Origin of the sequence: Micromonospora sp. WMMB235 (genome assembly GCF_001855515.1) — a bacterium.
GTDB classification, from domain to species: Bacteria; Actinomycetota; Actinomycetes; order Mycobacteriales; family Micromonosporaceae; genus Micromonospora; species Micromonospora aurantiaca.
The window spans coordinates 3,795,084-3,849,763 of the sequence record NZ_MDRX01000001.1; the positions used below are offsets into that span (position 1 = coordinate 3,795,084).

A 54,680-nucleotide genomic window follows, 5' to 3' on the forward strand; every position below is an offset into this window, starting at 1 on the left:
CCTGGCCGAGCGGGCCGGGCTCGCCGCCTGCTGGTCCACGCCGATCCTCGCCCGCGACGGCAGCCTGCTCGGCACCTTCGCCATGTACCACCGCACCCCGCGCGTCCCGCGCGACGCCGACCTGGCCCTCGCCCGGGTCTTCACCGGCACCGCCGCCCTGGCCATCGAACGCCACCACATCGAACAGGCGAAGGCCGAAGCGGACGCCCGCGCCCGGGCCGCCCACGACGAGCTGGCCCGGGTGGTGCGGGCGGAACGGGAACTACGGGCCGAGGCGGAACAGCGTGCCGCCGCGGCGGCGGAACTCACCGCCCGGCTGCGCGCCGCCGCAGCCGCGCAGGCCGCCACTCCGCGCCCCGAACGGTGCCAGCTCGGCGGCGGCGACGGCTGCACGGCACCCGCCGAGATCAAGATTGCTGACTCGTGGGGTGACTCGGCGTGGGGCTGCCCGCTCCACGTCGAGGAGGCAATCATCAACGTGCGTTCGGTCTTCATCGCCAACGAGGAACTCGGCGGCCTGGCCGCCTACCTGAACCGCTGACCACTCGACCGCGCCCGGCGGCACCATCAAGGGGACCGGTGCGCGCGGCCGGGGCCGTCACGCCCGGCTGACTGCCTAGCGCCCGTCGGGCGCGCCGGCCGGCTCGCGAGCGGGTTGCGCCGCGGCGAACGGGCTCCGCAGGCGGGTCATGGATTCGGCGCTGACGTCCGCGATCGGACTGCGCTCGTCGTCGGTGGCTCCGACCCCCTCCACACGGAAGGGGTTCAGGGCGAACGTGTTGTCGGGCACGAAGTGCTCCAAGGGAATCTGCACGGCAGCGCTCGACTCAGTCATCGCGGCTGGGAAACCGTGGGAGAAGCAGGGGGTGGCGATCAGTCATCGGTACCCCGCGTCGTCAGCCTAGCGCGCATCGGCCGGGCGGGCGCGCCACGGCCGGAATCGGCGACGGGCTCAGAGCTGGACGACGTGCCCCACCCGGGGCGGTGTGCGGCCCGCGAGGACCTCGAGCCACGCGTCCCGCAGCGCCTCCGGACCGGCGCCGACCCGCACGTCGAGCCATCCGCTCACCACCCGGGAGAACCGCTGCCAGGCGTCGGCGAACCGCTCGTCGAGCCCGTCGCGACCCCAGTCCTGGCTCCGCTTGCGGATGCGCACCGGCGCGAAGAAGACCTCCCCGGCTGCACCCGCGTTCGGCGTCTGCTGGGTGAGGCCGACGGCGATGTCCCGGACCAGCAGGTCGCCGAGGTGCGCGCGCAGGGCGGCGCGGGTGGCGGGTGAACCGGACAGGTCGAGATAGACGGTCGGTACGGCGTGGAGCGCGCCGATCTCGTCGTAGGAGAGGACCTCGTCGTAGCAGCCCAGCGACCTGGTGAAGGCGAGGTTGCCCCGCGAGGTGAGCCCGATCAGGCGCGGGCCGCGGCCGTGCAGTTCGAACGCGGTCGCGTACGCCGTCTTGCTCGACGCGGACGACAGCACCAGCGACCGCGCGCCGTAGGCGTCCTCGTCGATCACCTGGTCGGCGAGCATGAACGAGGTGAAGAACAGCGGCCGGAACAGGATCAGCAGGTCCTCCTGCTCCGCCCGGTAGGCGGGGTCGCCGGTGGTCGACCGGTAGGAGTTGTACGGCGACGGCAGGCCGGCCCGGTGCGCGCTCGCGTCGCGGAACCCGGACGCGTCCACCCGGTCCGGGCGTACCACCAGGTGGCCGGCGGGCGGCAGGTAGCCGTAGACCCGGTGTCCCGGCTCGACGCCGGACACTGTGGACGCGACCACCTCGGCGAAGCCCCACAGCGGCGGGAGGCCCCACCGGTCGTCGAGTCCTCGGGGCTGCGGCGGGAAGAACTCCCAGTAGCGCATCGCCTCACCGAGCACCGCATACGTCACGTTGTTGGCGGTCAGGCCGACGCGGTCCACGCGCAGAAGCGCCTCCCCGTCGGCGAGGTCGGGCACAGCGCCGTCGACGAGTGTGGTGCGAGCGAGGTCGTCACGGGCCACAGCGAACGTCCACGAGTCAGCCATGGCCTGACGCTAGGCAGCCGCGAAACCGGAGACAAGTGCACTGGGAGTGCAAAATCCCACTCGACGCATCGTTGGGCACCGCCGGTTCAGAGGTAACGAACACCCGTCAGCTCCGCCGCCGCAGCCCAGAGGCGCTGACCGACAGCCGGGTCGGCGGCCTGCCGGTTCAGCCGCGCCTCGGCCACCGGACCCCAGGTCTCGAAGAGCCGGGACGGGCCGAAGAACTGGCCGCCGCGTACCTCCGGGTCGGTCGCCGCCCGCAACTGCGGCAGGGCGCCCTGCTCGACCGGCTGGGTGGCGAGCAGGCCCAGCCGCCCGATCATTCGTCCCAGTCGGCCCCGGTGTTCCCAGGCCCGCGGCGTGAGGTTGCTGCGGGTGAGACCGGGATGCGCCAGCGCGCTGACGATCGGCAATCCGGCCGCGCGCACGCGACGGTCCAGCTCGACGCCGAAGACGGTGGTGGCGAGCTTCGAGCGGCCGTACGCGGCGGAGGCCCGGTAGTCGCGCTCGGACATCAGGTCGTCGAAGTCGAGCCGCGCGTTGCGGTGGGTGAGCGAGCTGAGGCTCACCACCCGCGCCGCCCGTGCCCCGGCGAGGGCGTCCAGCAGCAGGCCGGTCAGCGCATACGGGCCCAGCATGTTGGTGGCGAACTGGAGCTCGAAGCCGTCGGCGGAGGTACGGCGCGGGCCGAGCAGCACCACACCGGCGTTGTTCACCAGCAGGTCGATCGTCGGGTGGTCGGCGGTCAGCTTCGCGGCGAACGCGCGTACCGATTCGAGGCGGGCCAGGTCCAGCTCGCGTACCTCGGTGTCGCCGCCGATGCGGCCGGCGGCCTGCCGGCCGGCGGCGGTGTTCCGCACGGCCAGCACGACGTGGGCGCCACGGCGGGCCAGTTCGGTGGCGGTGACCAGGCCGAGGCCCGAGTTCGCTCCGGTCACGACGGCGACCCGGCCGCGCTGGTCGGGGATGCGGTCGGCGGTCCATCCGGTCATCTGCTGCTCCTCGGGTACGGCGGTTCGTGTCGAGCGATGACGCTAGGAGCGATCGGGCCCGGCTCGGTCGTTCGCGGTTGCCTAGGTCCGCGGGACCTACCCTGGGCGGGCGGCGTCGCGGCAGACTGGCGGCATGAGCAGCCCGCATCCGTACGCACGCGAGCTGGGCGCCTTCCTGCGCGCCCGGCGCGGCCGACTGCGCCCGCGCGACGTCGGCCTGGAGCCGGGCGGCCGGCGCAAGGTGACCGGCCTGCGGCGGGAGGAACTGGCCCTGCTGGCCGGGCTGAGCACCGACTACTACCAGCGGATGGAGCAGGGCCGGGAGGTACGCCCCTCGGACGACGTCCTGGACGCGCTCGCAGGCGCCCTCGGCTTGGACGACACCGAACGCCGGCACCTGTTCACGCTGGCCCGGGCCGCCCGGCGGCCGGTGCCCGCCCGCGTCGACCGGGAGCCGGAGCGGGTGCCGGACGGCACCCGGCGGCTGCTGCGGGTGATGGACACGCCGGCTGTCGTCCTCGGCCGGGATCTGGACCTGCTCGACTGGAACCCGATGGCGCAGGCGCTGCTCGGCGACCCGGCGGACCACCCGCCCGGCCGGCTCAACATGCTCCTGCTGCTGTTCGACGACGCGCTGACCGGGGGACGGAGCTGCCCGGACTGGGAGCGGCAGGCGCTCGACTACATCGGCATGCTCCGCGCCGCCGTCGCCGACGACCCGACCCATCCCCGCGCCACCGCGATCGTCGGCGAGCTGAGCATCCGCAGCGCGGAGTTCCGGCGGCTGTGGGCACGGCACGACGTCCGCGCCTCGGTGAGCGGCACGAAGACGTTCCGGGTACCAGGACTGGGCGACATCGTCCTGGACTGGGACACCTATCCGCTGCCGGGCAGTCCCGGCCCGGTCATGCTCGTCTTCACCGCCGAGCCGGGCAGCCCGGACGCGGATCGGCTGCGGCTCCTGGCGTCGTGGCGCGCGACCCGCCCGGCGTCCGCCGACGGCCGACCTTGATCAGCGGAACGCCGGTCACCGTCCCCGGTTGAGGCCGACGATCGCGCCGTTGAGCGCGGTGGCGAAGAGGGTCCACGCGACGTACGGGGCGAGCGCCGCCCCGGCGGGACGGTCGGTGCGCGCCGCGCGGCGCAGCAGCACCAGGTTGGACGCGTTGAGCGCGGCGATCTCGGCCAGCGCGGCGCCGGGCCTGCGGGCGCCGAAGAACAGGGCGGTCCAGCCGGCGTTGAGCGCCAGGTTGAGCGCGTAGCCGCGGGCGAACGCGGCGCGCTCGGGCCCCTCGGAGCGGTCCAGCGCCCGCGCACCGGCGACCGCGATCAGCCCGTACAGCGGGGTCCAGACCAGGGGGAACGCGGCCGACGGCGGCTGCCAGGCGGGCTTGCGCAGACGGCGGTACCAGCGCGACGAGGTGCCGGTGGAGGTGGCGGCGGCGCCCGCGGCGGCGGTCGCGGTGACTGCTGCCGCGGTCTTGACCAGGGTCGGTACTCGCATACCGCTCAGCTACCCGGCCAGCCGCGAATCAACCCGACGCACAGATCCTTCACCGGAGCATGCGGAACTCGTAGACAACTTTCATGCCCTTCGATAGCCTCGCCATTCAGTGATGCTTGTCGATAGGAGGCCCCATGCGACGGCTCGTGCTCTCCTTCACGCTGGCGGCGATCGGCGCCTGGGCCGTGGTGCCGGCCCCGGCCTCGGCCGCGCCCCGCCCGGCACCCGCGCCCGTCACCGACGCGGTGACCGCGAAACTCCTCGGCCAGGCCGACGCCGCGACCCGGACCGCCGGGCCGCAGCGGACCCGGGTCACCGTCACCCGGGCGAGCGGCGGATGGGCCTTCGGCACCGCGGTGCTGCTGGCGGACCGGTCCCGGGACGCGCACCCCACCGGGTCGGTCTTCCTCGCGCGGACCGACGGCAAGGGCTGGACCGTCGCCTTCGACGGCGAGGCGTCGTTCGGTGACCTGGCCGCCGCGTCACCGCTGGTGAACACGGACGAGAAGGCGGTGTTCACCACGCCCGTCGCACCGATGTACGCGGGGAGCGACTTCCGGACCGGCATGGCGCTGCCGTTCGCGGTCGGGCAGACGTGGACGCTCACCGGCGGGCCGCACGGCTGGGGCGGCGGCGCGCCGTGGAGTTCCGTCGACCTCGCCGGTGGCGACCAGGTGGTCCGGGCCGCGCGGGCCGGAACCGCGTACACGATGTGCACCGGGTGGATCCGGGTCATCCACGACCGGGGCTACTCGACCGACTACTACCACCTGTGGAGCAGCATCTCGGTGAACGGCGCCGCCGTCGGGCAGGGCGCGTACCTCGGCTACACCGGCACCGACGTCACCTGCGGCGGCTCCGCCACCGGCCGGCACGTGCACTTCGGGCTGCGGCAGAACTCGGTCTACGTCCCGATCGCCGGGCACGGCATCGGCAAGTGGGACTTCGTCAACGGCGCCGGCGAGTACCAGGGTGGCGCCCGGCACGGATCCGCCTTCGCGGGCGTGGGCGGCGCCGTCTACAACTACGGCGCGCTCGGCTTCAACCAGGGAGTCGTCGACGCGAACGGCGGCGGCACGCTGACCCGGCGCTCCGGTCCCGGAACCGGTTACGGCGTCCTCGGATCGCTCGCGGACGGCGCCACGGTCACCGTCTCCTGCTCCGCCAACGGCACCTCGCACACCGGCCGGTACGGCACCACCGCGTTGTGGGACCGGCTCAGCGACGGCAGCTGGGTGTCCGACGCCTACCTGTCCACCGGTGTCAACGGGCCGATAAACGGCTGGTGCTGACCCCGGACTCCCGTCGTCCGACGCGCGCCGGTGCCGAGCACGGCGCCGGCGCGCGCGGCGTATGACACAGACGGGATGCCCACATCCATTGCAGTCCATCGATGAATGTCCATAAGCTCCTGCCACCTCGAGTGCGGCCTGGCCGGGCGGCACACAGTCGATGTCGGGAGGGACCATGGTCCGTTGGCGTAGATTCCTCGGCCGGGCGGCGGCCGTGTTGGCAGTGGTCACCGCGGGAGCGGTCACGATGGTGGCGCCGGCCGGAGCGGCCCCGGCCGGGGACATGACGCCGTACGTCGTCGGCGGCACCCGGGCCGCGCAGGGCGAGTTCCCGTTCATGGTCCGGCTCTCGATGGGCTGCGGCGGAGCGCTCTACAGCCCGCGACTGGTCCTCACCGCCGCGCACTGCGTCGGCCGCACCGGCGCCAACACCAGCATCACCGCCACCCTGGGCGTGGTGGACCTCCAGTCCTCCAGCCGGATCCAGGTCCGCTCCAACTACGTCTACCGCGCCCCCGGTTACAACGGCAACGGCGACGACTGGGCGCTGATCCGGCTCGCCTCCCCGGTCACCTCGCTCGCCACGCTCAAGATCGCGACCAGCACGGCGTACGACAACGGCACCTTCACGGTGGCCGGCTGGGGCGCCGCGCGGGAGGGCGGCGCACAGCAGCGCTACCTGCTCAAGGCCAGCGTGCCGTTCGTCGACGACACCACCTGCAACCGCTACTACGGCGGTGACGTCATTCCCGGCGAGGAGATCTGCGCCGGGTACGCCAGCGGCGGTGTCGACACCTGCCAGGGTGACTCGGGTGGCCCGATGTTCCGCCGGGACGCCGCCAACGCCTGGATTCAGGTGGGCATCGTGAGCTGGGGCAACGGCTGCGCCCGCCCCAACTACCCCGGCGTCTACACCCAGGTCAGCACGTTCGCCTCGGCGATCCAGTCCGCCGCCGCGAGTCTGGGCGGCTGACAGCGCGGGGCGCGGTGGCCCGGTCGCGGCGCAGCGGCCGGGTCACCGCCACGTCCGTACGGCCGGGCCGCGGCACCGTCGCCTGTGCACGTGGATGAGGGTGACTGCTACCTTCCGGACGCATGGACGACTCCCCTCGCTGGTACCGACCCGCCCCCGACGCGCTGCTCCTGGTCGGCAGCGCCACCGCGCTGCTCGGCTACCTGATCCCCTGGTTCCGCGCCAGCCGCCTCCATCAGTGGTCGTACTCGGGCTGGACCTACCTGGAGGCCGAGGGCGGTTGGACCTGGCTGGTCGTGGTGTCCCTGGTGATCGCCGTCCTCGCCGGTCTCTGGGCCGGGCGGAGCGTGGCGTGCGCCAAGCTCGCGGTCGGCGCGGCGGTGGCCGGGATGTTCCTCGCCGGTGCGGTGGTCGCGGTGAGCCTGGGCGCGCTGCCGGAGCGCGACAGCATCAACTGGGTCGGTGAGCTGCCCTTCGGGATGGGGATGCCGCTCATGGCCGTCGGATTCGGGGCCGTCGTCGCCGGGGCGCTGGGCGTCGTACGCCGCCCGGTGCAGGAGTGACGCGACGTCACGCCGCCGGCAGGTCCACCACCCGGTTGGCCCAGCGGGCCATCAGCGCCGGGTCGTGGGTGATGACCAGGACCCCGGCTCCCTGCCGGCGCTGGTAGTCGGTGACGACGGCGGCGACGTGCGCCTGGGTGGAGGCGTCGAGCATCGCGGTGGCCTCGTCGCAGAGCAGGTAGTCCGGCCGATGCACCAGGGCGCGGGCCAGGCATGCGCGTTGCAGTTGCCCGTCGCTCACCGCGTGCGGCCGGCGGGTCAGCAGGTCGGCGGTGAGGCCGACCAGGTCGGCCAGTTCCGCCGTACGGGCGGCCGCCTGCTCGCGTGATGTGCCGGTGGCGCGTAGCGGCTCGGCGATGATGTCGGCGAGGCTGAGCCGCGGGTCGGTGGCGGCGCGCGGGCTCTGGAACAGGATCGCGACGCGGGTGCGCAGGTGCGCCGGCAGGCGGTGGCGGACGCCGCCGAGCGGTTGACCGTCGATCGTGACGTGACCGCCGTCCGGGGCGTGCAGCAGGGCGAGGACGCGGGCCAGAGTGGACTTGCCGCTGCCCGAGGGGCCGCGCAGTCCGACCGTGTCGCCCGGGGCGACGTGCAGGTCGACCCGGTCGAGGACGCGCTGCCCGCCGTACGCGACGGAGACCTGGTGCGCGGCGAGCCCGGCGGCCGGCGCGGCGCCCGGGGCGGCGGCGTCGGTGGCGCCGGGAACCGTGAGCGTCATGCCGGAACCTCCTCGCGCAGCGGGTGGTGGCAGGCGACCCGGCCCTCGCCGTCGGCGGCGAGGCGGGGCAGGGCGTCGCAGGTGCCGGTGGCGCGGGCGCAGCGCGGGGCGAAGGCGCAGCCGCCGGGCAGGTCGGTGAGCGCCGGCGGGTGGCCGGGTACCGGAACGAAGGCGCGGTCGGGCAGCGCGTCGAGCAGACCGGCGGTGTACGGGTGGGCCGGGCCGTCGAACAGCGCCTCGGTGGGGCGGTGTTCGACGATGCGGCTGGCGTACATCACGGCGACGGTGTCCGCGACGCGGCGCGCGGCGGTCAGGTCGTGCGTGATGAGCAGGACGGCGGCGCCGGTGTCGCAGCGGCGGCGCAGCAGATCCAGCGTGTGGTCGACGAGCGGCCGGTCCAGGCCGGTGGTGGGTTCGTCGGCGAGCAGCACCGGCGGGTCGGGCGCGAGGGCGAGCGCGGTGGCGAGCCGCTGGGCCATGCCGCCGGACAGCTCGTGCGGGTACCGGTTCAGGTCGGCCGGGTCGAGACCCACGTCGGCGGCTATCCGGGCGGCGGCGGCCGGCGCGTCGCGGCGGCTGTGTCCGTGGGCGCGCAGCGTCTCCTCCAGCAGCTTCCGCCCGGTACGCACCGGGGTGAGCGCGGTGGCGGGGCTCTGCGGGACGAGGCCCACGCCCCGGCCGCGTACGTGCCGGGCGAGGTGCCGCTCCCCCGCGCCGATCAGGTCGGCCTCCTCGCGTCCCGGCGCGTGCAGGCGGGCCTGCCCGGTGACGGTGGCGTTGCGCGGCAGCAGGCCGAGCAGGGCGTGCGCGAGGACGGACTTGCCGCACCCGGACTCACCGACCACTGCGAGCAGTTCGCCGGGCCGCAGCGTGAGGCTCAGGTCGGTGACGGCGTGCACGACCGCGTCGCGCAGCCGGAAACGGACGGTCAGCCCGTCGACGGTCAGCAGCGCCGGGGCGGTCACAGGTGAAGCTCCGCTCGTACGCGCGGGTCGAGGCGGTCACGCCAGCGGCCGGTGAGCACGGCGAGCGCCAGCGTGGCCGCCACCAGCAGGAGGCCGGGGACGATGCTGGCCCACCAGGCGCCGGTGAGCAGCGACCGCTGCCCGTCGTTGATCATGTTGCCGATCGAGGCCAGGTGCGGCGGCAGGCCGAGGCCGAGGAACGACAGCGCGGTCTCGTGCCAGACGGCGTGCGGCACCATGAGCGTGGTCGCCAGCGCCAGGCGCGGCAGCACGTGCGGCAGCAGGTGCCGGGTGAGCACCCGGACGCGCCCCGCGCCGCCGGAGATCGCGGCGTCCACGAACGGCCGGTTGCGCAGGCTGAGCAGCTCGGAGCGGACGATCCGGGCGGTGGACAGCCAGTGCGTCAGCGCGATGGACGCGATCACCGCGCCGAGGCTGGGGCGCAGCATCGCCACGATGAAGATGCCCAGCAGCAGGTGCGGCAGCGCGGCGACGGTGTCCACGACGCGCATGAGCGCCCGGTCGACCCAGCCGCCGACGCTGCCGGCGACGGCGCCGACCAGGCCGCCGATGACCGCCGCGACGAGCGCGGCGACCGCGCCGACGAGCAGCGAGACGCGCAGGCCGTAGAGGCTGCGCAGAGCCACGTCGCGGCCGAGGTCGTCGGTGCCGGCCAGGTTCTCCGGCGAGGGCGCGAGCCGGGTACGGGAGAGGTCGACGGCGCTCTGGTCGAGCGGCCACAGGACCGGGGCGAGAAGCGCGGCGGCGACGACACCGGCGAGCACGACGACGGCGACGGTCGTGCCGACGCCGCCGGGGAGGCGCAGGCGCCGGACGCGCGCAGGGAGGGCGAGGTCAGTCATCGAGGCGTACCCGGGGGTCGGCGGCGGCGTAGGCGAGGTCGGTGACCAGGTTCGCGGTCAGCACCACGACGGTGGTGGCCAGCGTCGTGGCCGCGAGCAGCGGGAAGTCGGCGCCCAGCGCGGCCTCGACGGTGACCGCGCCGAGGCCGGGCAGGGAGAACACGGTCTCCACCAGGACCGCGCCGCCGACGAGTTCGGGCAGGTGCGTGCCGACCAGGGTGAGGAACGGCAGCAGCGCGGTCCGCAGCGCGTGTCCGAACAGGACGACCCGGCCGGGGAGCCCTCGGGCGCGGGCGGCCAGGACGTGGTCGTCGCGCAGGCTCTCGGCGACCGCGTCGCGGACGAACAGCACGAACCACGGCGCCTGGGAGATCGCCAGCACCGTCACGGGAAGCACCAGGTGCCGGGCCACGTCGGCCGGGTCGGTGCCCGTGGCGGTGATGTCGGTGAGCCCGCCGGCGGGCAGCCAGCCGAGGCTGAGGGCGAACACGGCGATCGCCGCGAGGCCGATCCAGAACACCGGCATGGACTGCACGGCGTACGCGACGGCGCGCAGCGCCCTGTCGAACCAGCCGCCGCGCCGGTACGCGGCCAGCGTGCCCAGCAGCACGCTCGCCACCAGCACCAGGGCCAGAGCGGTGCCGACCAGCAGCAGCGTCCAGCCGGCCCGGGCGGCGAGCACCGAGGTGACCGGCTCGTGCCGGCTCGTCGACCACCCGAGGTCGCCGCGTAGCAGGTTGCCGATCCAGCGGGCGTACTGCACCGGCAGCGGATCGTCGACGCCCCAGTTGGCGCGGATCTGCGCGAGGTTCTCCTCGCTGGTGGTGAACGCCGCCGCGCCCGCGTACTGCTGGGCCGGGTCGATCGGTGAGGCGGCGCCGAGGGCGAACATGCCCATGCTGGTCGCCGCCAGCACCGGTACGGCGACCAGCAGCCGCCGCCGGACCACGACGCCCGCCCCGGCCAGTCGCCGCCGGCCGGTCACGGGCACCGTCACGGCTTCTTCGTCCACGTGTGCACGTTCCACCAGATGCTGTTGGCGACGTCGTGCTCGTGCGGCTCGACCCGCGGCGTCACCCCGGTCACGCCGTCCTTCAGCACGTAGGTGTGCCGGAGGTAGGTGAGGAACACCCACGGCACGTCGGCGGCGAGCTGCTTCTGGAACGTGGCGTACGCGGCCTTACGGGCGGCCGGGTCGGCGTTGTCCCGGCCCTCCTGCAACGCGGCGTCGGTGGCAGCCGAGCGGTACGAACCGGGGTTGAAGAAGCCCTGCCCGGCGAAGGCCGAGCTGAACAGCTTGTACGAGACGAAGTCCGGGTCGTACGGCGTGCCGTAGCCCATCATCAGCGCGTCGTCACCCATCCGCGGGGTGATCGCGTCCCAGGTCAGGCCCTCCGGCGTGACAGTGATGCCGACCTTCTTCGCGTCGGCGGTGACGGCCAGGGCCAGTTCCTTGCGCAGGCTGTCGGTGGCCGGGTACATGAGCGCGAACGCGGCCGGCCGCCCGTCCTTCACCCGGATGCCGTCCGGGCCGGGCTTCCACCCGGCGGCGTCCAGCGCGGCGGTCGCCGCGGCGGTGTCGGCGGCGGGCCTGCCGGCGATCGACGGCTCGGCGTATTCCGACGTGGGCGGCACCGGGCCGAACGCGGGTTCGCCCGCGCCGCCGAGCACGCCTGTCACCATGGCCTGCCGGTCCACCGCGACGTTCAGCGCCTTCCGGATCGCGAGGTCGCCGGTGACCGGGTTGCCCATCGGCAGCATGACGCCCCGGTAGTCGGCGGTCGGCACCTTCTGCACCCGGTAGCCGTCCCGGCCCTCGAACCCGGACGCGAGCTTCGGTGCCAGCTCCGCCGCGTCGAACTCGCCGGCCCGCATCCGCTGGGCCCGGACGTTGTCGTCGGCGACGAACGCCACCACAACGCCGGAGTTCGCCGGCTTGCCACCCCAGTACGTCTCGTTGGCCGCGAGCACGAGCCGGTCACCGGGTGTCCACGAGGTGAACCGGTACGGGCCGGTGCCGACCGGCTTGCGGTTGAACGCGGCCTTGTTGACGTCCTGCCCGGCGAACGCCTTCGCCGGGACGATCCCCAGCGCCAGCCGTTGCAGGAACGGCGCGTACGCGTACTTCAGGGTGAACACGACCGTCGCCGGGTCGGGCGCGGTGACGGAGGCGAGCATGTCCAGATCGGACCGCAGCGTGGAGTCGACTCCCGGGTCGAGCACCGCCTGGTAGGTGAACACCACGTCCTGGGCGGTCAGCGGGCTGCCGTCGTGGAACAGCACGCCCTCGCGCAGCTTCGCGGTGACTGTCTTCCCCTCCGCCGAGACGGCAGGCAGTTCACGGGCCAGGGCGGGCACCAGCTCGTTGCGGGCGTCCCGGGCGACCAGCCCGTCGAAGATCAGCGATGCGCCGTCGACGCCGTAGTTGAGCACCGGGTTGAGCGTGTCCGGCTCGCCGGCGGTGGCGACCACGAGCGTGTCCGCGCCCTTCGGGCCGCCTGTCGAGGCCGTGGGCGACGAGCAACCGGCGGCGGCGAGCAGGGCGGCGGCGAGCACCGCGGCCACGCGTACGGGCTTGGGTCTGATCGCCACGGCAACCCCTCGAACACTCGTCTGCGGGTGGCAGCGCACGGGCGCTCCGGCGAAGATCGATCATCGCGTGCCGGAGCGCCCGCTACCGCCACTATTCGGTAGTTGCCAACTATATGCAATAACCTCTGGTCGATGACGGCGACCCGCCGCCCCCGGTCTCGCTCGCCAGGCGGACGTCCGGCGCGCTGAATATGCTCGGGGGGTGAAGGACAGCGAGCAGGCGGTGCTGGCCGGGATGTTGCAGTCGGCCGAGGACGCCGCCCCGGTGCAGGCGGTCGAGGCCGTCACCGGCGTCATCGCCACGGCGCTGAACGCGCGCGGCGTCTCGCTGCTGATCGCCGACCTCAGCGGCCGTGCGCTGGTCCGGCTGACGCACCAGCCGGCCGGCGGCGGTACCGGCCGGCGTCACGGCGAGGAGGACGCCGAGGTCCTCCCCTTCGACGGCGGGCCCTACGAGCAGGCGCTCCGTCAGCAGGCCCCGGTGGTCGTCCCCGGCGACGGCGCCTGGACCGTGCTGGCGCCGGTCACCGACCGCGGTGAGGCGATCGGCCTGCTGGAGATCGACCTGCCCGACGACCCGGACGGCGACGTGGTGAACTGGGTCGCGCGTACCGCGCACGCGCTGGCGTTCGTGGTCATCGCCAACCGCAGGCACACCGACCTGTTCGAGTGGGGACAGCGCACCACCCCGTTCAGCCTCTCCGCCGAGATCCAGCGTCGCCTGCTGCCCGCCTCGTTCACCTGCGAGGCCGGTGCCTTCGCCCTCTCCGGCTGGCTGGAACCCGCCGCGAGCGTCGGCGGCGACACCTTCGACTACAGCCTGGCCCGGGACCTGCTGCACCTCAGCGTCACCGACGCGATGGGCCACGGCGTGGCGAGCGCGCTCACCGCCACCCTCGGCGTGGGCAGCCTGCGCAACAGCCGCCGCCGTGGCGCCGGCCTGGTCGCCCAGGCCGAGGAGGCCAACCGGGCCGTCGCGGAGAACGCGAACGTACGCGGCGCGTACGTCACCGCCGTGCTGGGCCGCATCGACCTGACCACGGGACGCTGCGAACTGGTGAACGCCGGGCACGTCCCACCGATGCTGGTCCGGGACGGCCGGGTCGTACCGGTGGACCTGCCGGGCAACTTCCCGTTCGGGATGTTCCCCGGCGAGAGCTACCGCAGCGGGGAGCTGCCACTGCTACCCGGCGACCGGCTGGTGGTGGTCACCGACGGCATGCGCGACCGCAACGCCGCCGACCTCGACCTGCCCGCCGCCCTGCTCCGCCTCTCCCACCTGCATCCCCGTGAGGCGGTCCGGGCGCTGTCCGACGCGGTGCTGGAGATCGCCGGGCCGGCTCTGACCGACGACGCCACGCTGCTCGTCGTCGACTGGTACGGCGACCACGGGCCGCGGCGCAGCACCGCCGGTGCCGACACCGCCCGCGTCAGCCCGGACGAGGAGCGCTCAGCGCACCGCCGCCGGTGAACCGTCCTCGGCGTCACGCACCGTGCCGAAGAGCGGGATGACGCGGTCCACCGAGGTGATCGAGAAGACGTTGCGGATCGACTGGCGGACGACGGCCAGACCGAGCCAGCCGTCGCGCTCCCGCAGGTTCTTGTAGACGAGCACGAGCGCGCCAAGGCCGCTGGAGTCCACGAATCCGACCTGGGTCAGGTCGACGACCACCGTCCGGGCGCCGGTCTCCACCACCTCGAGCAACCGGTCACGCAACGTCGGTGCGCTGGCCATGTCCAGGTCGCCGGCGACCTCGATCACCGGGCCGACACGCCCCTGTCTGGTCGTCACCGAGAACTCCACCACTCCCCCTCCACCGCACACCCGTCGCTACCCGACACCGTGCCAGAAATCCGCCCTGATCGCCTCCCGTAGGTGCGCGGCGGTTCAGCGGCCTACCCGCGAAGTGGTGGAGGACACCTCAGTGCGCGCCACCGCGTATCCGCTCTACGGCAGCCCCGCCGCGGGCGCGCCTGAACTACCCTCGCCGCCGTGGACACTGTGGAGATCGATGCGCCCGTCGTCGGCGTGACCGTCTACCCGGACCGCGCCCGGGTCACCCGCCGCGGCGGCGTCCGGCTGGCCGCGGGCGACCACCGGGTACGCGTCGCCCCGCTCCCGCTGGGCCTGCGCCGGGACTCGATCCGGGTGGGTGGCCGGGGCGCGGTGACCGTACTCGGGGTGGACGTGACCGCGTGGCGGCAACCCCGCAGCACCGACGCCCAGGTGGTCGAGCTGGAACGGCGGCGGCGGGAACTGGCGGACGAGCTGGCCGAGGTCGGTGACACCGACGCGGTCGAGGAACAGCGCGGCGAGTTCCTCACCCGGCTCGCCGAGCGGGCCGGTGGCACGTACGCCCGGGCGCTGGCCGCGGGCGACGCGGCCCCGGCCGACGTCGCGGCCTTCACCGACTCGGTGTCCGGTCAGCTCACCGAGTCGCGGGCCCGGCGGCGCGGGCTGGCCCGGCGGCGCACCGAGCTAACCGAGGAACTGGCCGCCGTCGACCGGGAACTGGACGCGGCGCGCGGCAAACGGGAGCCGGACCGGCTGGCCGCCGAGGTGTCCGTCTCGGTGGACGCCGACGACACCGAGGTGGAGCTGGAGCTGACATATCTGGTGGACGGCGCCCGCTGGACGCCCTCCTACGACCTGCGGCTGGTCGAGGACACCATGACTGTCACCTGGTTCGGGCTGGTCAGCCAGGGCACCGGGGAGGACTGGCCGGAGTGCGAACTCCAGCTCTCCACGGCCCGGCCGGCGGCGGCGAGCGGCGTACCCGAATTGTCGCCCTGGTATCTCGACCGGCTCCGGCCGAAGCCGCCGATGGCCGTGTCGGCCGCGTCGTTCGGTGGCGTGGTCCCGCCCCCGGCGCCCGGCGCGGCACCGGCGGGCCGTCCCCGCGCGGCACGGGCCGCGGCGCCGGCGGTGCGGGAGAGCGTCGCCGAGGTGGAGCAGGGCGTGACGGCGGCTACCTACCGTCCCGCGCGGCCGGTGGCGGTGCCCGCGGACGGCAGCGCGCACCGGGTGACGATCGCGGTGCTGGAGCTGCCGGCCCGGCTGGACCACGTGAGCGTGCCGGTGCGTGCCGCCGAGGCGCACCTGCGGGCCACGGTCCGCAACACGTCGGACCACACGCTGCTGCCCGGCCCGGCGTCGGTCTTCCACGGCGCCGATTTCGTGGCGGCGACGCGGCTGAAGACCTGGGCTCCGGGCGAGGAGACGGAGCTGGCGCTCGGGATCGACGACCGGCTGCGGGTGGAGCGGAAGCTGTCCCGGCGCACCGAGAGCAAGGCCACGCTCGGGTCGACGCGGCGGCGGGAGGTGGAGTACCGGATCACTGTGGCGAACCACACGCCCCGGCCGGCCACTGTGGAGGTCCAGGACCAGCTGCCGGTGTCCCGGGACGAGGCGGTGGTGGTACGCGAGACCGCGCTGACGCCGCCGCCGGCCGAGCGTACGGAGCTGGGTGAGCTGACCTGGCGGCTGTCACTGGCACCTGGTGAGAGCGGCGAGATCGCCCTCGGCTTCCGGGTGGAGCTGGCCAAGGGCGTCGAGCTGACCGGCTGGCGGGAGTAGCCGGCGCACACGTTAAGAAGGGCCCCTTCTTATGCGCGATGCGTTAAGAAGGGGCCCTTCCTTCGGTCCTCAGATGCGGCGGCGGCCGTAGAGGCCGGCGAAGACGGCGACGCCGATGGCGGCGAAGCCGACCTGGAGCAACAGCTCGATCCAGTCGATGCCGGGGGTGTCGTCGACGCCGAACGCGCCGGCCACCAGCGTGCCGACGAACGCGGCGACCACACCGATGAGCAGGGTCAGCCAGATCGGGATGTTCTGCTTGCCCGGCACCACCAGGCGCCCGAGCGCACCGATGACGAGACCGATGATGAGCGCGGTGAAGAAGCCCGTGATCTCCACGAGAGGCGTCCCTTCCCTCAGATGTGTTGGCGTCTGGCTGGTTGCCCCGATCAACCAGCCGGCCAAACCCGGGAGCCGCGTTCGTCACGGAACTGTCATGACCGTCCCTGATCAGTGGTCCGAGGGCTGGCGGCGGCGCGGCGCGCCGGGCGGCTCCTCCCGGTCGATGCGCAGTTCCCGCTCCAACTCGGCGATCACCATCCGCAGGTCGTCCAGTCGCTGGCTGATCGCGATCCGGTCCACCTCGTCCGGTATCCCGTCCCCGTCGGAGTCGTAGTCGGAGGCCAGCCCTTCGGTCATCTCCAGCCGGCGCGCCTCCTCCATCGAGTTGACGATGACGGCGATGAGGATGTTCAGCAGGAGGTTGACCGCGATCATCACGAAGCTGACGTAGTAGAGCAGCGTCCACGGCGACACCTCCAGACCCTGTTCCAGCAGGTCCGGCAGCGTCTCCAGGGACAGCAGCACGAACAGCGTGACGAGCGAGCGGCCGATGTCGCCGTACTGCTCGGGATAGCGGTCGCCGAAGATCAGCCAGCCCGCCATGCCGTACACGTAGAGCGTGACGGCGGCGAGCGCGAGGAAACCCGCGACGCCTGGGAGGCTGCGCCACAGCGCCGCGACGATGGTCCGCAGGCCGGGTGAGAAGCGCACGAGGCGCAGCACCCGGGCGACCCGGATGAACCGCAGCACAGCCGAGTCGCCGTGCAGGCCCGGGACGAATATGGCTGCTGTCACCAGCAGGTCGAAGACGTTCCAGCCGTGCCGGAAGAAGTCCTGCGGGCGGCGGCCGTACGCGAGCACCCGGATGGTGATCTCCACGACGAATACCGCCCGGAACATCCACTCCGTCCACCGCAGCACCGGCCCGGCGGCCCCGAGGTTCGGGTACGTCTCGATGCCCAGCACCACGCCGTTGGCCATGATGAGCACCACGATGGCCACCTCGAACGGCCGGGACGCGACGATCCGTGCACAGTGGCCGGCCAGCCCGCGCTTTCCGTCACTGGTCCGGCGCCCGCCGCGCGGTGCCGGAACCGTGTCCCCGATCAGCGTTCCCCTCCGGCACACGAGAGCCGGACGACGCACGGACGACAGGGGGTAGCCACCCGGACACTTTAGTGGATCACCGACGGCGAACTGCTCCGGCGCCCGGGCCGGCTCACAGCCAGCCGCGCCGCTTGAACAGCAGGTAGAGCGCGCCGCAGACGGCGAGCATCAGGGCCACCGCGAACAGGTAGCCGAACCGCCAGTCCAGCTCCGGCATGTGGGTGAAGTTCATCCCGTAGACGGTGCCGATCAGGGTGGGCGCGAACAGGATGGCCGCCCACGCGGAGACCCGTTTGATCTCCTCGTTCTGCTCGAAGCTGGCAGCGGTCAGGCTGCGCATCTCCTCGTTCTGCGCCTGCGACACCAGTGTGGCGTTGACTGTGAGGATGTTCTGGAGCAGGTGCCGGAACCCGTCCACCCGCTCCACCACATGGGTCAGGTGGTCGGCCACGTCGCGCAGCCGGCGGCGCAGCTCCTCGTCCGTGCCGTACCTGTCGAAGCCGTGCGTGAGCGCGTCGACCACCTTCAGCAGCGGCCGGGCGGCCCGCTGGAACTGAATCACCTCGCGGCTCAGCTCGTAGATGCGGCGGCTGGCGTTCGGGTCGCCGCCGAACACCTCGGTCTCGATCTCGTCGATGTCGTTCTCCAGCCCGGCCACCACCGGGGCATAGCCGTCCACCACCCGGTCCAGCACGGCGTAGAGCACCGCCTCCGGGCCGAGCGCGAGCACCTCGGGTTCGGCCTCCAGCCGCCGCCGTACCCCGGCCAGGTCCGGCGTGCCGCCGTGCCGCACGGTGATCACGAAACCGGGGCCGAGGAACAGGTGCAGCTCGGCGAACTCGACCGCCTCCCGGGCGTCCAGGTAGCGGGCGGCGCGCAGCACCACGAACAAGGTGTCGCCGTAGCGTTCCAGCTTGGGGCGCTGGTGGGCGTTGATCGCGTCCTCGACGGCCAGGTCGGGGAGCTGGAACTCGGCGGCGAGCGAGGCGACCTCCTCCCGGCCCGGCCGGCGCAGCCCGATCCAGGCCATCGCGTCGTCGAGGTGTTGCAGGCAGCGGAACGTGTCGGCGAGGGTGACAGGCGACGCCCGGCGTACGCCGCCGACGTAGACGCCGCTGTCGACCAGCCCGTCGGGTCGCTCCGGCTCGGCCGCACCCGCGTCGATGGCGTGCTCGTCCAGGCGGCGGCCGAACCCCTCCGAGGACCGGTTGTCCGCCATGCCCCTCCCCCGCTGCTCGGCCGGGTCGCCGAGTCCCCCGCCCGCGCTCGCGCAAACGTCAGGGGCGGTAGCGGTAGCCCATGCCCGGTTCGGTGATCAGGTGGCGGGGCCGGGCCGGGTCGTCCTCCAGCTTGCGCCGCAACTGGGCCATGTACTGCCGCAGGTAGTTCGTCTCGTGGTGGTACTCCGGCCCCCACACGTCGTGCAGCAACTGGCGCTGGCTGACCAGCTTGCCCGGGTTGCGCAGCAGCTTCTCCAGCATGGCCCACTGGGTGGGGGTGAGCTTGACCTCGACGCCGTCGTCCCGGGTGACCGTCCGGTCGGCCAGGTCGACGGTGTTGTGGCCGATCCGCAGCGCGGGCACGGCGGGCGTGGCCGGGGCGAGCCGCCGGGTCACCGCGCGGATGCGGGCCAGCAGCTCGTCCACCCCGAACGGCTTGGTCACGTAGTCGTCGGCGCCCGCGTCGAGCGCGGCCACCTTGTCCTCGCTGCCGGCCCGTCCGGACAGCACGATGATCGGCACGGCGGTCCAGCCGCGCAGACCCCGGATGACGTCGGTGCCGTCCAGGTCGGGCAGGCCGAGGTCGAGCACCACCAGGTCCGGCGGGTGCCCGGCGGCGGCCTTGAGCGCGGCGGCGCCGCTGCCTGCGACCTCGACGTCGTAGCCCCGGGCGCGCAGGTTGATCCGCAGCGCGCGCAGGATCTGCGGCTCGTCGTCGACGACCAGGATCCGGGTCATTCCTGCGGCCCCTCCGGCTGGGTGGCGGCCGGCAGCCGCAGCACCATGGTGAGACCGCCACCGGGCGTGGTCTCCGGGGTGATGCTGCCACCCATCGCCTCGGCCAGTCCCCGGGACAGCGCCAGCCCCAGGCCCACCCCGGTCTGGTTGTCCCGGTCGCCGAGGCGCTGGAACGGCAGGAAGACGTGCTCCCACTGGTCCTCCGGGATGCCCGGGCCGGTGTCGATCACCCGCAGCTCGACCTGCCCGGCGTGCGCGCTGCCGGTGATCGCCGGCGGCCGGCCGGGCGGGCTGTGCCGCAGCGCGTTCGCCACGATGTTGACCAGCACCCGCTCCAGCAGGCCCGGGTCGGCCAGCGCCGCCGGCAGGTCGGCCGGGATGTCGGTGGTCACCTCGGCCGCCGCCGGGCCCAGCTCGTCAAGCGCGAGGGGTACGGCGTCCTCCAGCCCGATCGCTGTGGCGCTCACGCCCAGCGCGCCGGCCTGCAACCGGCTCATGTCGAGCAGGTTCGCCACCAGCCGGCCCAGCCGGTCCAGCGACTCGTCGGCGGTGGCGAGCAGTTCCTCCCGGTCGTCCGCGTCGAACTCGACGTCGTGGCTGCGCAGGCTGCTCACCGCCGCCTTGGCCGACGCCAGCGGCGTACGCAGATCGTGGCTGACCGCCGCGAGCAGCGCGGTCCGCATCCGGTCGGCGGCGGCGAGCGGACGGGCGGTGGCGGCCTCCTCGGCCAGCCGTTCCTGGCGCAGCGCGACGGCGGCCTGCGCGGCGAACGCCTCGACCACCCGCCGGTCGGCCGCCTCCAGCCGCCGGCCGGCGAGCACCACGCTGAGCCGGTCGTCGACCGGCACCACCGTCTCGCCCGCGCCCGGGCTACCGGGCGGCCGCTCGCCGACGCTCGCCACCACCCGCCAGGCGTCCGCCCCCCGGGCGCGCGCCGGGCGTCCGCCGGCCTCGTCGGTCAGCTCCAGCACGCTCACCGCGCGCAGCCCGAACGTCTCCCGCAGCCGGTCCAGCAGCGCGGGCAGCGGCCGCTCGCCGCGCAGCACGCTGCCCGCCACGGTGGCCAGGGTCTGCGCGTCGGCGGAGGCCCGGGCCGCCTCCCGGGTACGCCGGGCCGCCACGTCGACCACCCAGCTCACCGCGATGGCGACGCCGACGAACACGCCCAGGGCGAGCAGGTTGTCCGCCTCGGCGATGGTGAGCGTCCGGTACGGCGGCGTGAAGAACCAGTTGAGCAGCAGCGAACCGCCGAGCGCGGCGACCAGCGCGGGCCACAGCCCGCCGACGAGCGCCACGCCCACCACACCGGCGAGGAACAGCAGGATGTCGTTCGTCAGGGTGAGATCGGGCAGCGTCCGCAGCACGAGCGTGAGCAGCGGCATGCCGAGCACCGCGAGCGCGTACCCGATCAGCCGTCGCCGCCGGGACAGCGCGGCGGGCACCGACGTACCCCGGCGCCCGCGCCCCGCCTCGGGGTGGGTGACCAGGTGCACGTCGATCGGGCCGGACAGCGCGGTGGTGGTCACCCCGACGCCCCGGGAGAACACCTGCGCGAACCGGCCCCGGCGGCTCGCGCCGAGCACGAGCTGGGTGGCGTTGACGCCCCGGGCGAAGTCCAGCAGCGCCGCCGGGATGTCGGTGCCGAGCACCTGGTGGTACGTACCGCCGAGGCTCTCCACCAGCACCCGCTGCCGGGCGAGCTGGGCCGGGTCGGCGCCGGCGAGCCCGTCGCTGCGGGCCACGTGCACGGCGAGCAGGTCGGCGCCCTTGCTGCGGGCGGCGATCCGGGCCGCCCGGCGGATCAGCGTCTCGCCCTCGGGGCCGCCGGTCAGCGCGACCACCACCCGTTCCCGCGCCTCCCAGGTGTCGGAGATGCCCTGCTGGGCCCGGTACGCGTCGAGCTGCTCGTCGACCTTGTCGGCCAGCCAGAGCAGCGCCAGTTCGCGCAGCGCGGTGAGGTTGCCGACCCGGAAGTAGTTGCCGAGCGCGGCGTCGATCTTGTCGGGCCGGTAGATGTTGCCGTGCGCCATCCGGCGGCGCAGCGCCTCCGGCGTCATGTCCACCAGCTCGACCTGCTCGGCGGCCCGGACCACCTGGTCCGGCACCGTCTCCCGCTGGGTGGTGCCGGTGATCTGCGCGACCACGTCGTTCAGTGACTCCAGGTGCTGCACGTTGACAGTGGAGAGCACGCTGATCCCGGCGTCGAGCAGCTCCTGCACGTCCTGCCAGCGCTTCTCGTGGCGGGAGCCGGGCACGTTCGTGTGAGCCAGCTCGTCCACCACGACGACCTCGGGCCGCCGGGCCAGCACCGCGTCCAGGTCCATCTCGGTGAACTCGACGCCCCGGTACGTCATCGACCGGCGCGGCACCACCTCGAGGTCGCCGACCATCTCGGCGGTGTGCCGGCGGCCGTGCGTCTCGACCAGGCCGATCACCACGTCGGTGCCGCGCTCGGCCCGGCGCTGGGCCTCCTCGAGCACGGCGTACGTCTTCCCGACGCCCGGAGCGGCACCGAGATAGATCCGCAGTTCACCCCTGCCCACGCCCCCATCCTCCCCGAGTGCAAGGAAGGGCCCCCTGTTAACGCCTCGCGAGGTGAAGGGGGCCCTTCTTAACACTTCCGTCAGCGCGCCGGGAACGCCTCGTCCAGCGCCAGGTTGAGTTCCAGCACGTTCACACCGGGCTCGCCCATGAAGCCCAGCGCCCGGCCGGTGGTGTGCTCGGCGACCAGCCGCCGTACCGCCGCCGGGTCCGCGCCGCGCTCCCGCGCCACCCGGGCCACCTGGATCCGGGCGTACGCCGGGGAGATGTGCGGGTCGAGGCCGCTGCCGCTGGCGGTGACCGCGTCGGCCGGTACGGCCGGGCGCGCCGGGGCGTCCCCGCGTACCGGGGTGACGATGCCGCCCTCGGCCACGTAGTCGTGGCCGGGCTGCGCCGCCTCCACCGGCACGCCCTGCCAGATGGTGACGAACGGCGTCGCGGGCGCGGCCTGGTTGACGCTGACCACGCGGGTGATCGGGCCGGTGAGGCCGTCGGCGCGGAACACGGCGAGCACCGCGCCCACCCCGTCCGGCGTGCAATACGGGCGCCGCCCGTCCACGCCGTCCAGTTCCGCGACCGCCTTGCTGCGGGCGCAGACCTGGGTGAGCAGGCTCTGCGCGGAGGTCTCCTCATCGCCGGTGAGCGTGTCCACCACGCTCTCCGGGCCGAGGTTGCCCGCCGCGGTGGCGGTCGGGTCGTAGCCGTCCCCCGCGGCCGACGGGCGGGACTGGAAGTAGCGCGGGATCGGGTTGCCGTCCGCGTCGGTGAACGACTGGCCGATCAGCGAGCTGCCGACGGTCCGGCCGCCGACGGTGAGCAGTGAACCGTCGGCCTTGCCGTCGAGGCCTGGGAGCCGGCCGACGGCGACCAGGGCGAGCGGGTAGACCAGGCCGAGCAGCACGGTGAAGACGAGCACCGCGCGCAGGGCGGCCAGGTGCTGGGAGAGCCAACTGGGAAGGCGCATCACGAGATCCCCGGGACGAACTGGACGAGCAGGTCGATGAGCTTGATGCCGACGAACGGCACCACGATGCCGCCGAGGCCGTAGAGCCACAGGTTGCGGCGCAGCAGCGTCGAGGCGCTGGCCGGGCGATAGCGCACGCCGCGCAGGGCCAGCGGGATCAACGCCACGATGACCATCGCGTTGAAGACGACGGCGGAGAGGATCGCCGACTCTGGGCTGGCCAGGCGCATGATGTTGAGCCGGTCCAGCGACGGGTAGATGCCGGCGAACATGGCCGGGATGATCGCGAAGTACTTCGCGATGTCGTTGGCGATGCTGAACGTCGTCAGCGCACCCCGGGTGATCAGCAATCGCTTGCCGATCTCCACGATCTCGATCAGCTTGGTCGGGTCGGAGTCGAGGTCGACCATGTTGCCGGCCTCCTTCGCGGCCGACGTGCCGGTGTTCATGGCGACGCCGACGTCCGCCTGGGCCAGCGCGGGCGCGTCGTTCGTGCCGTCGCCGGTCATGGCGACGAGCCGGCCGCCCTCCTGCTCCTTCTTGATCAGCGCGAGCTTGTCCTCCGGCGTGGCCTCGGCGAGGAAGTCGTCCACGCCCGCCTCGTCGGCGATCGCCTTCGCGGTACGCGGATTGTCACCGGTGATCATCACGGTGCGGATGCCCATCCGGCGCATCTCGTCGAAGCGCTCCCGCATCCCGGCCTTCACCACGTCCTTGAGGTGGATGACGCCGAGCGCCCGGGCCGGTTCCCCGGCCACGTGCTCGGCCACCACGAGCGGCGTGCCGCCGGTGCCGCTGATCCCGTCGACCAGTTCACCGACCTGCTCGGTCGGGTGGCCGCCGTTGTCGCGTACCCACTTCATCACCGCGGCGGCCGCGCCCTTGCGGACGTGCCGGACGCCCCCGTCGGCGTCGAGGTCGACGCCGCTCATCCGGGTCTGCGCGGTGAACGGCACGAACGTGGCGTGCGGGATGAGACCGGGCTCGCGCTCGCGCAGCCCGTACTCGTTCTTCGCGAGCACCACCACCGAGCGGCCCTCGGGGGTCTCGTCGGCCAGGCTGGACAGCTGCGCCGCGTCGGCGAGCGTGGCCGCGTCCACGCCGGTCACCGGCAGGAACTCGGCGGCCTGCCGGTTGCCGAGCGTGATCGTGCCGGTCTTGTCCAGCAGCAGCGTGTTGACGTCGCCCGCCGCCTCGACCGCCCGGCCGCTCATCGCCAGCACGTTGCGCTGCACGAGCCGGTCCATGCCGGCGATGCCGATCGCGGACAGCAGCGCGCCGATGGTGGTCGGGATGAGACAGACCAGCAGGGACACGAGGACGACGCCGGTGACGCCGCAGTCGGTGATCGCCGCGGTGTCGGGCGCGGCGGCCTGGTAACCCTTGGCGAAGATCGCCATGGGCTGGAGCGTGACGACGGCGAGCAGGAAGATGATCGTCAGCGCGGCCAGCAGGATGTTCAGCGCGATCTCGTTCGGCGTCTTCTGCCGGTTGGCGCCCTCGACCAGCGCGATCATCCGGTCGATGAAGCTCTCGCCCGGCTTCTGGGTGATCCGGACGACGATCCGGTCGGAGAGGACCCGGGTGCCGCCGGTGACCGCGCTGCGGTCGCCGCCGGACTCCCGGATCACCGGGGCGGACTCGCCGGTGATCGCCGACTCGTCGACGCTGGCGATTCCCTCCACCACGTCGCCGTCACCGGGGATGACCTGCCCGGCCTCGACCAGGACGACGTCACCCTGCCGCAGTTGCGGGGCGGGCACCGCCTCGTCCCGGTACGCGTTCGCGGCGGCACCGGGCGTCCAGCCGACCAGGCGGGTGGCGATGGTGTCCTGCTTGGCCCGGCGCAGCGTGTCGGCCTGGGCCTTGCCGCGTCCCTCGGCGACCGCCTCGGCCAGGTTCGCGAAGATCAGGGTCAGCCAGAGCCAGACGGTGATCGCGACCGCGAAGACCGACGGGTCGGCGACCGCGAGCACAGTGGTGAACAGCGCGCCGATCTCCACGATCAGCATCACCGGGTTGTGCCACAGGGTGCGCGGGTCGAGCTTGCGCAGCGCGTCCGGCAACGACCGGAGCAACTGGCGAGGGTCGAGCAGTCCGCCGCCGACCCGGTCCCGGCGGCCCGGCGTGCTGGGAGTCGGCGCGTCGGCAGTCTGAGCAGGCGCGGTCATGTCCTTGTCTCTCATGGTTGTCACAGCCCTTCGGCCAGCGGGCCGAGCGCGAGTGCGGGAAGGAAGGTGAGCGCGACGAGGACGACTGTGACGCCGACGACCATGCCGACGAACAGCGGCCGGTGGGTCGGCAGGGTGCCCTCGGAGGCGGGTGTGGGTTGCTGGCGGGCCAGCGAGCCGGCCAGCGCGAGCACGAAGATGATCGGCAGGAACCGGCCGAGCAGCATGCAGAGCCCGAGCGCGGTGTTCCACCACTGTGTGTTCACGGTGATGCCGGCGAACGCGGAGCCGTTGTTGTTGCTGGCCGAGGTGAACGCGTAGAGCACTTCGGACAGTCCGTGCGGCCCGACGTTCAGCGCCGTCGAGTCGTTGCCGGTGGCGAACGCGGCGGCGGTGCCGGTGAGCACCAGTGCCGGGGTGATCAGGAAGTACATCGAGGCGAACTTGATCTCGCGCGAGCCGATCTTCTTGCCCAGGTACTCCGGGGTGCGCCCGACCATCAGCCCGGCCACGAACACCGTGATCACCGCGAGGATCAGCAGCCCGTACAGACCGGCGCCGACCCCACCGGGGGCGACCTCGCCGAGCATCATGTTGCCGAGCGTCATCATCCCGCCCAGCGCCGTGTACGAGTCGTGGAACGAGTTGACGGCGCCGGTCGAGGTGAGCGTGGTGGCCGCCGCGAACGTGGCCGAGTTCGACACGTCGAAGCGCACCTCCTTGCCCTCCAGCGCCGCGCCGACCGCCTGCGGCACCGTGCCGTCGCCGGTCAGCTCGAAGACGTTGGTGAGGGTGATGCCGGCGAGCGCCAGGATCGCCATGACGGCGACGATCGCGTAGCCCTGCCGCTTCTGCCCCACCATCCGGCCGAAGACCCGGGGCAGGCTGAACGGGATCACCAGGATCAGGAAGATCTCCAGCCAGTTCGTCCACGCGGTCGGGTTCTCGAACGGGTGGGCGCTGTTGACGTTGTAGAAGCCGCCGCCGTTGGTGCCCAGCTCCTTGATGACCTCCTGGCTCGCCACCGGCCCGCCGGTGACGGTCTGGGTGCCGCCGGTCAGCGTGGTCACGTCGGTGCCGCCGGACAGGTTCTGCACCACGCCGCCGAGCATCAGCGCGAGCGCGCCGAGCACCGCGATCGGCAGCAGGATCCGCAGCGTGACCCGGGTCAGGTCGACCCAGAAGTTGCCCAGCTCGCCGGTGCGGCTGCGGGCGAAGCCCCGGACCAGCGCCACCGCCACGGCGATGCCGACGGCGGCCGAGACGAAGTTCTGCACCGCCAGGCCGGCCATCTGCACCAGGTGGCCCATCGTCGACTCACCCGAGTACCACTGCCAGTTCGTGTTGGTCACGAACGACACAGCGGTGTTCCACGCGCCGTGCGGCACCACCGGGTCGAATCCGAGCGACAGCCACAGGTGGTTCTGCAGGCGCTGGAACGCGTACAGGAACAGCAGGGAGACGGCCGAGAAGGCCAGCACCGAGCGGGCGTACACGCCCCAGGTCTGCTCGGCGGCCGGATTGACCCCGACCAGGCGGTAGATCCCCCGCTCGACCCGGGACGACCGGGTTCCGGCGACCACGCGGTGCATGTAGTCGCCGAACGGCCGGTGCACGGCGACGAGCGCCACCACCAGGGACAGGACGAAGAGCACGCCGGCTGTCGTCATGCTCATCAGAAGCGCTCCGGGAACAGCAGGGCGGCGACCAGGAACACGCCCAGGCCGATCGCCAGCACCAGGCCGACGGCGTTGACGGCGTTCACAGCTTCTCCACGCCCCTCACCACGAGGGCGAGAGCCGCGAACAGCCCCACCGTCAGCAACACGAACAGCACGTCAGACACGGCTGATCTCTCCTAGCGGAAGATGTCCTCGCGACCGCTTCCCGGCCGCGCCGGGCAATCACAGCGCCGTATCCGCCGGACGGACAGGGGTCTTGACGCGACCATCACGCGCGGCCGCGGTTTCTTGACGCGCTTTTCACGCCGCCTCCGCGACCGGTGATCCGGGTCACCGGACGGGCCTCGACGCCGATCGACCGGAGGTGCCGGTAGCCGGCGCCGAGCACCGCGGCGAACTCGATCGGCACGGCCCGGGACCAGGCGTCACCCGGGCCGGTCAGCTCGCCGTAGCGGTGCGCGAGGAACCCGACGAAGACCGCCGCACCCAGCGCGGCCACCGCCGCGACCGCGCGCAGGTCCGCCACCGCGAGCGGCGAGGCGCGGTCCTCAGCGGGCGGCGGCGCGGGAGACGAGCGCCTCGGCCACCTCGCGCAGCTTGCGGTTGGAGTCCTGGGAGAGCTTGGCGAGCAGCGTGAACGCCTCCTCGGCGGAGCAGCGCCGCTGGCCCATGATGATGCCCTTGGCCTGCTCGATCACCGCCCGGCTGCGCATCGCCTCCTGCATCTGCCGGGCCAGCGTCGCGGTGCTCTCGTAGAGGTGCGCGTTGGCGAGCGCCACCGCCGCGTACGCCGCGAACTCCTCCGCCAGCTCGATCGACGACTTGTCGAACGCGCGCGGCGTGCCGCCGTGGATGTTCAGTGCCCCGGTGACCGCCTCCTGGATCGGCAACCCGATCGACAGTGAGCTCTGGACTCCCGCCGCCCGGGCCCGTGCGGCCCAGCCCGGCCAGCGCGGCTCGTCGGCCAGATCGGGCAGGCAGATGCTCACCGCGCTCATCGAGGCGTCCAGGCAGGGGCCGTCGTCGTGCGCGTACTGCCACTCGTCGAGGCTGCGGGCCAGGTCGCTGGTGTAGGCGATGGCCCGGTTCGCGCCCGCCTGCACCAGGGAGACGGACACGTGCGCGCTGCCCGGGACCGCCCGGTTCGCCAGTTCGGCGACACGTGCCAGGACGTCGTCGAGCGCCACCTCGTCGAGCCGGATCCGGCTCAGCTCCGCGAGGGCGTCGGCGGGTTCCATGCTGGCGGATTCCATCCTCGTGTCCTGTCCTGGCGGGGTCATCGGCGTCTGTCGTTCCGCTGACGGTACCCGGCACGGGCGGGTCCGAACGCCTCCCACGCTGCGATGTCCACCCGGTCGACGTATCGTCGGGTACGGGTCAAGACATGTGCCCTCCCTGCTCGCGGCGTGCTCGCCGCGGGCTTCCTCAATCGGTGAGGTCGGAGGTGACATGTCGGACGAACGGCCGGTCTTCGGCTGTCATGACGTCCCCACGGCGTCCGGGGCGTTCCGCCGGGACGAGCCGATCATGTGGCTGAGCTGCGACGCAGGCGTGGACATGACATGGATCTCGGTGGCCGGCGAGGTGGACCTCAGCAACGCGCACCTGCTCACCGAACTCGTGGAGACCGCCGTCGCGGCGTCCGCCCCGCTCGTGGTGATCGACCTGTCGGAGGTCAGCTTCTTCGGCGCGTACGGCACGAGCGCGCTGGTGCTGGCGCAGCGGATGCTCATCCGGCACGGGCGGCGGCTGGTCCTGCACCGGCCCTCCCCGGTGGTCCGGCGCGTCCTCGGCGTCACCGGCACGCTCACCGCGTTCGAGGTCGTCGATCGGCCCGCGTTGCCAGCCGTCGGCGACGGGTCGGCACGTCCCGTCGTACCCACCCGCTCCGGGTCGTAGAGTTGTCCCGGTAGTCGACGTCCCGTCGGGGGCGTCACGAACGAGCGTCAAGAAGCGGCGCAGGTCCCGATCCATGCCGGAATCGGGATGCTGGTCCGTCACCACGGGCCGATCCCCGTCACCAGCCGTCCCGGCCTACCGGGCCGACGGCGTCGCTTCGCACAAGGACGTCACAGCTCATGCCGCAGGCCCACCCCGACCTCGCCGCTGCCTTGATCAGACTCGGCCGGATCAAGTACGACGAAGTCGACCTCGACGTGGTGTTGTCGACCATCGCCCAGGTCGCCAAGGACACCCTGCCCGGGACCGCCGAGGTGTCGGTCACCCTGGTGCAGGGCACGGAGGCGCACACCGCCGCGTACACCGGCGAGCTGGCGCTGACGCTCGACGAGTGGCAGTACGCGCAGGGCCGCGGCCCGTGCCTGGACGCCGCCACCACCGGCACCGCCATGCTGGTGCCGGACATGGCGGCGGAGAGCCGCTGGCCGGAGTGGGCGGCCCGGGCGCACGCGGCGGGCGCGGCCAGTTCGCTGTCGATCGGCCTGCCCATCCAGGAGGCGATGGTCGGCGCGCTGAACATCTACGGCGCATCGCCCGGCGTCCTGGACCGCCAGGTCGAGCTGGCGCAGACGCTGGCCGGGTACGCCGCCATCGCGCTCGCCAACGTCCACCTCTACGAGAGCACGGCGACGCTGGCGCAGCAGATGCAGGAGGCGATGCAGAGCCGGGCCGTGATCGAGCAGGCGAAGGGCATCATCATGGGGCAGCGGCGCTGCTCGGCCGACGAGGCGTTCGCCATCCTGGCCCGGGTGTCCCAGGACTCCAACCGCAAGCTGCGTGAGGTCGCCGAGTCACTCGTCGATCGCGCGGTGCACGGGCCTCGTGACTGAGCGTGAGGTCAGCGCGGCATCTCGCGCCAGCCGGAACCGCTCGCGCGCCACGCCCCGGCCAGGATCGTCGCCGAGCCGCGGCTCGGGCACTGCTGGATCCGGGACCGGCCGCTCGCCCCGCCGATCTGCGCCTGGACCTGCCACTGGCTTCCGTCGGTACGGATGTAGACGTCGCGCCGTCCGCGAGGGTTGCTGACGCCGTTCCACCAGTGTTCCTCGACCACCATGCGGTGACCGTACCTCAGGAGACCCGGACCGGCCCAGACCGGAATTCCGTTGCTCCGCGTGACCGGGCGGCGCACCCTCCACGAATGACCCCACCGGACCTGCCGCGCCAGTTCACCATTCGCGAAGGCGAGCTGCGCATCCTCAACCCGTTCGACGACGTCAAGCTGGCCACGCTGGGCCGGGCGATCCGGCTGCGGCCCGGCGACGAGCTGCTCGACCTGTGCAGCGGAAAGGGCGAATTGCTCTGCACCTGGGCCCGTGACCACGGGATCACCGGCACCGGGGTCGACATCAGCACCGCCTTCACAGCCGCCGCCCGGCAGCGCGCCGCCGAACTCGGCGTGGCCGGCCGGGTGCGTTTCGTGCACGGCGACGCCGCGGCGTACACCCCGGAGCGGCCGGTCGACGTGGCCGCCTGCGTCGGCGCGACCTGGATCGGCGGCGGGGTGCCCGGGACGCTGGAACTGCTCGACCGGGCGCTGCGGCCGGGCGGCATGGCGATCGTCGGCGAGCCCTACTGGCGGCGTGACCCGCCCGACGACGAGGCCGTCACCGGCTCGCACGCCCGGTCCCGCGACGAGTTCAAGGATCTGCCCGGCCTGGTCGAGTCGTTCGGAGAGTGCGGCTGGGACCTGGTCGAGATGGTCCTCGCCGACCAGGACAGCTGGGACCGGTACGCCGCCTCGCACTGGCTGAACCTGCGCCGCTGGCTGGACGCCAATCCGGACGACGAACTGGCCCCGGAGCTGCGGCGGGAGCTGACCGAGGACCCGGTGCGGTACGTCCGTTTCCAGCGCGAGTATCTGGGGTGGGGCGTGTTCGCACTGCTGCGGCGCTGACCTGCTTAACGAACGGCTACGCAGGGTAAAGACAGATCATGGGACAGTTGCGCACCTCGCCGCCGCCGCCGCAGGCCTCAGAGCTGGAGCGGTGGGTGCTGGACAGTCCCGAGGATCTGCGCGGCCTGCGCGCCTCCCTACGCGACGCGCTGAACCGGCACGGCCTGGTGCAGGGTGCGGACCTCGACGAGGTGCCGCACCTGGTCGTGCTGGTCGCCACCGAGCTGGCCAGCAACGCGCTGCGGCACGGTCGCCCGCCCACCATCATCACGCTGCTCGCCACCGACGACCGGTTCCTGCTCGACGTGGCCGACCACGACGTCAGTTCGGTGCCGGAGCTGACCGACATCCACCCGATGGACTCGGGCGGGCGAGGGCTGTTCCTGGCCCAGTCGGTCTCGCTCGACGTCGGCTGGTACGGCACCGAGAAGACCAAGAACATCTGGGCCTCGTTCTCCCGGTGACGACCCGGCCGACCGGCCGCTCAGCGGTCCCCGGCCGGGATCGGGTCGTCGTACTGGCCGGACGGCCCGGCCAGCGGTTCGCCGCCCACCAGCGGCCACGGGTTCGGGGTGCAGCCGTGCAGGCCGAGCGTCTGCTGCACCATGACCGGCGCCGGGCCGCCGGCCCGGGGGCAGCGCTCGTGCCCGCGGCCCAGCCGGTGGCCGACCTCGTGGTTGAGCAGGTACTGCCGGTAGCGGGAGAGGTCGGTCACGTGCGGCACCCCGTACACCCAGCGGGCCACGTTGATCACCACCTGGTCGCCGTTGCGGCAGGACGTGTAGCGGTCACTCGGGTCGCCGCAGAGCCGCCCCCGGGTGACAGGCGTGGTGAGCAGCACTGTGAAGTCGGCCGGGTCGTCGCGGCCCACCCGTTGCAGCCGCCACCGGCCGTCGCCGGTCCAGCCGCGCCGGTCGGCGAGGGTGGCGGCGACGTCCCGGGCGAACCGCTCCACGTCCACGTTGCGGATGCCGTCCTCCACCGCGACCCGATAGCGCAGCAGCTCACCGGAGCGGCCGGCGACCGCGCCGACCGTGTCGGCGGTGCGGAAGGTGCCGTCGCCCCGGGCCGGATAGCCGATGCCGGGGGCCACCCGGCCGGCCGCCGGGACCGGCGTCGGCGCGGCGCGGGCGCCCGCTGGGGGCGCGCTCGGTGCCGCCGCCGGCACGGTCCGCCGCACCTCGATGCGGTCCAGCAGGTCCGGGTGCCGCGCGGCGTACCCGCCGGCGGCGAGCGCGGCCCCGACCAGGACCACCGCCAGGAACCGCCCTGATCGCGATCTCCGCCGCCGGTGCAGCCCCCGCTCGTGCCCGCCCACGTCGATCTCCGTCCGTCGCGCCGCCCCGCTCCGGGCAGGAGTACGGACGCCGGGCCCGGACGGTTGAACGGGCGGGCCGGGTACCGTCGGTGCCGGGGTGGGCGACCTGCCGCCTGTCGGAGTCCAGGGAGAGCCACCCGTGTCACCAGCCGAGCGACTGCTCGACGCCGCCGTCGCGACCGCGCGCGGCACCGACGTACGCGAAGCCGAGCGAGCCCTCGACGGGCTCGTCGTGGCCGACGGCGCGGCGGTGGACGCGGCGCTGCTCGCCCGGCTCACGCGCGACGTGGGCCGGCTCTGGCCGCGGGGCTGGCAGCCCGCCGACCTGGACCGGCTCGCCACCCGGCGGCTCACGCCGCGCGGCGCCCGGCTGCTGCGCGACGTCATGGCCGCGCAGCGGCGCACCCTGCCCGCGCCGGTACCGGCCTGGTTCGACGACCAGCTCACCGACACGGGCGCCCGCTGGGACGACGACGCGGGCTGGCTGGACCGGCGCGCCGACGGGGACCGGATCACCGCGCTGCGGGACGCGGTCGACGCGGCCGTCCTGGTGGCGGGGCTTCCGCCGGTCGCGGCGCTCCGGCCGCCGCCCGGCTCGGCGGGCACCGCACTCGCCGCCGTGACACCGAGCGGTTCCCGGATGCTCGACCGGGTACGCGCACTGCTGGCGAAGGCCGAGTCGACCGGCTACCCGGCCGAGGCGGAGGCGTTCACCGCGAAGGCGCAGGAGCTGATGGCCCGGCACAGCATCGACGCGGCGCTGCTCGACGCCGGGGCCGAGCGGTCCGGCGGCCCGGGCGGCGTGCGGATCGGCGTCGACGCCCCGTACGCGGCCGCGAAGGCACTGCTGATCCAGGAGGTGGCGGCGGCGAACCGGTGCGAGTCGGTCTGGTCCGACGACCTGGGCTTCGCCACAGTGCTCGGTTTCCCGGCCGACCTGGCGGCGGTCGAACTGCTGCACACCTCGCTGCTCGTGCAGGCCACCGCCGCGATGCTGCGCGGCCGGGGCGAGCGCGGCAGGGCCGGCGGGCGGCGCACCAAGGGCTACGACGAGTCGTTCCTCAACGCGTTCGCGCTGCGCATCGGCGACCGGCTGCGGGAGGCGAGCGCGGCGGCGGCCGAGGAACTCGACGACGACCGGCTGCTGCCGGTGCTCGCGGCCCGCTCGGATGCCGTCCGGGAACGCGTCGACCAGCTCTTTCCGGGCACCACCCGGCACCGCCTCCAGGTGCGTGACGAGCAGGGCTGGGTCTCCGGCACCAGCGCCGCCGACCGGGCCTCGCTCGACCCGGGCCGCCCGGCACGCCGTCCGCTGCGCGGGGGCCGCTGACCTTTCCCGGGGGATGATGTCGGATCGGGCGGACCGGCTCCGACCCGTCTGCGAGGCGCCACCGCCGGTGGCCCGCACCCGAGGAGTGCACCGTGAAGTACATGCTGCTGATCTGGAACCGGCCCGGCTTCGTGGAGGAGCTGTCCGAGGCGGAACGCACAGCCGTCTTCGGTGAGGTCGACGAGATCATGAAGGAGCTGACCGAGTCCGGCGAGCTGGTCGGCGGCGAGGCGCTCGCTCACCCCTCGCAGACCCGTACGGCCCGTCCGGCCGCCAGTGGCGGCGTCGAGGTCACCGACGGGCCGTTCATGGAGAGCAAGGAGCAGTTCGCCGGCTACCTGACTGTCGACTGCGAGACCCCGGAGCGGGCCGCCGAGATCGCCGCGCGCTGGCCTGACGTACGGCACGGTTTCGGCGTACTGGAGGTGCGCGCGGTGATGGAACAGGCCGGGACGGAGATGTGACAGCAACCGTGGTCGAGGACCTGCTGCGTACGCTCGCGCCGCAGGTCCTCGGCGTGCTCGTCCGCCGCCACGGCCAGTTCTACGCCTGCGAGGACGCCGTGCAGGAGGCGCTGCTCGCCGCCGCCGTGCAGTGGCCGGAACAGGGCTTGCCGGACCGTCCCCGCTCCTGGCTGGTCACAGTCGCCACCCGGCGGCTCACCGACGAGTGGCGCAGCGAGCACGCCCGCCGGGAACGCGAGGTGGCGGTGGCGGTCCGGCAGCCCGCGTACGCGACTGTCGCCCCGCCCGCCGACGAGGATCCGCCCAGCGGGGACGACACGCTGCGGCTGCTGCTCCTCTGCTGCCATCCGGCGTTGCCGGTCAGCGGGCAGGTGGCGCTCACGCTGCGTGCCGTGGGCGGGTTGAGCACCGCCGAGATCGCCCGCGCGTACCTGGTGCCGGAGGCGACGATGAGCCAGCGGATCCGCAGGGCGAAGCAGCGGATCGAGGCGTCCGGCGCGCGTTTCACGCTGCCGTCCCCGGCGGACCGGGACGAACGGCTCGCTGCCGTGCTGCGGGTGCTCTACCTGGTCTTCAACGAGGGTTACACCGCGTCCAGCGGCGAGGCGCTGCACCGGGCCGAGCTGACCGGAGAGGCGATCCGGCTGACCCGGGAGCTGCGCCGGCTGCTCCCGGACGACGGCGAGGTGGCCGGGTTGCTGGCGCTGATGCTGCTCACCGACGCGCACCGGGCCGCCCGTACCGGGCCGGACGGTGAGCTGGTGCCGCTGGCGGAGCAGGACCGCAGCCGATGGGACCGGGACGCCGTCGCCGAGGGGGTGGCGTTGGTGACCGAGGCGCTCACCTGGTCGGCGCCGGGGCCGTACCAGGTGCAGGCGGCCATCGCCGCGGTCCACGCGGAGGCGCCCGCCGCCGAGGACACCGACTGGCGGCAGATCGTCGCGCTCTACCGGGTGCTCGCGCGGGTCGCGCCGAACCCGATGGTCACGCTCAACCAGGCCGTCGCCGTGGCCATGGTGGACGGCCCGCGTGCCGGGCTGTCGCTGCTGGCCACGCTCGACGCCGACGACCGGACCGCGGGCCACCACCGGCTCGCCGCCGTCCGCGCGCATCTGCTCGACATGGCCGGTGACCGTACGGAGGCCCGGGCCGCGTACCTGGCCGCCGCGCGGGCCACCACGAGCCTGCCGGAGCGGCGTTATCTGGAGGTACGCGCCGCGCGCCTGGCCGGCGACAGCGGAGACCGGCCGGGCTGACCGGCGAGGATCAGAACAACCGTCCCCGGTACGGATGCGGCCGGCCCCACCGCTCCTCCCACTGGAGCAGTTCCGCCTGCCATCGCGGCAGGTCGGGCCGGTATTCGCGGATCAGTTCACGGTTCTCCGGGCGGCCGGCCAGGAACCGCCAGTAGGACTCGACCGCCTCGCGGGTCTCGTCCAGCGAGTAGCGGCCCCGCTCGTCCGCGACCCACTCGTTGACGAACTCGACGCCGGTGGGGGCGAAACTGACCTCGTACTTGTCGCTGTCCCACCCCTCGTCGAGCGGACGGCCGTTCGCCACGTCGTCGATCATCTGCAGGGCGTCCAGGCATGCCGAGTAGGAGACGGAGACGTCGGTGATCAGCCACGCGCCGAGAGCCCGATAGCGCTGATCGGTCACGTTGAACAGCGGGAGCCGGTACTCATCGACGGAGAAACTGATGAACGCCAACGGAAGTCCTCTGGATCATGGGATGACGACCGGCCATCCGTGGGTGAAGCCGCCCGAGCCATTGTAGAAACCCTCGATCACCAGGCCCTTGTGAGTGCCACGCCACATGCTGGTGCCGGGCACCGGCTTCACATTCTGGAAGGCGCCGGTGATGGCGTTGTCGACCTGGGCCGGCGTCCAGTCGTCGGGGAAGAACGAGCTTTCCCCGCCGTTGCCCTTCTTCGGCTTCCAGGCCCCGTGCGGCGGGTTCAGCGTCGGATCGAAGAACTCCGGTTTGGCGGTGTAGGCCCCGGTCTTGGGATCCTTGACGACACTGCCGGGCTGAAGCCGGCGACCGGGGAAGTCCTCACCGCCGGGCCGGTAGTGGTAGCCCGACCCCTTGGGCATGCCCGGCTTCACGTGGCCGCCCATCACGTGCTCGGTGAAGTGCGGGTTCATCCGGTCGGGCCGGTTACGCGTCTTCGTCCGCTTGAGAAAGCGCAAGGCGGCGCGCATCAACCGGCCGCCTGCTCTACCCCCGCCCATGTCACCTCACCCGTCGACGAGTTTCCAGAGGGCTTCCTGGACGAGGTTGCCGACGATGGTCCGGGCCAGCGCATGGAAGATCGGGATCTCCAGCAGCGAGGCACCGAAGGTGACAGCCGCGGTGGCGATCGCCTGGGCGATCTGGATGGCCAGGACGACCAGTTGCACGATGACGGCGACCTTGAGGGCGAGCACGATCGCGCCGCAGATGATCAGGCCGGTCCCGGTCAGGACGGCGGCGGTGACACCGTCGCGCAGGCTGTCGGCCGGGCTGTCCTCCTTGTTCCACCAGCTCTGGAACGCGGTGATGTCCTGACCGGTGTGCTGGGTCCAGACCGTCGCGGCGCCGGTGTTCGCCTCGGTGACCACGCCGGAGAGGGTGCCGGAGAACCCGATCCAGGCGTTGCCCATCTCGAAGAGTTTGGTCTCGTCCGCCTCGGGCCAGGTGTAGCCGAGGACGCCGAGCAGCGACCGCAGCTCGCCGGGTAGCTCCATGCCCATGCTCAGCCTCCCAGCTTCCGCCGCAGGCCGTCGAGGTTGCGGGTGATGGCCGCCTCGGTCTCGGCGTAGCGGACGGCCATCCTGCCGAGGTCGGCGCCGGCGGCGGCGATCTCGTCGAGCGCGCTGTCGAAGCACTCGAACGCGAACGCGGAGACCTCGTCGTGGGCGGCGCCGATCAGTGAGCCGATGTCGTCGGCCCCCCAGGGACGGCCGAAGCCGGCCAGCTCGGCCCGGAAGGCGGTCAACGCCGCACCGAACCGGGTGGCGACGCCGTCCAGCGCCGACCCGGAGGCACCCAGCCGCTCCGGATCGACCTCGACCGGCATCAGCGCCCGTCCTGGCGGGCGAGCCGGTCCTGGGCCTGCATCAGAGCGTCGGTGAACATGCTGAACTGGCGCCCCGCGTCGGCCTGGATGCGGCGCAGTTGCTCACCGAGCGAGCCCAGGTCGACCTCGCCGGGGGCGGTGGCGGCCTGCTCCCGCAGGTCGGCGAGCGCGGCGTTGACCGCAGCTTCGATCTCCTCGGCGAGGGCCTCGCTGGCCATCCGCATCACACGGGGGTCGAGCGTCAGCCCGGTGACCTGTCCGGGTGGGCCGGCGGTGACCCGGATCAGGCCGTCTGCGGCCTCACCGACGCCTTCCGGCGGTGCCACCTGCTCGCCCGCATCGGTCTGCCGCTGGAGCGCGGCCATGGTTTCGGACAGCACCCGGCCGAAGCCGGACGGGTCGGCGGGATCGGCCATCGAGGAGCTCCTCCGCATTCGAGGTCGCCTCGCATCCTATGCACCGGAGCCGATCCCGGTGGTCCCGCCGGATCGATGTGGACGGTGGCATCCGCCACTCGGGATCGTCACCGTCCGTACACAGCACTCCGGGCCGGCCCGTGGGCCGACCCGGTGGCGTGTGTGCGTCGCGTACTCAGCTCTTGAAGGCGTCCTTGATCTTCTCGCCGGCCTGCTTGAGCTTGGCGCCCGCCTGGTCGTTGCGGCCCTCGGCCTCGAGGCGCTCGTTGTCGGTCGCCCGGCCGACGCCCTCCTTGACCTTGCCCGCGGTGTCCTGGGAAGCGTTGTCGATCTTGTCGTCCAGACCCATGATGACCTCCACTGATGCGGTTGCCTGACGACAACTGGTTACCCCGTCGGCCGTCGGCTCAATCCCCTCACCCGATCGGGCGGAAGCTCCGCAGCCGCAGGCTGTTGCCCACCACGAACACCGACGAGAACGCCATGGCCGCCCCGGCGAGCATCGGGTTGAGCAGTCCGGCCGCCGCCAGCGGCAGCGCCGCGACGTTGTAGGCGAACGCCCAGAACAGGTTGCCCTTGATGATCGCCAGCGTCCGCCGGGAGAGCCGGATGGCGTCCGCGGCGGCCATCAGGTCGCCCCGGACCAGCGTCAGGTCGGCCGCCTCGATGGCCGCGTCCGTGCCGGTGCCCATGGCCAGCCCGAGATCGGCCCGGGCCAGCGCGGCGGCGTCGTTCACCCCGTCGCCGACCATGGCGACCACGCGGCCCTCCCGCTGGAGCCGCTCGACCACGTCGACCTTGTCGGCGGGCAGCACCTCCGCGATCACCTCGTCGATGCCGACCTCGGCCGCCACCGCCTTCGCCACAGTGGTGTTGTCGCCGGTGAGCAGCACCGGCTTCAGGCCCAGCTCACGCAGCCGCGCGACAGCAGCCCGGCTGGTCGGCTTCACCGCGTCGGCCACCGCGAGCACGCCCCGGGCCCGCCCGTCCCAGCCGGCCAGGATCGCCGTCCGCCCGGCGGCCTCCGCGCCGGTCGCGGCCCGCTCGACCTCCTCGGGTACGTCGAGACCCCGCTCCCGCAGCAGCCGGGCCCGGCCGACCACCACGGTCCGGCCGTCGACGGTGCCGGTCACGCCCAGCCCTTCGGCGTTGGCGAACTCGCCGACCGGAGGCAGCGGTCCGGCCTCGGCCGCGGCCTCGGCGACGGCCCGCGCGATCGGGTGCTCGGAGGCGGCCTCCAGCGCGCCGGCCACCCGGAGCAGTTCGTCGGCGTCCTCGCCGTCGGCGGGCAGCACCTCGGCCAGCGCCATCCGGCCGGTGGTGACGGTGCCGGTCTTGTCCAGCACCACTGTGTCGACCCGGCGGGTGGACTCCAGCACCTCCGGCCCCTTGATCAGCACGCCGAGCTGCGCGCCGCGCCCGGTGCCGACGAGCAGCGCGGTCGGGGTGGCCAGGCCGAGCGCGCACGGGCAGGCGATGATCAGGACGGCCACCGCGGCGGTGAACGCGGCGGTCGGCCCGGAGCCGGTGCCGAGCCACCAGCCGAGCGTGCCGGCGGCCAGCGCGATCACGATCGGCACGAAGACGCCGGAGATCCGGTCGGCGAGCCGCTGCACCGCCGCCTTGCCGGTCTGTGCCTGCTCCACGAGTCGCGCCATCTGGGCGAGCTGGGTGTCCCCGCCGACCCGGGTGGCACGGACCACCAGCCGGCCGCCCGCGTTCACCGTGGCACCGACCACGGCGTCGCCCTGGCCCACCTCGACCGGCACCGACTCGCCGGTGAGCATGCTGGCGTCGACTGCGGACGTACCCTCCTCGACCACACCGTCCGTGGCGATCTTCTCGCCGGGCCGGACCACGAACCGGTCCCCGACCGCGAGCCGGCCGACCGGGATCCGGGTCTCCTGCCCGTCGCGCAGCACCGCCACGTCCTTGGCGCCGAGTTCGAGCAGGGCGCGCAGCGCCGACCCGGCGGTGCGCTTGGAGCGCGCCTCGAAGTACCGCCCGGCCAGGATGAACACGGTCACCCCGGCGGCGGCCTCCAGGTAGATGTTGCCGGCACCGTCGCCGCGGGTGATGTCGAGGCTGAACGGGTGCTTCATCCCGGGCATGCCGGCGTCGCCGAGGAACAGCGCCCAGAGCGACCAGCCGAACGCGGCCAGCGTGCCGAGCGAGACGAGCGTGTCCATGGTCGCCGCGCCGTGCCGCAGGTTGATCAGCGCGGCGCGGTGGAACGGCAGCCCGCCCCAGACCACCACCGGGGCGGCCAGGGTGAGCGAGGCCCACTGCCAGTAGTCGAACTGCCAGGCCGGAACCATGGCGAGCACGATCACCGGCAGGGTGAGCACGGCGGAGACCCAGAGCCGGGTACGCGCGGTGCGCAGTTCGTCCACCGGCTCCCCGGCCGCTGCCGCCTCCGCCTGCTCGGGCGGCGGCGGCACCACAGCGGTGTAGCCGGTCTTCTCGACGGTGGCGATCAGGTCGGCCGGCGCGATGTCGTCGGCGTACCGGACGGTGGCCTTCTCGGTGGCGTAGTTCACCGTCGCCTCGACGCCGTCCATCCGGTTGAGCTTCTTCTCGATCCGGGCGGCGCAGGACGCGCAGGTCATCCCGCCGATCGCCAGTTCGATCAGGTTCGGCGCGGTGGGCAGCGCCTTTCCCGTGGCAGTCATCGCGGCACCTCCGGCGCTCAACTGTGCCCGTGACCCGGGGTGCCGTGTCCGGCGTCCGGGGTCGGTGCGGTGGTGGGTGCCGGCGCGGTGGGCACCGGCGCGGTCCGGTCGCCGGCCAGGACGGTGAACTCGGCGGTGTGCACCGCGTCGCCGTGCCGGAAGTCCAGGTAGAGACGGTACGCCCCGGCCGAGGGAACCTCGGCGGCGAACGTGATCGCCGGCCCGGCCGGTGTGCGCCCGTCGCCGGGCGTGCCCTCCGGGTGCACGTGCAGGTACGCCAGGTCGCCCTGCCGCAGCGCCACCAGGTGCCCGTACGCGCCGAGGTAGGGCGCGAGGTCGGTGACCGGCCGCCCGTCACGGCTGACGGAGAGCGTGAGCCGGCTGGTGCGGCCCGGCTCCGGCGTGCCGGTCAGGGTGACCGTGTAGCCGTCGACGGTGGTGCTGGTCGCCGGCGCCGGCAGCGGCCGGGCGGTCAGCTCGCCGGGGACCGTGACGTCCAGGCCGAGGGTCAGCGGCTCGCCGCCTTCGGGGGTGAAGTCGGCGAACGCCCGCCAGACGCCGGGGCCGCCGAGCGGTGAGGCGACCCGCCAGGTGCCGTCGCCGGCCATCTCCGGATGGACGTGCCGGAACCCGGACAGGTCCCGGCGGGCGACGATCAGGTGCATGCGCTTGTCGTGGGCCACCTCGAAGCGGGTGACCGGGGCGCCGTCCGGGCCGGTGATCCGGAAGGCGAACTGCCCGGCCGGGGCGCCGGCGGGCTGGAACGTGTAGCCGCGCTCGGAGACGAGCAGCCCGCCGGGCAGGTGCGCGGAGGCGCCGCCCGCCTGGCTCTCGTCACCGTGGCCGGTGTCGCCGGCCCCGTGGTCGCTGTCGGTGTCGTCGTGTCGGGTCTCGGCGGCCGGGGCGACGGGATCGGTCAGGTTGCCGATCCCGTACGCCGCGCCGAACACCGCCACGAGGCCGAGCGCGAAGCCGCTGAGCTTCGTCGCCGTGTTCATGGTGTCTCCTCGGTTGTCGCGGGTCCGCCGGACCCGTCACACACCGACGAGGTCGTAACCGGCCTCGTCGACCGCCGCGCGGACCGCGTCCACGTCCAGCGGGTTCTGACTGGTGACGGTGACCCGGCCGCCGGCCAGGTCGACCTGGACGTCGGTGACGCCCGGAAGTGCGCTCAGCTCGATGCTCACCGAGTTGACGCAGTGCCCGCAGGTCATGCCGTTCACCTGGTAGGTGGTCTCCATCTCGCCCTCCGATCTGATACCCCCCAGGGGTACGTCCCGAACGTTAGCATACCCCCGAGGGGTACGCTATCCTCGGTTTCATGACCGCGCCGTCCAGCCCGACCCGGGGCTACACCGCCAGCAAGGACCAACTCCTCGCCCGGCTCCGCCGGATCGAGGGCCAGGTCCGTGGCATCGAGAAGATGGTCGAGGACGACCGTTACTGCATCGACGTGCTGACCCAGATCTCGGCCATCCAGGCGGCGCTGGACAAGGTCGGCCTGGGCCTGCTCGACGGCCACGCCCGGCACTGCATGCACGAGGGCGCCGCCGAGGGCCGGGCCGACGAGATGGCGACCGAGATGATGGCCGCCGTCGGGCGCCTGATGAAGCGCGGCTGAGCGGGGACCTCCGGCCCTCAGGACCAGGGCACATCGACCCGTGCCGACGCGCCCGGGCGGACGTACCGTCGAAGTGGCGGGCAGGCCGGACCGGCGGACCCGCGGCGACGGACGGAGGGCGGCCCGATGATGTGGCAGAGCCCGATGATGGGCTGGATGTGGATCTGGTCTCTGCTGGTGCTCGGGGTGCTGGCGGGGCTCGTCTGGGCGGCCGTGCGGTGGACCGGCCCGCAGTATCTGGGCCCGACGACGGCCCGGCGCATCCTGGACGAGCGGTACGCCCGCGGCGAGATCGACGAGGACGAGTACCGGCGGCGCCGGGCGGGCCTGGCCTGACCCGAGCGGGGCGCGCGTCACCGGTCGCGCCGCCCGGGAGCGGCCGGCCGGGCTGCCTACCATGGCCGGGCGACGACCCGGACGTGGTCGACACGTCCGCGCCGGCCGGGTGACCAGACCGGTCCGGCGGACCAGGCGTCGCCGCGACCGTTGGGAGAGACGCCATGGGTGCCGACCACACCCGCCCCGCACCCGCCGCGCCGCCGGGCGTACGACGGCTGCTCGTCGCCGTGGTGGTGCCGCTGTTCGCGCTCACAGTGATCGCGGCGCTGGTGCTCTGGCCCGGGCAGGACCGGGAGCCGGTCGGCGGCGCTGACGTCCCCCGCTACCACGGCACCGTGACCCGGGTGGTCACCGAGCCCTGCCCACCGACCCCGGAGGCCCCGGAGGGCGGGGGTGGCCCCTGCGGCACGGTGACGGTCACCGCCGAGCAGGGCCCGGACGCGGGCCGGCAGGTCGAGACGCCGATCCCGGCCGGGCCGGGCGCACCCCGGGTCGCGGTCGGCGACGAGGTCGTCCTGGTCGAGCTGACCGACCCGGCCGACCCGGCGGTGAAGTCCTACAACATCGCCGAGCACCAGCGCGGCACGCCGCTGATCTGGCTGATGGTGCTGTTCGCCGCCGCGATCGTGGCGTTCGGCCGGTGGCGCGGGCTCGCCGCGCTCGGCGGCCTGGTGGCCAGCTTCGCCATCCTCCTCGGCTTCGTGCTGCCGGGCATCGGCGCCGGCCAGCCGCCGCTGCTGGTCGCGATCGTGGGCGCCGCGTTGATCATGTTCGTGGTGCTCTACCTGACCCACGGGATCACCGCGCAGACGTCGGTCGCGGTGCTCGGCACGCTCGGCAGCCTGGTGGTCACCGGCGTGCTCGGCCTGCTCGCCACGTCCGCCACCCACCTGACCGGCTTCGGCAGCGAGGACGCCACCACGCTGTCCATGTTCCAGGGCGACGTGGACCTGCACGGGCTGCTGCTGGCCGGCATCATCATCGGCTCGCTGGGCGTGCTGGACGACGTCACAGTCACCCAGGCGGCCACCGTCACCGAACTGGCGCACGCCAACCCCGGACTGTCCCGGCGGCAGCTCTACCGGGCGGCGACCCGGGTCGGCCGGGCCCACATCGCATCCACCGTCAACACCATCGTGCTGGCGTACGCGGGCGCCTCGCTGCCGCTGCTGCTCCTCCTGGTTGCCGACTCCCGCCCGGTGAGTGAGATCCTCACCAGCGAGTTCCTCGCCCAGGAGATCGTCCGCAGCGCGGTGGCGACGCTCGGCCTGATCGCCGCCGTACCGCTGACGACCGGACTGGCCGCGATCGTGACCACCGCCGGGCGGCGCTCGCGCGGCGCGGAGCCGGCGCCACCCGCGGCCCGGCCGCCGGCCGGACGCGACGACGCGCTGGAGGCCCTGGGCGGCGGGAAGAGTACGGAGGCCGCATGGTGACACTCCGCAGCGTGACCATCGATTTCAAACGCGACGCTGGTCACGGTGCGCCACGGCGAAATCTCGCTATTGGTCGGCTTCCGGACGTAGATCCTCAGGAGTGCTGTCAGGTAACCTCGCTGCCGGTCACCGCCGAAGGCGCGCACCGGCGCCAGCGGTGCCGCCGCCCAATCGCCTGCGGGCGAACCGGGGAACCAGGTACATGGGGTGAATCCGCGACAGCGGTAGGGGCCACTTCCGTCCCGAACCCGTCAGCTAACCCGGTCGGCGGCCGACGGAAGGGAACACTGTGACGGCACCCCTGCGCCGCTGGCTGACACCCGTGGTGGCCGTGCTGGCCTCGCTGGCCGTGCTGGCCGGGCCGACCCCGGCGACCGCGGCCCCCACCGCGGCGGCCCCCGGCAACCCCTCGGGACACGAGGAGGACGGCGAACCGCCGCTCATCACCGAGGCGATCGACGCCGCCAACCGGGCCTTCCTCCAGGCCAAGGCGAAGCTCGCCAAGTCCCAGGACCGCCAGCGGCGGCTGGCGGCCGAGGTGAAGACGGCACAGGCCGAGCTCGAAGCGCTCAGCCCGCAGGTCAACCAGCTCGCTGCCCAGTCCTACCGGACCGGCCGGATGGGCGCGATGGCCATGCTGCTGGAGAGCAACTCACCCGACTCGTTCGTCCGCCGGGTCAACGCCCTGGACGAGCTGAACCTCCTCAACGCGCAGCGCCTGGCCGCCATCAACGCGGTCAAGACCCGCGCCGAGCAGGCCAAGATCGCGCTCGACGCCGAGGTGCGCGAGCAGGAGAAGCAGAAGAACGCGATGGAGCGCGAGAAGGTGCAGGCCGAGCGCGCGCTGAAGCTCGTCGGCGGTCTCGGCTTCACCGGCGGCCTGGTCTCCGCCACCTCACCGGTCGCCAAGATCGGCCCCGGCCGCACCGCCGACGGCGGGTGGAAGGCGGAGTCGTGCAGCGAGGACGACCCGACCACCTCGGGCTGCGTCACGCCGCGCACGCTGCACGCGTACAAGGAGGTCCGGCGCGCGGGCTTCAAGCGCTTCGTGGGCTGCTACCGGCCCGGCGGGCCGTGGGAGCACCCCAAGGGCAAGGCGTGCGACTGGTCGCTCCAGAACAGCGGCTTCGCGCCCTGGCACAACAACGACACCCGCCGGTACGGCAACGAGGTGGCCGCCTTCCTCATCCGCAACGCCGACCGGCTGGGCATCTACTACGTCATCTGGAACCGGCAGATCTGGTTCCCGGCCACCGGCTGGAGTTCGTACAGCGGACCCTCGAACCACACCGACCACGTCCACATGTCGATGCTCTGACCCGGACATCACGAAAAAGGGGCCGCCCTCGGGCGGCCCCTTTTTCGTCGTCCGTGCGTATCAGCCGGCCAGCGCCGGGTCGGCGGGCGCGGCCGGGGCGGGCAGCGGGGCCGGGGCCTGCGCCACGGTCCGCACCTCGCCACCGGCGAGCCGGTACGACATGCCCACCACCGTGCACCGCCCGGCGGCCACCCGCTCGGCCAGCACGGCGGACCGGGCCAGCAGCGTCTCCACGGTCTGCGCGATGTGGACGTCGACGATGCCGTCGAGGTCCTCGACCCCCTGGCGGGCGGCGCGCAACAGGCTCGGCGAGACCGCGTCCACCACAGCGCCCAGGTGCCCGGCCGGGGCGGCGCCGGTCCGGACCCCCTCCCGGGCGGCCTGGACCGCGCCGCAGGAGTCGTGCCCGAGCACCACCACGAGCGGGGTGCCCAGCACGGTGACGGCGTACTCGACGCTGCCGAGCACCTCCGGCCCGGCGGTGTGCCCGGCGGTACGTACCACGAAGAGGTCACCGAGACCGCGGTCGAAGATGATCTCGGCGGCGAGCCGCGAGTCGGAGCAGCCGACGATCACCGCGAACGGGTGCTGGCCGTCGGCCACAGCCGCCCGGTGCCCGGCGTCCTGATTCGGATGCTGCGGGACGCCCGTGACGAACCGGTGATTACCGGCACGCAGTTCGGTCAGTGCCTGCTCCGGGGTGCTCGGCGTCATGTCCCTCACCTCGTCTACCTGGGGAACCACCAGGCCGAACGGCCTCGCGACCCACGGTCACACGCACCTGGGGGCACGTCAAGATTCGTGATACGCATTTCATACTTTCCCGTCGGCGCCCCGCCCCGGACCGCGCCGATTCGGCAGGTGGCGGACGTGGCCATAGCATGACCACCATGGCGACCACACCAGTTGAGGACGGGAGCCGCCGTAACTGGACCTTCCTCACCAACCACGGCCACGTGCTGCTGGCGATCGCGCGCAACCCCACCGCCCGGCTGCGGGACGTGGCCGACGAGGTGGGCGTGACCGAACGGGCGGCCCAGGCCATCGTCGCCGACCTGGAGGCCGGGGGCTACCTGCGTCGTACGCGGGTGGGACGGCGCAACGAGTACACGATCAACCCGAAGGGCCGCTTCCGGCACCCGGCCGAGGCCGACCAGCAGGTCGGCGCGCTACTGGCCCTGTTCGCCGCCGAGTCGGCCGGGGACGCTGCCGCCGACGGGTGACCCGGGCCGGCACCACATGTGCCCGCGCGGGCGGGCGAGGCGGGTAATCTCACCGCGTGCGCGACAGCTTGCGGCCGGGCGCGACCACGGGACGCGTCCGGGCCGGACACCGGATCAGGTCCGTCCTCTCCGGAGCGGCGGTGACCGCCCTGCTCGGCGGCGCGCTGGCGGTGCCCGCGCCCGCGCAGGCCGCCCCGAAGTGCGGCCCGGCCGGCGGCCCCGCGCCCACCGAGGTGCCGTGGGCGCTGAGCCGCCTCGACCCGGCCGCCGCGTGGCGGATCGGCAAGGGTACGGGGGTCACCGTCGCGGTGATCGACTCCGGGGTCTCGCCCGCCCATCCCCTGCTACGCGGGCGGGTGCTGCCGGGTGAGGACTTCAACCAGCTCGTCCGCCTCAAGGGGCAGTGCGACCTGGTCGGCCACGGCACCATGGTCGCGGGCATCATCGCCGGCCGGGAGGGCACCGGCTCGCCCTACACCGGCATCGCGCCGGAGGCGAAGATCCTGCCGCTGCGGGTGCTGGCCGAGAACAAGGAGAACTTCGACCCGGACGTGCCGGCCGAGATCGGCAAGGCGATCCGCTGGGCTGTCGACCACGACGCCGACGTGATCAACCTGTCCCTGGTCACGCTCGACGACCCGGCGCTGAAGTCCGCGGTGCAGTACGCGCTCAGTAAGGACGTGGTAGTCGTCGCCTCCGCCGGCAACCGGCAGGAGAACCGGGAGGACCGGCCGGCCTATCCGGCGGCGTACGACGGTGTCGTCGCCGTCGCCGGGATCGACGAGCAGGGCGGGCACGTCGGCAGCTCGGTCAGCGGGGACTATGTGGACATCGCCGGCCCCGGCCTGAACATCGTCGGGCCCGCTCCGCAGGGATCGGGCTACCGGGCCGAGCCGCAGGGCGGGACGAGCTTCGCCACCGCGTACGTCTCCGGGGTGGCCGCGCTGGTGCGGGCCGCACACCCGGACATCAGCGCCGACGAGGTCGCCTACCGGCTGACCCGTACCGCCGACAACCCGCCCGACGGGCACAACGCCGAGGTCGGCTTCGGGATGGTCAACCCGTACCGGGCGGTCACCAGCCTGCTGGGCACCCGGGAGGACCCGCCGCTGGGCGCGATGCCGCCACCGGCGCCGCCCGCCGACCCGCTGGCCTGGCAGCGCACCGTCGCGATCTGGGTCGCTGTCGTCGGCGCGCTGCTGGCCGGCGTCCTGCTGACGTTGCGCCCCATCCTGGTACGCGGACGGCGGCGCGGGTGGCGTCCCGGCCGCCGCGACGTCCCGCAGGACGCCTGACAACACACGACGGCTCCGCCCGGCACGAGCCGGAGCGGAGCCGCTGTGGACCGGTCGGGGGTCAGTTGCCCCAGACCTTGGAGTTGCTCATCTCCGTGGTCATGTAGTTCTCGCGCGCGATGCCCACGGCACCGCCGATCTCGTTCAGGACCTTGTTGATGTCCCGCACGGCGGCGTCCCACTGGGCCTGGTGCTGCTGGTAGGCGGCCCGGTCCTGGCCCTCCCACTCGAGCTTGGTCAGCATCGCCCGCAGCGTGTCGAGCTTCTCGTCGATGGTCCGCGAGATGGCCTGCATCTGCTGGTTGCTGCTCTCCAGAACAGCGTAATCAACCTTGATGCTCATCGATTCCTCCTCTGCCTGTCTTCGCGGATCACGGGTTGAGAGCAGCGTGGAACTTGTCCAGCATCTGCTGCTGCTCTTCGTCGTTGACCTGGTGCGTGGTGCCGGACTTGTCGAGCAGGTCCGCGATGTTGTCCATCGCGGTCAGCAGCTTCGTAGTGTCCTCGTTCCAGCGAGTCATCAGGCTCTGGAAGCCCGTGGACGCCTGGCCCTTCCAGGCCATCGCCAGGTCGTCGACCACGTTCCACAGCTTCTTGAGCTCGCCGTCGACGTCGCTGCGCGTGGACCGCACGTCACTCGCGGCGGTGTGCAGAGTCGCTGCACTGACCTCGAACGCCATGCTTCACACCCTTCCGTCATCTTGTGGCGGCGGTTCCGCCGCGCCCTCCCCCGCGGCAAGGCGTACACACCCCACCGACGGACACTTCATCCGAACCGTAGCGGACGATGTCCAACCCGCGCAGCCCTGCCGTCCCATGGTCGTATTCCGACATCCCACTGTCGACAGACGCGATCCGCGGCCCTCAGTACGAGGTGGACGGTCGAGGCCGAGGTCACGACCGCTCGCGCGAGGATTTGACGATCGTCGACACGCCGAAGACCAGCACCGCGACCAGCAGCACCACCACGGCCCACAGCATCGGCTTCTCGAAAGCGCGCTGGAACGACAGCACCAGCAGTGCCGCGCAGGTGCTCAGCGACACCACCTCGGCGGCCCGCCGCAGCCGCGCCGAGCGGGTCAGCGCGGCGAACAGCATCAGGACCACGAAGACCGGAATGGTCAGCAGGACGTACAGCAACAACGAGAAGAGCAGGGTTTCCATGCGTCGCTCCCGTCACCCGTAGAACTTGGCGTCCCGCACCCAGTCGATCTTGATGTCCTTGATGTCCGGGTCCGAGCCGGTCGGCGCCCAGCCGGGGCGGGAGTCCGCGGTGAAGGTGAACCGGTTGTCGGTGTGGAAGGCGGCCAGCAGCGCGTGCAGCAGCGCGCTGATCTCACCGAAGACCAGGACCAGGACGGCGGCGGTGGCGGTCAGACCGACGATGCCGATGGCCTGCGCCAGCGCGGTGGTGGCGGGGAAGAACTGGAGCGCGATCGAGGCGATCACCGCGACCAGGATCGGCATGAGCGCCTGGGCCAGGCCGGAGATCGCGTCGTTGTACGCGTCCCGGGCCGCGGTGAGCGTGTCCCGGTTGGCGGCGAACGCCTCGGCCAACGAGTTGATCTCCGCCCCGAGCTTGCGGAGGAACAGGTCGAACGCGTCCCGGTCGTCGAAGTCCCACTCCGCCGCGTCCGGCGGAACCGCCGCCATGGCCGCGCCGAACTGGTCCGCGCCGAGCAGGCGGGCCGCCTCGTCCCACTTCTTGATCGACTCGTTGACCTGCTGGTTGTCGAACGACTCCAGGTAGAGGATCGCGCCGATCAACGCCGCCGAGGCGACGATCCAGACCAGGTTGCCCTTGGCGACGGCCGCCGCCGACCGGACCGGAGCCGTGGTCTCGGCGACCGTCACGGTGCCGGTCACCGTCCCCGAGGCGTTGGCGATGAGGATCTCCGGCGGCATCAGGCGTCCTTCCCGTGGCGGGCCCGGCCGGTCACTTGACCACCCAGGGCTGATCCGACCTCTCCCAGTTCTTCGCGCTCTGTTCGAGCTGCGCGGCGGCCTTGCGCAGATGCTCCACGCCGGTGCGGACGTTGTCCAGGTGCCCGTCCACAGCCGCGTTGTGCCGCTCGACCGCGCCGGTGCCGAACCAGCTCAGCGCGCCGCTGGGCAGCTTCACCTCGCCCAGCAACGTCTCGACGTTGCGGAGGTATTGGATCGGGCCGTCCGGGGCGTCGAGCATCCGGCCCGCCTTCCGGATCGCGTCGACGTCGACCGTGTTCGGCATCGTCGGCCTTCCTCTCGCTCAGCGCCGCAGGTTGCGGGTCGGGTCGGACACGTCCACCCCGAACTGACGGAACCAGTCCTCCGGGGTCAGCGTGCCGTCCTGCGCACGGCGGACCATCTCGGAGTCGCCGAGCATCTCGCTCAGCATCTCGCGCTGCCGCTCCTCGAAGGCCGCGTAGGCCGCGTCGATCGCCGCCTGCATCGCCTCGGACAGGGAGAAGCTGTCCAGCCGCATCGCCCGCGCGTTCAGCTCGATGTCGCCGACCTTCATGCCGCCGTCGACAGTCACCCGCACCAGCCCGTCCGGGCTCTCCCCGGTCACCCGCAGCTCGGCGCGCTGCCGCTGGAGATCGGCCAGCCGGCGCTGCTGTTCCTGCGCCTGCCGCAGCAGGCCCTCCATGGCCGCACCGAAACCCGACGGGCTGCTCACGTGCGCGCCCCTCTCCACTCGCGACGATCGATCGGGCCGACGCTACCGGACCGGGCCGCCCGGCGTCCGTCCCGTCAGGCCGGCTCCGTCCACGCGGTCTGGATCAGCTGCTGGCCGTCGCGGCGACGGACGAGCGTGCCCCGGCCCGGCGGCTGCGGCGTCGGCCGCAGGTTGCCGAAGACCGCACCCTCCTCCCGGCTGCCGGACATCAGCAGGCCGGGCGAGTCCAGCTCGCGCAGCCGTTGCAGCACCGGCTCGTACAGCGCACGGGCCACACCGCCGACCCGGCGCGTGATGATCAGGTGCAGGCCGATGTCCCGCGCCTGCGGCAGCAGCTCGTGCAGCGCGCTCAGCGGGTTGCTGCCACCGGAGGCGACCAGGTCGTAGTCGTCCACCAGGATGTACAGGTCCGGACCCTTCCACCAGCTCCGGTCACGCAGCTGGGCGGTGGTAACGTCCGGGCCGGGCAGCCGGTTCTGCAACGCGCTGCGGATCGAGCCGAGTCCCTGGCTGAACACCTGGTTCGACGGCGCGTAGTCGAGCAGGTGGTCACCCTCGACCGCGCCCAGCAGACCACGCCGGTAGTCGGCGATGACCAGCCGCGCCTGGGCCGGGGTGTACCGCTCGGCGATCCCCCGGGCGATCAGCCGCAGCAGGTTCGTCTTGCCGCACTCGGCGTCGCCGAACACGGTCAGGTGCGGCTCGCCCGCCAGGTCCAGGTAGACCGGGGCGAGCGCCGACTCGTTGACGCCGATCGGAATGCCCGGGGCGGACCGGTCGACCACCTTCGCCAGCTCGGTGACCGCCAGCTTGCGCGGCAGCAGCCGGACCTTCGGCGCCGGCTGTCCCGGCCAGTTCGCCGCGACGTGACCGGCGAGCGCCACCGACGCCTCGGTCAGGTCCTCGATGTCGCGCTTGCCGTCGATCCGGGAGATCGCGGTCAGGAAGTGCAGCTTGTCCCGGGTCAGACCGCGACCGGGCGCGCCCACCGGCACGTTCTGCGCGGCCCGCCTGTCGATCTCCGACTCCGACGGGTCACCGAGCCGCAGCTCCAGCTTGGTGCCGAGCAGGTCCCGCATGTTGATCCGGATCTCCGCCCAGCGCACCGCCGTGATCACCACGTGGACGCCGAAGCCGAGGCCCCGGTTCGCCAGGTTGGTGATCGTCTGCTCCAGCTCCTCGTACTCCTGGCGCAGCGTGTTCCAGCCGTCCACGACGAGGAAGACGTCACCGAACGGGTCGTCGGCGAACTCACCGGCCGCCCGGCGGCGCCGGTAGCTCGCCACCGAGTCGATGCCGTGCTGGGTGAACCGGTTCTCCCGCTCGTCGATCACGGCGACCACCTCGGCCACCGTCCGCCGGACCGCCTCGACGTCCCGCCGGCCCGCCACACCCGAGGTGTGTGGCAGCCCGTCCAGGCTGCGCAACGCGCCACCGCCGAAGTCGAGGCAGAAGAACTGCACCTCGCGCGGCGTGTGGGTGAGCGCCAGCGAGGCCAGCATCGAGCGCAGCATGGTGCTCTTGCCGCTCAGCGACGCCCCGACGATCACCACGTTGCCGCCGGCCCCGGCCAGGTCGACCATCATCGGGTCGCGGCGCTGCTCGTACGGGCGGTCCACGATGCCGACCGGCACGGCGAGCCGGCCGCGGCCCGGCCAGTCGGCGGTGGTCAGGCCGTACGTCGGGTGCACGCTCAGCTTGGGCAGCAGCTCGGCCAGCCCGGACGGCTCGGCCAGCGGCGGCAGCCACACCTGGTGCGCCGGCTTGCCGCGGCCCTTGAGCTGGTCGATCAGCACGTCCAGCATCGCCACGGCCTTGCCGTCGCCGCTCTGCTCCGGCTCCGGGGCGGCCTCCGCCGGGCTCGGCGCCGCCGGCACCGGCACGTAGTCGATGCCGTACGGGACGATCCGGCGTTGCACCTGCGCCCGGGTGGAGCGCTGCACCTGCCCCGGCGCCCGGTACGGGCCGGACACGTACGCGGCGCGGAACCGCAGCATGGTCGCGGTGTCGGTCTTCAGGTAGCCGTGACCGGGCGCGCTGGGCAGCTCGTACGCGTCCGGCACGCCGAGCACGATCCGGCTCTCCACAGCCGAGAACGTGCGCAGACCGATCCGGTACGACAGGTGCGTGTCCAGGCCGCGCAGCTTGCCCTCCTCCAGCCGCTGCGAGGCGAGCAGCAGGTGCACGCCGAGCGACCGGCCGAGGCGGCCGATCATCACGAACAGGTCGATGAAGTCCGGCTTGGCGGCGAGCAGCTCGGAGAACTCGTCACAGATGATCAGCAGGCTGGGCATCGGCTCCAGCGGCTCACCGGCGGCCCGCGCCTTCTCGTAGTCGTACCGCGAGACGTAGTTGCCCGCCGCCCGCAGCACCTCCTGCCGGCGGTTCATCTCACCGGCCAGCGCGTCCCGCATGCGGTCGACCAGCGGCAGCTCGTCGGAGAGGTTGGTGATCACCGCGCTGGTGTGCGGCAACGCGTCCAGCGACGCGAAGGTGGCGCCGCCCTTGAAGTCGACGAGAACGAAGTTCAGTTCCTCCGACGAGTGCGTCACCGCGAGCGCCGCGACCACCGTCCGCAGCAGCTCGCTCTTGCCGGAACCGGTCGCGCCGATGACCAGGCCGTGCGGGCCCATGCCCTCGTGCGCGGACTCCTTGAAGTCCAGCTCCACCACGTTGCCGTCCGGTCCCAGGCCGAGCGGGATGCGCAGCCGGTCGCGGTGGCTGCGCGGACGCCAGGTCTGCCGGGTGTCCACCGTGGCCGCGTCGCCGACACCGAGCAGGTCGGGCAGCTCCATGCTGCGGGCCAGCGGCTCCTCGGTGCTCGCGCCCTGCTGCTGGGAGAGCCGGAACGGGGCGATCTGCCGGGCCAGCCCCTCGGCCGCGCTCAGGGAGAGCCGGTCCGGGCGGCCGAGCCGCGACGTGGCGGTGCCGCGGACCAGGTCGAGGCCGGTGCCGTCCCCGGCGTCCAGGCAGAGCAGCCAGCGCCCGGCGTCACGCGGGACCGCGCCGGACAGGTCGAACACGGTCGTGCCGAGCAGGCCCGGCCCGGTCAGCGCGCAGGTCGCCGAGACCTCGCCGCCGTCGAGCACCACCACCACGTGCGGCGCGGTGGTCAGCGGCTTCGCCTCGGGCGAGAACCGGGGCCGCCCGCCCAGGTCCTGGGCCAGCGCGGTCTCCGCCTCGTCCAGCGCGGCGAACACCATCCGGCGCGCGCCGGCCGCGTCCGTACGCCCCGGGTGCTGGGCGTGCGGCAGCCACTTCACCCAGTCCCAGGCCGCCTGCCGGTCCGGCGCGGCGACCACGACCACCAGGAGGTCCTCCGGGGCGTGGAACGTGACGAGCTGGCCCAGCGCGGCCCGGGTCAGGTCGAGCACCGGCTCCCGGTCGCCGCGCAGCGCGATCCGGCTGAACGCGCGCAGCGACAGCGCGGTCGGCAGGTCCGGCACGCTGGAGTGGGCCCGGACGAACCGGCGCAGCGCGATCGCGCTCATCGGTTCCAGGTCCTCCACCGGCTTGGTCTCCGGCGGCACGATCTCCACCGCCAGCCGCTGCGGGCCGAGCGCGATCCGTACCTCGCCGAAGTCGTCCTCGGTGATCCGCCGCTCCCAGAGCCGGCGCGAGGCGGCGATCGACCAGAGCGCGTCCGGCTCCGGGTGCCGCCAGGTCATCGCGGCGCGCTGCTGCTCGGCCGCCCGCCGGGTGCGCTTGCGCATCTGCGCGAGGTAGCGCATGTAGTCGCGCCGCTGGGCGTTCAGCTCGGCCTTGTCGTTGCCGCCGTTGCCGAGCGTGCCGATCGCCATGCCCAACATGGACACACCGAACAGGCCACCGGCGACGTACGTCATCATGCCGCCGCCCCGGCCGGCGTAGAGGAACGCCATCGCGCCGACGCCGCAGAGCATCGGCAGGATCATCAGCACCTGACCCATGCCCTTGGCCTGCGGCTCCGGCAGCTCGGGCGGGGACTCCAGCAGCACCTCGCCGCGCGGCAGCGCGGGCCCCGGTTGACGCGGAAGTCGGCGGAACACCACCGTACTCACGGCTCTCCCCTCCCCAGAAGCGGCCCTGATCGTGGTCTGCCACCGCCGGTGAGCGTCGGGTGGGCAACCTGTGCGACCGCCATCGTAGGTAATCTCCCGGTGGCGTCGTGGACCCGTGGGGGCGGTGCCGACGGCCCAGCGGATCGTATGCGAGCACGAGGAGGCCACTGTGGCGACGAAGACGGCGACCGGTGGGCTGAGCCGGATCACCATCGTGGCGCCGCGTACCAGGATGGATCTGGCGCTGCCGTCCGACGTGCCGCTCGCCGACCTGCTGCCCACGCTGCTGCGGTACGCGGGCGAGGACCTGGCCGACGAGGGCGTGCGGCACGGCGGCTGGGCCCTGTCCCGGCTCGGCGGTCAGCCGTTCGACGGCGGCCGGACCGCCGCGCAGCTCGGCGTCCGCGACGGCGAGGTGCTCTACTTCAACCCGCGTGCCGCGACCGCCCCCGAGATCGTCTTCGACGACGTGGTGGACGCGGTCGCCACCTCCACCACCCAGCGGGCGGGCGCCTGGCAGGTCGGCACCACACGGGTGTTCGCGGTCCTGCTGGCCGCCTCGGCGCTCGCCGCGGGCGCGGTGGCGACGCTGCTCACCGGCCCACCGCAGCTACCCGGCGCGGCCGCCGCGTTCGTGGTCGCGGTGGCGCTGCTGGTCGGCGCCGCGGTGCTGTCCCGCGCCGCCGGCGACAGCCGCACCGGCGCGGTGCTGGCCCTGGTCGGGATCGGGTACGCGGGCGCCGGCGGCCTGCTGGTGCTCGCCGGTGAGCGGACGCTCGGCGAGCTGGCCGGTCCGCACGTCCTGCTCGCCGGCACCGCTGTGGTGGTCTTCGGCGCGATCGCCGCGCTCGCCGTCGGCGACCGCCTG

61 protein-coding genes and 1 riboswitch (2 of these 62 cut by a window edge) are annotated in these 54,680 nt (G+C 73.1%); of the genes, 21 read left to right on the forward strand and 40 right to left on the reverse strand.

The features are described from left to right. Positions 1–541: the 3' portion of a GAF domain-containing protein gene (locus BFV98_RS16240; protein ID WP_071096949.1), read on the forward strand. The gene continues 752 nt to the left of window position 1, outside the view; only the last 541 of its 1,293 coding nucleotides appear in the window; its start codon lies beyond the left edge, outside the window; its stop codon occupies positions 539–541. A 75-nt stretch (positions 542–616) separates the two neighbouring features. On the opposite strand, the gene BFV98_RS16245 is transcribed toward BFV98_RS16240, so the two are convergent. From BFV98_RS16245 to BFV98_RS16255, 3 genes are all read right to left on the reverse strand, one after another. Continuing rightward, positions 617–835, reverse strand: coding sequence for a hypothetical protein (locus BFV98_RS16245; RefSeq protein ID WP_244879715.1), 219 nt, complete (start codon positions 833–835; stop codon positions 617–619). Positions 836–952: 117 nt separating this feature from the next. Further along, positions 953–2,020 carry a DUF2855 family protein gene (locus tag BFV98_RS16250; protein ID WP_071096951.1) on the reverse strand — a complete coding sequence of 356 codons (1,068 nt, stop codon included), beginning with the start codon at positions 2,018–2,020 and terminating at the stop codon, positions 953–955. An 86-nt stretch (positions 2,021–2,106) separates the two neighbouring features. Beyond that, a complete protein-coding gene (locus BFV98_RS16255) occupies positions 2,107–3,012 on the reverse strand; it encodes an oxidoreductase (RefSeq protein ID WP_071096952.1) in 906 nt (301 codons plus the stop codon). Between the two features lie 133 nt (positions 3,013–3,145). Here BFV98_RS16255 and BFV98_RS16260 point away from each other — a divergent pair, with 133 nt between their 5' ends. Then, a complete protein-coding gene (locus BFV98_RS16260) occupies positions 3,146–4,024 on the forward strand; it encodes a helix-turn-helix transcriptional regulator (RefSeq protein ID WP_071096954.1) in 879 nt (292 codons plus the stop codon). A gap of 15 nt (positions 4,025–4,039) precedes the next feature. Here BFV98_RS16260 and BFV98_RS16265 read toward each other — a convergent pair whose 3' ends face one another. Then, positions 4,040–4,516 (reverse strand): TspO/MBR family protein, encoded by a 477-nt coding sequence (locus tag BFV98_RS16265; RefSeq protein WP_013283820.1) that lies wholly within the window; start codon positions 4,514–4,516, stop codon positions 4,040–4,042. A gap of 134 nt (positions 4,517–4,650) precedes the next feature. On the opposite strand from BFV98_RS16265, the gene BFV98_RS16270 reads away from it, so the two are divergent. From BFV98_RS16270 to BFV98_RS16280, 3 genes are all read left to right on the forward strand, one after another. Then, the gene (locus BFV98_RS16270; protein ID WP_071096956.1) at positions 4,651–5,808 is read left to right on the forward strand and encodes a peptidoglycan DD-metalloendopeptidase family protein; all 1,158 of its coding nucleotides are present in this window, start codon (positions 4,651–4,653) and stop codon (positions 5,806–5,808) included. 175 nt (positions 5,809–5,983) lie between these two features. Next, positions 5,984–6,781, forward strand: a complete 798-nt coding sequence (locus BFV98_RS16275; RefSeq protein WP_071096958.1) for a trypsin-like serine protease — start codon at positions 5,984–5,986, stop codon at positions 6,779–6,781. 122 nt (positions 6,782–6,903) lie between these two features. After that, positions 6,904–7,344 (forward strand): hypothetical protein, encoded by a 441-nt coding sequence (locus BFV98_RS16280; RefSeq protein WP_047891465.1) that lies wholly within the window; start codon positions 6,904–6,906, stop codon positions 7,342–7,344. A gap of 7 nt (positions 7,345–7,351) precedes the next feature. Here the strand turns inward: BFV98_RS16280 and BFV98_RS16285 are convergent, their stop codons facing one another. From BFV98_RS16285 to BFV98_RS16305, 5 genes are read right to left on the reverse strand one after another with little or no spacing between them, the layout of a single operon-like run. Then, positions 7,352–8,062 (reverse strand): ABC transporter ATP-binding protein, encoded by a 711-nt coding sequence (locus BFV98_RS16285; protein ID WP_071096960.1) that lies wholly within the window; start codon positions 8,060–8,062, stop codon positions 7,352–7,354. Next, positions 8,059–9,027: an ABC transporter ATP-binding protein gene (locus tag BFV98_RS16290; protein WP_047891467.1), complete on the reverse strand. Its 969-nt coding sequence runs from the start codon at positions 9,025–9,027 to the stop codon at positions 8,059–8,061. The genes BFV98_RS16285 and BFV98_RS16290 overlap by 4 nt, the downstream gene beginning before the upstream one ends. Continuing rightward, positions 9,024–9,890, reverse strand: a complete 867-nt coding sequence (locus tag BFV98_RS16295; RefSeq protein WP_013283814.1) for an ABC transporter permease — start codon at positions 9,888–9,890, stop codon at positions 9,024–9,026. The genes BFV98_RS16290 and BFV98_RS16295 overlap by 4 nt, the downstream gene beginning before the upstream one ends. Continuing rightward, positions 9,883–10,902 carry an ABC transporter permease gene (locus tag BFV98_RS16300; protein WP_255368136.1) on the reverse strand — a complete coding sequence of 340 codons (1,020 nt, stop codon included), beginning with the start codon at positions 10,900–10,902 and terminating at the stop codon, positions 9,883–9,885. The genes BFV98_RS16295 and BFV98_RS16300 overlap by 8 nt, the downstream gene beginning before the upstream one ends. Further along, positions 10,884–12,482 (reverse strand): ABC transporter substrate-binding protein, encoded by a 1,599-nt coding sequence (locus tag BFV98_RS16305; RefSeq protein WP_071096964.1) that lies wholly within the window; start codon positions 12,480–12,482, stop codon positions 10,884–10,886. The genes BFV98_RS16300 and BFV98_RS16305 overlap by 19 nt, the downstream gene beginning before the upstream one ends. A 202-nt stretch (positions 12,483–12,684) precedes the next feature. On the opposite strand from BFV98_RS16305, the gene BFV98_RS16310 reads away from it, so the two are divergent. Then, positions 12,685–13,953, forward strand: coding sequence for a PP2C family protein-serine/threonine phosphatase (locus tag BFV98_RS16310; protein WP_083395286.1), 1,269 nt, complete (start codon positions 12,685–12,687; stop codon positions 13,951–13,953). On the opposite strand, the gene BFV98_RS16315 is transcribed toward BFV98_RS16310, so the two are convergent. Then, positions 13,933–14,274, reverse strand: coding sequence for an STAS domain-containing protein (locus tag BFV98_RS16315; RefSeq protein ID WP_230651205.1), 342 nt, complete (start codon positions 14,272–14,274; stop codon positions 13,933–13,935). The genes BFV98_RS16310 and BFV98_RS16315 overlap by 21 nt on opposite strands. 201 nt (positions 14,275–14,475) lie before the next feature. Here BFV98_RS16315 and BFV98_RS16320 point away from each other — a divergent pair, with 201 nt between their 5' ends. Next, complete coding sequence (locus BFV98_RS16320; protein ID WP_071096966.1) at positions 14,476–16,059, forward strand: DUF4139 domain-containing protein; 1,584 nt, start codon at positions 14,476–14,478, stop codon at positions 16,057–16,059. A gap of 69 nt (positions 16,060–16,128) precedes the next feature. Here BFV98_RS16320 and BFV98_RS16325 read toward each other — a convergent pair whose 3' ends face one another. From BFV98_RS16325 to BFV98_RS16375, 11 genes are all read right to left on the reverse strand, one after another. After that, the gene (locus tag BFV98_RS16325) at positions 16,129–16,398 is read right to left on the reverse strand and encodes a GlsB/YeaQ/YmgE family stress response membrane protein (RefSeq protein WP_013283808.1); all 270 of its coding nucleotides are present in this window, start codon (positions 16,396–16,398) and stop codon (positions 16,129–16,131) included. A gap of 111 nt (positions 16,399–16,509) precedes the next feature. Beyond that, positions 16,510–17,487: an ion transporter gene (locus tag BFV98_RS16330; protein WP_114919364.1), complete on the reverse strand. Its 978-nt coding sequence runs from the start codon at positions 17,485–17,487 to the stop codon at positions 16,510–16,512. A gap of 73 nt (positions 17,488–17,560) precedes the next feature. Next, entirely contained in the window at positions 17,561–18,667 is a 1,107-nt protein-coding gene (locus BFV98_RS16335; RefSeq protein WP_071096967.1) for a magnesium and cobalt transport protein CorA, read from the reverse strand. 58 nt (positions 18,668–18,725) lie between these two features. Continuing rightward, positions 18,726–19,406 (reverse strand): response regulator, encoded by a 681-nt coding sequence (locus BFV98_RS16340; RefSeq protein WP_013283805.1) that lies wholly within the window; start codon positions 19,404–19,406, stop codon positions 18,726–18,728. Next, complete coding sequence (locus tag BFV98_RS16345; protein WP_013283804.1) at positions 19,403–21,949, reverse strand: DUF4118 domain-containing protein; 2,547 nt, start codon at positions 21,947–21,949, stop codon at positions 19,403–19,405. The genes BFV98_RS16340 and BFV98_RS16345 overlap by 4 nt, the downstream gene beginning before the upstream one ends. Before the next feature lie 80 nt (positions 21,950–22,029). Further along, positions 22,030–22,911: a potassium-transporting ATPase subunit C gene (locus BFV98_RS16350; protein WP_071096969.1), complete on the reverse strand. Its 882-nt coding sequence runs from the start codon at positions 22,909–22,911 to the stop codon at positions 22,030–22,032. Continuing rightward, complete coding sequence (gene kdpB / locus BFV98_RS16355; RefSeq protein WP_071096971.1) at positions 22,911–25,082, reverse strand: potassium-transporting ATPase subunit KdpB; 2,172 nt, start codon at positions 25,080–25,082, stop codon at positions 22,911–22,913. The genes BFV98_RS16350 and kdpB overlap by 1 nt, the downstream gene beginning before the upstream one ends. Positions 25,083–25,102: 20 nt before the next feature. Continuing rightward, positions 25,103–26,758: a potassium-transporting ATPase subunit KdpA gene (gene kdpA, locus BFV98_RS16360; RefSeq protein ID WP_071096974.1), complete on the reverse strand. Its 1,656-nt coding sequence runs from the start codon at positions 26,756–26,758 to the stop codon at positions 25,103–25,105. Then, positions 26,758–26,847, reverse strand: coding sequence for a K(+)-transporting ATPase subunit F (gene kdpF / locus BFV98_RS16365; protein WP_036311210.1), 90 nt, complete (start codon positions 26,845–26,847; stop codon positions 26,758–26,760). Before kdpF ends, kdpA begins: the two co-directional genes overlap by 1 nt. Before the next feature lie 184 nt (positions 26,848–27,031). Next, positions 27,032–27,289: a hypothetical protein gene (locus tag BFV98_RS16370; protein ID WP_071096976.1), complete on the reverse strand. Its 258-nt coding sequence runs from the start codon at positions 27,287–27,289 to the stop codon at positions 27,032–27,034. A gap of 22 nt (positions 27,290–27,311) precedes the next feature. Next, a complete protein-coding gene (locus tag BFV98_RS16375; RefSeq protein ID WP_071096978.1) occupies positions 27,312–28,016 on the reverse strand; it encodes a GAF and ANTAR domain-containing protein in 705 nt (234 codons plus the stop codon). A gap of 196 nt (positions 28,017–28,212) precedes the next feature. Between BFV98_RS16375 and BFV98_RS16380 the strand changes: the two genes are divergently transcribed. Both BFV98_RS16380 and BFV98_RS16385 read left to right on the forward strand, forming a co-directional pair. Then, positions 28,213–28,662, forward strand: a complete 450-nt coding sequence (locus BFV98_RS16380) for an STAS domain-containing protein (protein ID WP_071096980.1) — start codon at positions 28,213–28,215, stop codon at positions 28,660–28,662. A gap of 179 nt (positions 28,663–28,841) precedes the next feature. Further along, positions 28,842–29,552 carry a GAF and ANTAR domain-containing protein gene (locus BFV98_RS16385; protein WP_013283797.1) on the forward strand — a complete coding sequence of 237 codons (711 nt, stop codon included), beginning with the start codon at positions 28,842–28,844 and terminating at the stop codon, positions 29,550–29,552. Positions 29,553–29,560: 8 nt separating this feature from the next. Here BFV98_RS16385 and BFV98_RS16390 read toward each other — a convergent pair whose 3' ends face one another. After that, entirely contained in the window at positions 29,561–29,779 is a 219-nt protein-coding gene (locus tag BFV98_RS16390) for a hypothetical protein (protein ID WP_013283796.1), read from the reverse strand. A gap of 84 nt (positions 29,780–29,863) precedes the next feature. Between BFV98_RS16390 and BFV98_RS16395 the strand changes: the two genes are divergently transcribed. Then, a complete protein-coding gene (locus BFV98_RS16395) occupies positions 29,864–30,619 on the forward strand; it encodes a cyclopropane-fatty-acyl-phospholipid synthase family protein (protein WP_071096982.1) in 756 nt (251 codons plus the stop codon). Between the two features lie 38 nt (positions 30,620–30,657). Further along, the gene (locus tag BFV98_RS16400) at positions 30,658–31,083 is read left to right on the forward strand and encodes an ATP-binding protein (protein WP_013283794.1); all 426 of its coding nucleotides are present in this window, start codon (positions 30,658–30,660) and stop codon (positions 31,081–31,083) included. Positions 31,084–31,103: 20 nt separating this feature from the next. Here BFV98_RS16400 and BFV98_RS16405 read toward each other — a convergent pair whose 3' ends face one another. Beyond that, positions 31,104–31,937 (reverse strand): DUF3152 domain-containing protein, encoded by an 834-nt coding sequence (locus tag BFV98_RS16405; protein WP_071096983.1) that lies wholly within the window; start codon positions 31,935–31,937, stop codon positions 31,104–31,106. Positions 31,938–32,076: 139 nt separating this feature from the next. Here BFV98_RS16405 and BFV98_RS16410 point away from each other — a divergent pair, with 139 nt between their 5' ends. The 3 genes from BFV98_RS16410 (at position 32,077) to BFV98_RS16420 (ending at position 34,987) form a co-directional block, all read left to right on the forward strand. Next, complete coding sequence (locus BFV98_RS16410) at positions 32,077–33,267, forward strand: DUF2786 domain-containing protein (RefSeq protein WP_071096985.1); 1,191 nt, start codon at positions 32,077–32,079, stop codon at positions 33,265–33,267. A 101-nt stretch (positions 33,268–33,368) separates the two neighbouring features. Further along, a complete protein-coding gene (locus BFV98_RS16415) occupies positions 33,369–33,731 on the forward strand; it encodes a YciI family protein (protein WP_232236732.1) in 363 nt (120 codons plus the stop codon). Continuing rightward, entirely contained in the window at positions 33,728–34,987 is a 1,260-nt protein-coding gene (locus BFV98_RS16420; protein ID WP_013283790.1) for an RNA polymerase sigma factor, read from the forward strand. The genes BFV98_RS16415 and BFV98_RS16420 overlap by 4 nt, the downstream gene beginning before the upstream one ends. A 10-nt stretch (positions 34,988–34,997) precedes the next feature. Here BFV98_RS16420 and BFV98_RS16425 read toward each other — a convergent pair whose 3' ends face one another. From BFV98_RS16425 to BFV98_RS16465, 9 genes are all read right to left on the reverse strand, one after another. After that, the gene (locus BFV98_RS16425; protein ID WP_013283789.1) at positions 34,998–35,441 is read right to left on the reverse strand and encodes a hypothetical protein; all 444 of its coding nucleotides are present in this window, start codon (positions 35,439–35,441) and stop codon (positions 34,998–35,000) included. Positions 35,442–35,456: 15 nt separating this feature from the next. Beyond that, positions 35,457–35,936: an EndoU domain-containing protein gene (locus tag BFV98_RS16430; protein ID WP_071096987.1), complete on the reverse strand. Its 480-nt coding sequence runs from the start codon at positions 35,934–35,936 to the stop codon at positions 35,457–35,459. Positions 35,937–35,972: 36 nt separating this feature from the next. Next, positions 35,973–36,467, reverse strand: a complete 495-nt coding sequence (locus tag BFV98_RS16435; protein WP_013283787.1) for a hypothetical protein — start codon at positions 36,465–36,467, stop codon at positions 35,973–35,975. Positions 36,468–36,469: 2 nt separating this feature from the next. Then, positions 36,470–36,793: a hypothetical protein gene (locus BFV98_RS16440; protein WP_013473788.1), complete on the reverse strand. Its 324-nt coding sequence runs from the start codon at positions 36,791–36,793 to the stop codon at positions 36,470–36,472. Continuing rightward, positions 36,793–37,209: a YbaB/EbfC family nucleoid-associated protein gene (locus tag BFV98_RS16445; RefSeq protein WP_013283785.1), complete on the reverse strand. Its 417-nt coding sequence runs from the start codon at positions 37,207–37,209 to the stop codon at positions 36,793–36,795. Before BFV98_RS16445 ends, BFV98_RS16440 begins: the two co-directional genes overlap by 1 nt. Before the next feature lie 175 nt (positions 37,210–37,384). After that, entirely contained in the window at positions 37,385–37,558 is a 174-nt protein-coding gene (locus tag BFV98_RS16450) for a CsbD family protein (RefSeq protein ID WP_013283784.1), read from the reverse strand. Between the two features lie 67 nt (positions 37,559–37,625). Continuing rightward, positions 37,626–39,881, reverse strand: coding sequence for a cation-translocating P-type ATPase (locus BFV98_RS16455; protein WP_013283783.1), 2,256 nt, complete (start codon positions 39,879–39,881; stop codon positions 37,626–37,628). Between the two features lie 17 nt (positions 39,882–39,898). Beyond that, positions 39,899–40,879 carry a hypothetical protein gene (locus BFV98_RS16460; protein ID WP_071096989.1) on the reverse strand — a complete coding sequence of 327 codons (981 nt, stop codon included), beginning with the start codon at positions 40,877–40,879 and terminating at the stop codon, positions 39,899–39,901. Positions 40,880–40,915: 36 nt separating this feature from the next. After that, the gene (locus BFV98_RS16465; RefSeq protein WP_071096991.1) at positions 40,916–41,122 is read right to left on the reverse strand and encodes a heavy-metal-associated domain-containing protein; all 207 of its coding nucleotides are present in this window, start codon (positions 41,120–41,122) and stop codon (positions 40,916–40,918) included. An 80-nt stretch (positions 41,123–41,202) separates the two neighbouring features. On the opposite strand from BFV98_RS16465, the gene BFV98_RS16470 reads away from it, so the two are divergent. The 4 genes from BFV98_RS16470 to BFV98_RS16485 all read left to right on the forward strand — a co-directional run bounded on the left by BFV98_RS16470 (position 41,203) and on the right by BFV98_RS16485 (position 44,595). Further along, entirely contained in the window at positions 41,203–41,502 is a 300-nt protein-coding gene (locus tag BFV98_RS16470) for a metal-sensitive transcriptional regulator (RefSeq protein WP_013283780.1), read from the forward strand. A gap of 126 nt (positions 41,503–41,628) precedes the next feature. Continuing rightward, a complete protein-coding gene (locus tag BFV98_RS16475; RefSeq protein WP_013283779.1) occupies positions 41,629–41,838 on the forward strand; it encodes an SHOCT domain-containing protein in 210 nt (69 codons plus the stop codon). Between the two features lie 164 nt (positions 41,839–42,002). Beyond that, entirely contained in the window at positions 42,003–43,277 is a 1,275-nt protein-coding gene (locus BFV98_RS16480; protein ID WP_013283778.1) for a YibE/F family protein, read from the forward strand. A gap of 154 nt (positions 43,278–43,431) precedes the next feature. Then, positions 43,432–43,563, forward strand: a riboswitch (cyclic di-AMP (ydaO/yuaA leader). Positions 43,564–43,566: 3 nt separating this feature from the next. After that, a complete protein-coding gene (locus BFV98_RS16485; RefSeq protein ID WP_013283777.1) occupies positions 43,567–44,595 on the forward strand; it encodes a hypothetical protein in 1,029 nt (342 codons plus the stop codon). A 60-nt stretch (positions 44,596–44,655) separates the two neighbouring features. Here BFV98_RS16485 and BFV98_RS16490 read toward each other — a convergent pair whose 3' ends face one another. Continuing rightward, positions 44,656–45,309 (reverse strand): carbonic anhydrase, encoded by a 654-nt coding sequence (locus BFV98_RS16490; protein ID WP_013283776.1) that lies wholly within the window; start codon positions 45,307–45,309, stop codon positions 44,656–44,658. 167 nt (positions 45,310–45,476) lie between these two features. Between BFV98_RS16490 and BFV98_RS16495 the strand changes: the two genes are divergently transcribed. After that, entirely contained in the window at positions 45,477–45,818 is a 342-nt protein-coding gene (locus tag BFV98_RS16495) for a helix-turn-helix domain-containing protein (protein ID WP_013283775.1), read from the forward strand. A gap of 56 nt (positions 45,819–45,874) precedes the next feature. Beyond that, entirely contained in the window at positions 45,875–47,113 is a 1,239-nt protein-coding gene (gene mycP / locus BFV98_RS16500; RefSeq protein ID WP_255368137.1) for a type VII secretion-associated serine protease mycosin, read from the forward strand. 61 nt (positions 47,114–47,174) lie between these two features. Here the strand turns inward: mycP and BFV98_RS16505 are convergent, their stop codons facing one another. The 7 genes from BFV98_RS16505 to BFV98_RS16535 all read right to left on the reverse strand — a co-directional run bounded on the left by BFV98_RS16505 (position 47,175) and on the right by BFV98_RS16535 (position 53,812). After that, the gene (locus BFV98_RS16505) at positions 47,175–47,456 is read right to left on the reverse strand and encodes a WXG100 family type VII secretion target (protein ID WP_013283773.1); all 282 of its coding nucleotides are present in this window, start codon (positions 47,454–47,456) and stop codon (positions 47,175–47,177) included. Positions 47,457–47,484: 28 nt separating this feature from the next. After that, positions 47,485–47,793, reverse strand: a complete 309-nt coding sequence (locus BFV98_RS16510; RefSeq protein ID WP_013283772.1) for a WXG100 family type VII secretion target — start codon at positions 47,791–47,793, stop codon at positions 47,485–47,487. 214 nt (positions 47,794–48,007) lie between these two features. After that, positions 48,008–48,277 (reverse strand): hypothetical protein, encoded by a 270-nt coding sequence (locus BFV98_RS16515; RefSeq protein ID WP_013283771.1) that lies wholly within the window; start codon positions 48,275–48,277, stop codon positions 48,008–48,010. Positions 48,278–48,289: 12 nt separating this feature from the next. Continuing rightward, the gene (locus BFV98_RS16520) at positions 48,290–49,018 is read right to left on the reverse strand and encodes a hypothetical protein (RefSeq protein ID WP_013283770.1); all 729 of its coding nucleotides are present in this window, start codon (positions 49,016–49,018) and stop codon (positions 48,290–48,292) included. Positions 49,019–49,049: 31 nt separating this feature from the next. Then, a complete protein-coding gene (locus BFV98_RS16525) occupies positions 49,050–49,343 on the reverse strand; it encodes a hypothetical protein (protein WP_013283769.1) in 294 nt (97 codons plus the stop codon). Between the two features lie 18 nt (positions 49,344–49,361). After that, complete coding sequence (locus BFV98_RS16530) at positions 49,362–49,772, reverse strand: YbaB/EbfC family nucleoid-associated protein (protein WP_013283768.1); 411 nt, start codon at positions 49,770–49,772, stop codon at positions 49,362–49,364. A 74-nt stretch (positions 49,773–49,846) separates the two neighbouring features. Continuing rightward, positions 49,847–53,812 (reverse strand): type VII secretion protein EccC, encoded by a 3,966-nt coding sequence (locus BFV98_RS16535; protein WP_013283767.1) that lies wholly within the window; start codon positions 53,810–53,812, stop codon positions 49,847–49,849. A gap of 169 nt (positions 53,813–53,981) precedes the next feature. Here BFV98_RS16535 and eccD point away from each other — a divergent pair, with 169 nt between their 5' ends. After that, a protein-coding gene (gene eccD, locus BFV98_RS16540; protein ID WP_013283766.1) for a type VII secretion integral membrane protein EccD crosses the window boundary here: on the forward strand, positions 53,982–54,680 show its 5' portion. The gene runs 699 nt beyond the window's last position; only the first 699 of its 1,398 coding nucleotides appear in the window; its start codon is at positions 53,982–53,984; its stop codon lies beyond the right edge, outside the window.

Excerpts from the sequence above, each read along its gene's own strand:
- BFV98_RS16295 (WP_013283814.1), bottom strand. The coding sequence starts at position 9,890 with ATGACTGACCTCGCCCTCCCTGCGCGCGTCCGGCGCCTGCGCCTCCCC.
- BFV98_RS16475 (WP_013283779.1), top strand. The coding sequence starts at position 41,629 with ATGATGTGGCAGAGCCCGATGATGGGCTGGATGTGGATCTGGTCTCTG.
- BFV98_RS16450 (WP_013283784.1), bottom strand. The coding sequence starts at position 37,558 with ATGGGTCTGGACGACAAGATCGACAACGCTTCCCAGGACACCGCGGGC.
- BFV98_RS16275 (WP_071096958.1), top strand. The coding sequence starts at position 5,984 with ATGGTCCGTTGGCGTAGATTCCTCGGCCGGGCGGCGGCCGTGTTGGCA.
- BFV98_RS16455 (WP_013283783.1), bottom strand. The coding sequence starts at position 39,881 with ATGACTGCCACGGGAAAGGCGCTGCCCACCGCGCCGAACCTGATCGAA.
- BFV98_RS16460 (WP_071096989.1), bottom strand. The coding sequence starts at position 40,879 with ATGAACACGGCGACGAAGCTCAGCGGCTTCGCGCTCGGCCTCGTGGCG.
- BFV98_RS16280 (WP_047891465.1), top strand. The coding sequence starts at position 6,904 with ATGGACGACTCCCCTCGCTGGTACCGACCCGCCCCCGACGCGCTGCTC.
- BFV98_RS16440 (WP_013473788.1), bottom strand. The coding sequence starts at position 36,793 with ATGCCGGTCGAGGTCGATCCGGAGCGGCTGGGTGCCTCCGGGTCGGCG.
- BFV98_RS16470 (WP_013283780.1), top strand. The coding sequence starts at position 41,203 with ATGACCGCGCCGTCCAGCCCGACCCGGGGCTACACCGCCAGCAAGGAC.
- BFV98_RS16490 (WP_013283776.1), bottom strand. The coding sequence starts at position 45,309 with ATGACGCCGAGCACCCCGGAGCAGGCACTGACCGAACTGCGTGCCGGT.
- BFV98_RS16350 (WP_071096969.1), bottom strand. The coding sequence starts at position 22,911 with ATGCGCCTTCCCAGTTGGCTCTCCCAGCACCTGGCCGCCCTGCGCGCG.
- BFV98_RS16430 (WP_071096987.1), bottom strand. The coding sequence starts at position 35,936 with ATGCGCGCCGCCTTGCGCTTTCTCAAGCGGACGAAGACGCGTAACCGG.
- BFV98_RS16495 (WP_013283775.1), top strand. The coding sequence starts at position 45,477 with ATGACCACCATGGCGACCACACCAGTTGAGGACGGGAGCCGCCGTAAC.
- BFV98_RS16435 (WP_013283787.1), bottom strand. The coding sequence starts at position 36,467 with ATGGGCATGGAGCTACCCGGCGAGCTGCGGTCGCTGCTCGGCGTCCTC.
- BFV98_RS16525 (WP_013283769.1), bottom strand. The coding sequence starts at position 49,343 with ATGCCGAACACGGTCGACGTCGACGCGATCCGGAAGGCGGGCCGGATG.
- BFV98_RS16390 (WP_013283796.1), bottom strand. The coding sequence starts at position 29,779 with ATGGTGGTCGAGGAACACTGGTGGAACGGCGTCAGCAACCCTCGCGGA.
- BFV98_RS16385 (WP_013283797.1), top strand. The coding sequence starts at position 28,842 with ATGCCGCAGGCCCACCCCGACCTCGCCGCTGCCTTGATCAGACTCGGC.
- BFV98_RS16465 (WP_071096991.1), bottom strand. The coding sequence starts at position 41,122 with ATGGAGACCACCTACCAGGTGAACGGCATGACCTGCGGGCACTGCGTC.
- BFV98_RS16250 (WP_071096951.1), bottom strand. The coding sequence starts at position 2,020 with ATGGCTGACTCGTGGACGTTCGCTGTGGCCCGTGACGACCTCGCTCGC.
- BFV98_RS16505 (WP_013283773.1), bottom strand. The coding sequence starts at position 47,456 with ATGAGCATCAAGGTTGATTACGCTGTTCTGGAGAGCAGCAACCAGCAG.
- BFV98_RS16340 (WP_013283805.1), bottom strand. The coding sequence starts at position 19,406 with ATGACCCGGATCCTGGTCGTCGACGACGAGCCGCAGATCCTGCGCGCG.
- kdpB (WP_071096971.1), bottom strand. The coding sequence starts at position 25,082 with ATGACCGCGCCTGCTCAGACTGCCGACGCGCCGACTCCCAGCACGCCG.
- BFV98_RS16380 (WP_071096980.1), top strand. The coding sequence starts at position 28,213 with ATGTCGGACGAACGGCCGGTCTTCGGCTGTCATGACGTCCCCACGGCG.
- BFV98_RS16265 (WP_013283820.1), bottom strand. The coding sequence starts at position 4,516 with ATGCGAGTACCGACCCTGGTCAAGACCGCGGCAGCAGTCACCGCGACC.
- BFV98_RS16335 (WP_071096967.1), bottom strand. The coding sequence starts at position 18,667 with ATGGCGGACAACCGGTCCTCGGAGGGGTTCGGCCGCCGCCTGGACGAG.
- BFV98_RS16270 (WP_071096956.1), top strand. The coding sequence starts at position 4,651 with ATGCGACGGCTCGTGCTCTCCTTCACGCTGGCGGCGATCGGCGCCTGG.
- BFV98_RS16510 (WP_013283772.1), bottom strand. The coding sequence starts at position 47,793 with ATGGCGTTCGAGGTCAGTGCAGCGACTCTGCACACCGCCGCGAGTGAC.
- BFV98_RS16285 (WP_071096960.1), bottom strand. The coding sequence starts at position 8,062 with ATGACGCTCACGGTTCCCGGCGCCACCGACGCCGCCGCCCCGGGCGCC.
- BFV98_RS16520 (WP_013283770.1), bottom strand. The coding sequence starts at position 49,018 with ATGCCGCCGGAGATCCTCATCGCCAACGCCTCGGGGACGGTGACCGGC.
- BFV98_RS16400 (WP_013283794.1), top strand. The coding sequence starts at position 30,658 with ATGGGACAGTTGCGCACCTCGCCGCCGCCGCCGCAGGCCTCAGAGCTG.
- kdpA (WP_071096974.1), bottom strand. The coding sequence starts at position 26,758 with ATGAGCATGACGACAGCCGGCGTGCTCTTCGTCCTGTCCCTGGTGGTG.
- BFV98_RS16255 (WP_071096952.1), bottom strand. The coding sequence starts at position 3,012 with ATGACCGGATGGACCGCCGACCGCATCCCCGACCAGCGCGGCCGGGTC.
- BFV98_RS16515 (WP_013283771.1), bottom strand. The coding sequence starts at position 48,277 with ATGGAAACCCTGCTCTTCTCGTTGTTGCTGTACGTCCTGCTGACCATT.
- BFV98_RS16445 (WP_013283785.1), bottom strand. The coding sequence starts at position 37,209 with ATGGCCGATCCCGCCGACCCGTCCGGCTTCGGCCGGGTGCTGTCCGAA.
- BFV98_RS16245 (WP_244879715.1), bottom strand. The coding sequence starts at position 835 with ATGACTGAGTCGAGCGCTGCCGTGCAGATTCCCTTGGAGCACTTCGTG.
- BFV98_RS16415 (WP_232236732.1), top strand. The coding sequence starts at position 33,369 with ATGCTGCTGATCTGGAACCGGCCCGGCTTCGTGGAGGAGCTGTCCGAG.
- BFV98_RS16480 (WP_013283778.1), top strand. The coding sequence starts at position 42,003 with ATGGGTGCCGACCACACCCGCCCCGCACCCGCCGCGCCGCCGGGCGTA.
- BFV98_RS16260 (WP_071096954.1), top strand. The coding sequence starts at position 3,146 with ATGAGCAGCCCGCATCCGTACGCACGCGAGCTGGGCGCCTTCCTGCGC.
- BFV98_RS16375 (WP_071096978.1), bottom strand. The coding sequence starts at position 28,016 with ATGGAATCCGCCAGCATGGAACCCGCCGACGCCCTCGCGGAGCTGAGC.
- BFV98_RS16395 (WP_071096982.1), top strand. The coding sequence starts at position 29,864 with ATGACCCCACCGGACCTGCCGCGCCAGTTCACCATTCGCGAAGGCGAG.